This window comes from Paenibacillus silviterrae (assembly GCF_030167925.1).
In the GTDB taxonomy this organism is placed as follows: domain Bacteria; phylum Bacillota; class Bacilli; order Paenibacillales; family NBRC-103111; genus Paenibacillus_G; species Paenibacillus_G silviterrae.
Genome location: NZ_JASKUT010000002.1, coordinates 2,018,501 through 2,076,171, shown reverse-complemented (window position 1 = coordinate 2,076,171; position 57,671 = coordinate 2,018,501). Strand labels below are relative to the sequence as shown.

At 48.5% G+C, this 57,671-nt stretch carries 44 protein-coding genes and 1 pseudogene (2 of these 45 running past the window's edge); 6 read left to right on the top strand and 39 right to left on the bottom strand.

Going from position 1 to position 57,671, the window contains the following annotated elements; genetic code table 11:
• Nucleotides 1-528, top strand: partial view of a glycoside hydrolase family 43 protein gene (locus tag QMO62_RS32030; RefSeq protein WP_284646543.1) — the 3' end only. 1,050 nt of this gene lie to the left of the window's left edge; the window shows 528 of its 1,578 coding nt (coding positions 1,051-1,578); its start codon lies beyond the left edge, outside the window; it ends in the stop codon at nt 526-528.
• Nucleotides 529-636: 108 nt separating this feature from the next.
• Here QMO62_RS32030 and QMO62_RS32025 read toward each other — a convergent pair whose 3' ends face one another.
• The 4 genes from QMO62_RS32025 to QMO62_RS32010 form a co-directional block, all read right to left on the bottom strand.
• Complete coding sequence (locus QMO62_RS32025; protein ID WP_284646542.1) at nt 637-1,254, bottom strand: transposase; 618 nt, start codon at nt 1,252-1,254, stop codon at nt 637-639.
• 299 nt (nt 1,255-1,553) lie between these two features.
• Complete coding sequence (locus QMO62_RS32020; RefSeq protein WP_284646541.1) at nt 1,554-2,024, bottom strand: GNAT family N-acetyltransferase; 471 nt, start codon at nt 2,022-2,024, stop codon at nt 1,554-1,556.
• Nucleotides 2,025-2,066: 42 nt separating this feature from the next.
• On the bottom strand, nt 2,067-2,555 hold the full coding sequence (locus QMO62_RS32015) for an LURP-one-related/scramblase family protein (protein WP_284646539.1): 489 nt from the start codon (nt 2,553-2,555) through the stop codon (nt 2,067-2,069).
• 61 nt (nt 2,556-2,616) lie between these two features.
• A complete protein-coding gene (locus QMO62_RS32010; RefSeq protein WP_284646538.1) occupies nt 2,617-3,474 on the bottom strand; it encodes a LysR family transcriptional regulator in 858 nt (285 codons plus the stop codon).
• A gap of 123 nt (nt 3,475-3,597) precedes the next feature.
• On the opposite strand from QMO62_RS32010, the gene QMO62_RS32005 reads away from it, so the two are divergent.
• A complete protein-coding gene (locus QMO62_RS32005; protein WP_284646537.1) occupies nt 3,598-4,482 on the top strand; it encodes a DMT family transporter in 885 nt (294 codons plus the stop codon).
• An 87-nt stretch (nt 4,483-4,569) separates the two neighbouring features.
• Here QMO62_RS32005 and QMO62_RS32000 read toward each other — a convergent pair whose 3' ends face one another.
• The 3 genes from QMO62_RS32000 to QMO62_RS31990 form a co-directional block, all read right to left on the bottom strand.
• A complete protein-coding gene (locus QMO62_RS32000; protein WP_284646536.1) occupies nt 4,570-5,523 on the bottom strand; it encodes a metallophosphoesterase family protein in 954 nt (317 codons plus the stop codon).
• Nucleotides 5,524-5,565: 42 nt separating this feature from the next.
• Nucleotides 5,566-6,420 (bottom strand): DMT family transporter, encoded by an 855-nt coding sequence (locus tag QMO62_RS31995; RefSeq protein ID WP_284646535.1) that lies wholly within the window; start codon nt 6,418-6,420, stop codon nt 5,566-5,568.
• A gap of 64 nt (nt 6,421-6,484) precedes the next feature.
• Complete coding sequence (locus QMO62_RS31990; RefSeq protein ID WP_284646534.1) at nt 6,485-8,242, bottom strand: glycoside hydrolase family 35 protein; 1,758 nt, start codon at nt 8,240-8,242, stop codon at nt 6,485-6,487.
• A gap of 166 nt (nt 8,243-8,408) precedes the next feature.
• Between QMO62_RS31990 and QMO62_RS31985 the strand changes: the two genes are divergently transcribed.
• Complete coding sequence (locus QMO62_RS31985) at nt 8,409-9,290, top strand: helix-turn-helix domain-containing protein (RefSeq protein ID WP_284646533.1); 882 nt, start codon at nt 8,409-8,411, stop codon at nt 9,288-9,290.
• Between the two features lie 68 nt (nt 9,291-9,358).
• Here the strand turns inward: QMO62_RS31985 and QMO62_RS31980 are convergent, their stop codons facing one another.
• A complete protein-coding gene (locus QMO62_RS31980) occupies nt 9,359-9,787 on the bottom strand; it encodes a cell wall hydrolase (protein ID WP_284646532.1) in 429 nt (142 codons plus the stop codon).
• Between the two features lie 155 nt (nt 9,788-9,942).
• On the opposite strand from QMO62_RS31980, the gene QMO62_RS31975 reads away from it, so the two are divergent.
• On the top strand, nt 9,943-11,358 hold the full coding sequence (locus tag QMO62_RS31975) for a hypothetical protein (RefSeq protein WP_284646531.1): 1,416 nt from the start codon (nt 9,943-9,945) through the stop codon (nt 11,356-11,358).
• A gap of 85 nt (nt 11,359-11,443) precedes the next feature.
• Here QMO62_RS31975 and QMO62_RS31970 read toward each other — a convergent pair whose 3' ends face one another.
• The 7 genes from QMO62_RS31970 to QMO62_RS31940 form a co-directional block, all read right to left on the bottom strand.
• Complete coding sequence (locus tag QMO62_RS31970) at nt 11,444-12,811, bottom strand: MATE family efflux transporter (RefSeq protein ID WP_284646529.1); 1,368 nt, start codon at nt 12,809-12,811, stop codon at nt 11,444-11,446.
• A 45-nt stretch (nt 12,812-12,856) separates the two neighbouring features.
• Nucleotides 12,857-14,089: an MFS transporter gene (locus QMO62_RS31965; RefSeq protein WP_284646527.1), complete on the bottom strand. Its 1,233-nt coding sequence runs from the start codon at nt 14,087-14,089 to the stop codon at nt 12,857-12,859.
• Nucleotides 14,090-14,300: 211 nt separating this feature from the next.
• Nucleotides 14,301-16,394, bottom strand: a complete 2,094-nt coding sequence (locus QMO62_RS31960; RefSeq protein WP_284646526.1) for an MMPL family transporter — start codon at nt 16,392-16,394, stop codon at nt 14,301-14,303.
• Nucleotides 16,391-16,789, bottom strand: a complete 399-nt coding sequence (locus tag QMO62_RS31955) for a hypothetical protein (protein WP_284646525.1) — start codon at nt 16,787-16,789, stop codon at nt 16,391-16,393. Before QMO62_RS31955 ends, QMO62_RS31960 begins: the two co-directional genes overlap by 4 nt.
• A gap of 60 nt (nt 16,790-16,849) precedes the next feature.
• The gene (locus tag QMO62_RS31950) at nt 16,850-18,244 is read right to left on the bottom strand and encodes a sensor histidine kinase (protein ID WP_284646524.1); all 1,395 of its coding nucleotides are present in this window, start codon (nt 18,242-18,244) and stop codon (nt 16,850-16,852) included.
• Nucleotides 18,241-18,909, bottom strand: coding sequence for a response regulator transcription factor (locus QMO62_RS31945; protein ID WP_284646523.1), 669 nt, complete (start codon nt 18,907-18,909; stop codon nt 18,241-18,243). Before QMO62_RS31945 ends, QMO62_RS31950 begins: the two co-directional genes overlap by 4 nt.
• 98 nt (nt 18,910-19,007) lie before the next feature.
• On the bottom strand, nt 19,008-20,963 hold the full coding sequence (locus QMO62_RS31940; RefSeq protein WP_284646522.1) for a GTP-binding protein: 1,956 nt from the start codon (nt 20,961-20,963) through the stop codon (nt 19,008-19,010).
• Between the two features lie 199 nt (nt 20,964-21,162).
• Here QMO62_RS31940 and QMO62_RS31935 point away from each other — a divergent pair, with 199 nt between their 5' ends.
• The gene (locus QMO62_RS31935) at nt 21,163-22,092 is read left to right on the top strand and encodes an aldo/keto reductase (RefSeq protein WP_284646521.1); all 930 of its coding nucleotides are present in this window, start codon (nt 21,163-21,165) and stop codon (nt 22,090-22,092) included.
• Between the two features lie 69 nt (nt 22,093-22,161).
• On the opposite strand, the gene QMO62_RS31930 is transcribed toward QMO62_RS31935, so the two are convergent.
• The 22 genes from QMO62_RS31930 to QMO62_RS31825 all read right to left on the bottom strand — a co-directional run bounded on the left by QMO62_RS31930 (nt 22,162) and on the right by QMO62_RS31825 (nt 53,183).
• Nucleotides 22,162-23,136, bottom strand: coding sequence for an aldo/keto reductase (locus QMO62_RS31930; protein WP_284646520.1), 975 nt, complete (start codon nt 23,134-23,136; stop codon nt 22,162-22,164).
• A gap of 116 nt (nt 23,137-23,252) precedes the next feature.
• Nucleotides 23,253-23,552, bottom strand: a complete 300-nt coding sequence (locus QMO62_RS31925) for a hypothetical protein (protein WP_284646519.1) — start codon at nt 23,550-23,552, stop codon at nt 23,253-23,255.
• Between the two features lie 88 nt (nt 23,553-23,640).
• On the bottom strand, nt 23,641-24,129 hold the full coding sequence (locus QMO62_RS31920; RefSeq protein WP_284646518.1) for a glycosyltransferase family protein: 489 nt from the start codon (nt 24,127-24,129) through the stop codon (nt 23,641-23,643).
• A 136-nt stretch (nt 24,130-24,265) separates the two neighbouring features.
• A complete protein-coding gene (locus QMO62_RS31915; RefSeq protein WP_284646517.1) occupies nt 24,266-25,093 on the bottom strand; it encodes a sugar phosphate isomerase/epimerase family protein in 828 nt (275 codons plus the stop codon).
• 24 nt (nt 25,094-25,117) lie between these two features.
• Nucleotides 25,118-26,797, bottom strand: a complete 1,680-nt coding sequence (locus tag QMO62_RS31910) for a glycoside hydrolase family 3 protein (RefSeq protein ID WP_284646516.1) — start codon at nt 26,795-26,797, stop codon at nt 25,118-25,120.
• A gap of 80 nt (nt 26,798-26,877) precedes the next feature.
• Nucleotides 26,878-28,503: a type 2 periplasmic-binding domain-containing protein gene (locus QMO62_RS31905; RefSeq protein ID WP_284646514.1), complete on the bottom strand. Its 1,626-nt coding sequence runs from the start codon at nt 28,501-28,503 to the stop codon at nt 26,878-26,880.
• Between the two features lie 20 nt (nt 28,504-28,523).
• Nucleotides 28,524-29,411: a carbohydrate ABC transporter permease gene (locus QMO62_RS31900; protein WP_284646513.1), complete on the bottom strand. Its 888-nt coding sequence runs from the start codon at nt 29,409-29,411 to the stop codon at nt 28,524-28,526.
• A gap of 16 nt (nt 29,412-29,427) precedes the next feature.
• The gene (locus QMO62_RS31895; RefSeq protein WP_284646753.1) at nt 29,428-30,321 is read right to left on the bottom strand and encodes an ABC transporter permease; all 894 of its coding nucleotides are present in this window, start codon (nt 30,319-30,321) and stop codon (nt 29,428-29,430) included.
• 280 nt (nt 30,322-30,601) lie between these two features.
• A complete protein-coding gene (locus QMO62_RS31890) occupies nt 30,602-32,884 on the bottom strand; it encodes a helix-turn-helix domain-containing protein (protein WP_284646512.1) in 2,283 nt (760 codons plus the stop codon).
• Between the two features lie 453 nt (nt 32,885-33,337).
• The gene (locus tag QMO62_RS31885) at nt 33,338-34,207 is read right to left on the bottom strand and encodes a sugar phosphate isomerase/epimerase family protein (RefSeq protein ID WP_284646511.1); all 870 of its coding nucleotides are present in this window, start codon (nt 34,205-34,207) and stop codon (nt 33,338-33,340) included.
• Between the two features lie 19 nt (nt 34,208-34,226).
• On the bottom strand, nt 34,227-36,521 hold the full coding sequence (locus QMO62_RS31880; protein ID WP_284646510.1) for a polysaccharide lyase 8 family protein: 2,295 nt from the start codon (nt 36,519-36,521) through the stop codon (nt 34,227-34,229).
• Between the two features lie 46 nt (nt 36,522-36,567).
• Nucleotides 36,568-37,797, bottom strand: a complete 1,230-nt coding sequence (locus QMO62_RS31875; protein ID WP_284646509.1) for a glycoside hydrolase family 88 protein — start codon at nt 37,795-37,797, stop codon at nt 36,568-36,570.
• Nucleotides 37,798-37,866: 69 nt separating this feature from the next.
• Nucleotides 37,867-39,303 carry a DHA2 family efflux MFS transporter permease subunit gene (locus QMO62_RS31870; RefSeq protein WP_284646750.1) on the bottom strand — a complete coding sequence of 479 codons (1,437 nt, stop codon included), beginning with the start codon at nt 39,301-39,303 and terminating at the stop codon, nt 37,867-37,869.
• 300 nt (nt 39,304-39,603) lie between these two features.
• Complete coding sequence (locus tag QMO62_RS31865) at nt 39,604-40,341, bottom strand: SDR family NAD(P)-dependent oxidoreductase (RefSeq protein ID WP_284646508.1); 738 nt, start codon at nt 40,339-40,341, stop codon at nt 39,604-39,606.
• Between the two features lie 368 nt (nt 40,342-40,709).
• Nucleotides 40,710-42,227 (bottom strand): ABC transporter substrate-binding protein, encoded by a 1,518-nt coding sequence (locus QMO62_RS31860; protein ID WP_284646507.1) that lies wholly within the window; start codon nt 42,225-42,227, stop codon nt 40,710-40,712.
• 124 nt (nt 42,228-42,351) lie between these two features.
• The gene (locus QMO62_RS31855; protein ID WP_284646505.1) at nt 42,352-44,445 is read right to left on the bottom strand and encodes an alpha-glucuronidase family glycosyl hydrolase; all 2,094 of its coding nucleotides are present in this window, start codon (nt 44,443-44,445) and stop codon (nt 42,352-42,354) included.
• 65 nt (nt 44,446-44,510) lie between these two features.
• Nucleotides 44,511-45,506, bottom strand: a complete 996-nt coding sequence (locus QMO62_RS31850; protein WP_284646504.1) for a D-2-hydroxyacid dehydrogenase — start codon at nt 45,504-45,506, stop codon at nt 44,511-44,513.
• Nucleotides 45,507-45,538: 32 nt separating this feature from the next.
• Nucleotides 45,539-47,569 (bottom strand): alpha-amylase family protein, encoded by a 2,031-nt coding sequence (locus QMO62_RS31845; protein WP_284646503.1) that lies wholly within the window; start codon nt 47,567-47,569, stop codon nt 45,539-45,541.
• A 267-nt stretch (nt 47,570-47,836) separates the two neighbouring features.
• Nucleotides 47,837-49,438: a response regulator transcription factor gene (locus QMO62_RS31840; RefSeq protein WP_284646502.1), complete on the bottom strand. Its 1,602-nt coding sequence runs from the start codon at nt 49,436-49,438 to the stop codon at nt 47,837-47,839.
• Nucleotides 49,435-51,195, bottom strand: coding sequence for a sensor histidine kinase (locus QMO62_RS31835; protein WP_284646501.1), 1,761 nt, complete (start codon nt 51,193-51,195; stop codon nt 49,435-49,437). The genes QMO62_RS31840 and QMO62_RS31835 overlap by 4 nt, the downstream gene beginning before the upstream one ends.
• A gap of 131 nt (nt 51,196-51,326) precedes the next feature.
• On the bottom strand, nt 51,327-52,208 hold the full coding sequence (locus tag QMO62_RS31830; RefSeq protein ID WP_284646500.1) for a carbohydrate ABC transporter permease: 882 nt from the start codon (nt 52,206-52,208) through the stop codon (nt 51,327-51,329).
• A gap of 12 nt (nt 52,209-52,220) precedes the next feature.
• Complete coding sequence (locus QMO62_RS31825) at nt 52,221-53,183, bottom strand: ABC transporter permease (protein WP_284646499.1); 963 nt, start codon at nt 53,181-53,183, stop codon at nt 52,221-52,223.
• Nucleotides 53,184-53,667: 484 nt separating this feature from the next.
• Between QMO62_RS31825 and QMO62_RS33305 the strand changes: the two are divergent.
• Nucleotides 53,668-53,763 (top strand): annotated as a pseudogene (locus tag QMO62_RS33305) (DUF3502 domain-containing protein); the annotation flags it as partial.
• Between the two features lie 199 nt (nt 53,764-53,962).
• Here the strand turns inward: QMO62_RS33305 and QMO62_RS31820 are convergent.
• Entirely contained in the window at nt 53,963-56,266 is a 2,304-nt protein-coding gene (locus tag QMO62_RS31820) for a glycoside hydrolase family 2 protein (protein WP_284646498.1), read from the bottom strand.
• Between the two features lie 202 nt (nt 56,267-56,468).
• Nucleotides 56,469-57,671, bottom strand: the 3' portion of a protein-coding gene (locus tag QMO62_RS31815) for an ABC transporter substrate-binding protein (protein WP_284646496.1). 324 nt of this gene lie beyond the right edge of the window; the window shows 1,203 of its 1,527 coding nt (coding positions 325-1,527); the start codon falls outside the window, past its right edge — the gene reads right to left on this strand; the stop codon is at nt 56,469-56,471.

Sequence of the window (57,671 nt, the reverse complement as noted above, 5' to 3'; positions counted from 1 at the left end):
GAGCGTCCGGGGCACTTGCGGTTGAAACTTAAGCCGGAAACCATGACCGAATGGGTCAACCCAAGCTTCGTCGGAAGACGCCAGCAGCATATCGATTTCGCCGCTCGAACGGTCCTCGAGTTTGCTCCTGCCTCCGATAATGAAAGTGCAGGACTGGTTATCCTTCAGAACAACGATTACCAGTATCGTGTAGAATATACTCGTCTTGATCAGGTATACGTAGTGCGGTTAATTCAGCGATTCTCAGGGGAGGAAGAACTGTTAGCCGAGCAGGAGGTGGCCCCCGTGGGATCGGCAGTGAAGCTCTACCTGAAGGTCGAGGCGTTGGGACAAGACTACAGCTTCTACTTTGCGACCCAACCGGAACAATGGAAACCGCTGCTTGAGCATGCTAACGGGACAATTCTCAGTGTCGACGTGGCCGGAGGCTTCTCGGGTACGTATATCGGCTTGTTCGCCAGCAGCCATGGTAAGGAAAGCGACAGCTATGCCGATTTTGACTATTTCGAATACTCGCCTTTGAACTAATACCAACGGGGGTGTCCCATAAGTAGAAATTCTACTTGAGGGAACACCCCGTTTCTTAATGTGGAACTAAATTAGCTTTTTTCAGCGGCTTATCTTTGGGGTTATTCCTTAACTCTCTTCTAGCCGATTCACCATCCTCTCTAGCTTCTCTGATGTGACCTCGGTTTCCTCATTCATCTCGCTCGTGCCATACTCGGCTGCATCAGCATGTTCAACCTGATCTATTTCTTGAAGTAGGTCTTGAATTTTGTCCTGTAATTTCGCTTGATGCTTACCCTTTGATTTCTTCCAATCGAAAGTGTATCGGTTTGCATTCGCCTCTATCTTGGTCCCGTCTAGGAAATAATGATCAAGCTTTACAAACCCTTCTTCAATCAACATCTCCAAAACCTCTGTAAATACCTTGTTGATGAGCTCTTTCATTCGCTCGGAGCGAAACCGGTTAATGGTTCGGAAGTCCGGTTGTTGCATAGCCGCGAGCCACATGAACGGAATGTTCTCTCTGACGGCCTTTGCGATGAGGTGCGAAGAATACAGTCGCTGAGTATACCCATAGACGATCACCTTCGTCATCAGTTTGGGATGGTAGTTGCTTCGACCTCCGCCAGGATAGTGCTCTATGAACAGCTTGTCGTCCAACCGTTCAATGGCTTTATCGACAATGCGAACCACATGGTTAGCCGGAATCAGCTCTCCTAGCGAAGGAGGAAGAAAGAGCTGGTCCATCTCATAGGCAATAAAAGTAACCCGACGACGTGTACCATCGCAGGTTACTTGTTTTTCATCCAGTTCTTTACTTACCCCAAAAGGGCTGGCCCAGTTCCTTGAAAATAGGACTCATCTGCGAGTCAGTGGGAAAATAGCTTCAGCGCGAGTTTTGGATTGCCGTCATTTCCATAAAGTCTAATCTATTGACGGCAACCAAGTGTTTGAGCTTAGGCTGAAGGTATTTTCCCACGACCAACGATAAGATGGTCATATTTTCACGGACTTATGGGACAGCCCCCAGCTTTAGCGAAGCACCACTATAGAAATGACATGTATACTCCTTTACCTTGTATGAGGGTAAATCCGAGTTCTTGATACAAACGGCGAGCCGGAACATTCTCTTCATCCGTTTCCAGCTGGAGCCGGGACGCTTTCTTCGAGACGGCTAGCTGCATGGCATACTGCATAAGCTTCCTTCCAACGCCTTTCTTTCTATGCTTGGAAGAAGTATATAACGCATCGATACGAAGCACCGGATGCCCTTTGCTAATGGAGAAGCTCCACGAAAGAAGTATAAAACCGACGTATTGTTGTCCGTGCTTCGCTATATAGCAATGGGCCAAGTCACTGTCAATCAACCTATGCAGGGTCTGCTCACATTGTTCTAGCTGCTCCGGCGATGATTCGGTTTCATTCCTTCCATCCGACGATGAGTTTACATAACCGGCCACCAGGCTTGCAGTGCTTGGAATGGAGCTCTTATCCAATAAAACGATATCTATATTCAATCGATTTCATTCTCCGATCAGGTGAAATTAACGGCGGCTCCTTCAATTCCCGGCCGACTGCTGACTTTTCTGAATCGCATGCATCCCCATGACAACCGCGCACAACTCGTAAGGATCCAGATGCGGGCATTGGTTGTTCAATACAAAAGCGCCCGATGAGAACCAGCCGTTCACTTGTTCGAAGCGGGCAACAACACCCGAGTCATCGGACACCTCATATTCCTTGGAAAATGCGGGAGAAACAATCTCGTAATCGCCTCGGCCCTCGGTTTCATATGTGAACTTCTTCGTAAAAAAAGCAAATCTGGCGCGCAGCACCCCTAATTTTTCCCCGCGTGCATCGGTAACCACCCATTTACCCGAAAAAAACGGGAAGCCCCCTTTACATACCAGCCGGTCCTCCTGGTCATACACATCGATCGCTGAGCCAAAAGCACTCTTCAAATCCAAGTAACCGACTTGTTCTTTCTGTTCGTTCAGGATTTCCGTGATGCCTGCATTAAAGAAATTATCCCGGAAGTACAGATTCATACCATCGCCCCCTCAAGAATACATACGATTTGGAAAAACGAAAGGTTACAGGGCGTATCACTTATAGTGCTACCGTGAGCATGTTTATCATTTCTTGAAGCGAGCTCGGGATAAAGCTATCCTTCCTGGTGACGAAATAAGTGACCGAGTGGCTGAATTTCCGAGGTATGGGATGCAACCGAACCATTCCTGACTCGGCCATATGATTGACGGCCGATTTCGGCAGCAGAGAAATGCCGAGCCCGGCGGCGACCCCGCCGATAATGGCCTCCAGAGTGCCGAATTCCATCACGTTGAAGCTGATAACCCCGCGCGAGCGGAGCCACTCCTCCAGTATATCCCGATAGGAGCAGCCCGAGCTAAACACGAGGATAGGCAAGCTTAGTGCCTCCTCAAGAGTCCGGATACTTGGCTCGGAAACAATCATCCGGTCCTCCTCAAATACGGGTATGGCTTGAATTTCCGAAGTAAAGGCATGCGCGGCTACAAAGGCGCCGTCCAGCTCGTAGTGAAGCACCTTTTCAATCAGCTCGTTGGAAATGCCCGTGGAGAGGGATAGAGAGACACCGGGAAACCTTTTGCGATAAGCAGCCAACAGGCTTGGCAGCCGGACAGCCGCGGTGGTCTGCAACGAACCAAGACGCAGCGGCCCGCTAGGCTCAGAGGACACGGACATAGCTCGTGAAGCTTCCTCCAATAGCGCGGTGATCTTCTCCGCATAAGCGAGCAGCGTCTCCCCGCTGGAGGTCGTTTTCATGCCGCGGTTGTGACGATGGAAGAGAACGGTCTGCAGCTCAGCCTCCAGCTGCTGAATTCGTGCCGTCACATTGGATTGCACATAACCGAGCCTGGCGGCGGCCTTTGTAATGGAGCCTTCCCTGGCAACAGCCTGAAATACGCGCAGATCTGCACTTTCCATAGAAACACCTCCCTATTTGGTATCGTAAAATATGAATTCCAATTTCATTTTTATTCATTTTACATGACATCAGGGCAGGAATACAATGTCCCTACAGAACAAAACCTGTTGGAGGGATTCAGAATGAAAGCTCACAAGTATTACTCTCTGCTCATTTTTACTACTTTTTTGATGGGCGTCGCTTTTCCTGTTGGAAAAATTGGACTGATCTATGCAACGCCCTTTCTGCTGATGGGGGTTAGGTTTGTACTTGCAGGGGGAGTCCTTGCCGTCTGGACCTTAATGAAGAGACTGCCACAGCCGCAGGAAGCGTCGGATTGGGTAAAAGCGTGCGTTATCGGCTTGTTTCAATCGGCCGGGGTCATGGGCTGCGCCTATTACAGTATGCATTGGATTACGTCCGGCGAATCGGCTATTATTACAAGCTCAAGCCCGCTAATCGTCGTCCTGTTCGGAACGCTCTTTGCGGGTGTCCGATATCGCCCGCTGCAATGGCTTGGTGTTATTTTCGGATTCACCGGCATTGTCTTCAGCTTTGGCGCTCATATCGGCCTGCATCCGGGCACATGGATCGGGCTGGCGGGTGCGGTATGCTTTTCGGCGGCTACGCTTCTCATCAAGCGTTGGGGCGGGCGCTTCCACATGACAGTGCTGGCGGCATATCAAATGCTGTTCGGAGGAGGGATTCTGCTCTTAATGAGCCTGCTTGCGGAGGATGCTTATTTTAATCTAAACGGAACGTCCGCTGCTGTCGTGCTGTGGCTCGCAGTGATGTGCTCGATTGTACAGTTTTCCGTTTGGTTTTATCTGTTGAATGCCGGGGATCCGGGTAAAACAAGTTCTTTTCTTTTCCTAGCCCCGATCTTCGGGGTGCTGAGCAGCTGGCTGCTATTAGGGGAGAAGTGTGAGTGGGAGGCGGTAGTCGGAGGCGCTTTGGTGTGCGTGGGCATCTATTTCGTTAACCAGGAACAAACGGCAGTGAAACGACACATTCATGAACCGGGCTGAGACCTTGCGAAGGCGAAGCAATCAACAGGTACAAGCCAGCCGAAAAATGTTCAGCTGGCTCGTTGTAGATTGGGTACTGCCTTTCTTTCATTCGCCGGGACGATGCTCCGGCTGCCGCTCGATTATCGACCCGTCGTCCAGACGAAGCCAAGATTGCAGAGTACGCTCGCCTTCAAATAAACGAATTACGCGCGCCCCCCGAGGGAACCCTTCCTTGCCGTAAGTATTGAACCCGGTTGCCCTGCCATAGTACAAACGAATTCCATGCAATTCTCCCCAAAAATCATTAACATGATCATGCCCGCAGAAAGTAGCCATGACATCCCCCTGCTGTAACAAAGCTTCGAAGAATCCCGCCTGCATTTGTGCCGCACAAATATTTTCAAATTTATTGCCGTAACAGACCGTTTTATCCCACATGGTTTGGTATTCCTGCAGCGGTATATGAAAGAAGGCTATCGCCGGTAAAGATGTGCCTTGATGCCGATCTTTCCATGCCTGTGATTGCTCAATGTACCATTGAATCTGATTATGCCTGATCCAGTCATACCCGGGGACCTGAGGATGCTCCGAGTAGGCACCGGAGTCGAGACAGTAAAGCAGTGCCGCCGCTTCATCGCGGTCGGACCTTTCGATTGGGAGCACATAATTGCCTGTTCCTTGGATATGGTCCGGACCTCGCTCAGCCAAGGCGTGCGGGTGCTTGAGCACCTCATCCATTAACTCGCTGCGTGTAATATCGTTCTCCGTATCGTGGTTTCCAAATACAATGCCCCATGGAATTTCACGCCGCTCAACAACGGCAACAGCTTCCCGGAACGCAGCGATCGGGTTATCACATAAGGATGAGCCGTCAGAGTGTCGTCCTGTATAAATGACATCTCCCGTAAACATAACGAAATCCGGTTTCTCTTCATCCAGAGCAAGCTCCATCACTTCACGAGTTTGCAAATCCGACGCGGAGCCATCCTTCCAATGCAGATCCGTAAATTGCACAATCGTAAAGGTGCCGTCCTGACGAAACCGAAGCTTTTGACGCATCGAATCCAGCCTCCTAGGTTAATAAGGATTTGCAGTGCTTACCTAATGATTTGATGACGCTATGATAATAATCCCCGTTACAATGGCTACTGAGGCTATTATTCTTCTTAACCCCTGCGATTCTTTCAAAACAACAATTCCGAGCAGCGTTCCAAACACAATACCGATCTCACGCAGCGGCGCAATCGTTGACACATTCACCGTTTGAGCTGCAAATAAAAATAGTAAATAGGATCCGGGTGCAAGAAAGAACCCTATCAACAAAATACGAAGATGATTTCGGACAACCTGCTTTACCCGGTCCAAATGTACGACGGCGGGTGTCAGTCCCAATAAGAATCCGATATTGGTGACTTCAAGCAAGGCCAGAGGTGAAAGGTACTGCAAATTCACTTTATCCACCAGCGTATAAATCGAAATACATAAACCTACTCCCAAAGCCAGCACTACCGGCTTTCTGGAAGCCGAATGAAATAGTGCCGTTGAAAGATGCCCGTTCATCACAAGAAATCCTATCAGCATGATGCCGATTCCGCACCACCCCCATAGAGGCAGGGCTTCTCCTAAAAAGATAACCCCCATTAACGGAATAAGCAGCGTGGGGGTCCCGCGCATGATCGGGTACACCTGTGATAAATCGCCGAATTGATACGTAACGGCAAGAAGGGCCGAGTAAATGCATTGCATCAATAGCGACAGACCGATCATTAACCATTCCGTGTAACTCAATCGGGCTTCCGCCAATTCCATGATAAGCTTCGGAAGCAGCACTACCGTCGAAGGGGCGTAAATCAGCCAAAGAAAAACCGGCTTATCCGTGCTCTGTTTGGCAAACAGATTCCAGACGGCATGCACCAAACCGGAGCATAAGACAAGTACAAGGGAAGTTACGAACATGGGGGTTACCACTTCCTAATTTATCTATTATTTTCATTGGGATGTATCCGGGCTTGGAGAATGCTTAACCAAGATCGGGGGCATCGGTTAGTTCTATTACCGGCTTCTCCGTACCATGCAGCTCGAGAACAATAAGTTCATTTGTGCCTTCCCGAAGCAGCGGCCCCGGTAGATAGAGGGTACGCTGGGGTCCCTTATCCCAGAAGCGTCCCAGGTGGAATCCGTTAATCCATACGAAGCCCTTAGTCCAACCGTCCAAGCGGACGAAGGTGTCCATGATGTCTTCTATAACCAGCTCGCCTTTGTAAAATACCGGTTTCTCATTCGCTAAACAGTCGGTCTGCGGCTGAATGTCCTTGAAAGGGATCGACTGATGACTGGTCAAAGGAAGCGGATATATCGTCCAATCGAACAAAAATTGATTGTCTAAGCGTACTCCCTCCGTAATTCCCTTGTAATCCTTTAACTGCGGGCCGTAGTTGATTCTCCCCATATTCTCGACAAGAATATCCAGGGTGGCGCCTTCCGGCGGAATATAAACCGGAAGCGGCTTCGGATCCCAGCGCTCGACCGTTCCGATGGAAACACCGTTTAGAAACACCTGCGCGCGATCATGAACCTCCTGAAGATGCAGCAATTGCCCGGTACGCGGTCCGGTTACGTGTGTCCGATAAAGAATCAAGCCGTAAGCCTGACCGAGCTTCTCCATCGGCTCCGGACATTTCCGTTTTACCGGTACGGTCAGAGCCTCCAGACTGCCCATCAACTCGGCAGACTGTCTCATTTGGACCATGCCGTACTTCTTCTTTCCGACAGGCTGCGGCAGGCTTTCACTCACCTCCACCCCATGCTTTTGCAGTACCTCACGTACGGCAAGATACTTTTCGGTTATATCGCCGCACTCACTTAGCGGCGCATCGTAATCATAGCTGGTCACCGTCGGTTCATACTTGTCCTGATAATTCGCTCCGTTGTAAAATCCAAAATTCGTCCCGCCGTGGAACATGTAAAAGTTGACTGATGCCCTTGCCTGCAGCATGCGGTCGAATACATCCGCTGCATCCTTGCTATCCCGGGTATGATGGGGTTTAAGCCAATGGTCGAACCAACCGTTCCAGTATTCCATACAGAATAGGGGCTCCTCCGGCCGGTATTCCCGAAACTTCGCGAACCCTTCCTCCGGTCTCGAACCGAAGTTGACCGTGGCCAGCACACCGGGCAGCGTTCCACCCTGCAGCATCTGGTCGGTCGGACCATCCGAGGTAAAGAGCAGGACATCCGTCCCTCTAACTTCAAGGGCTTTCTTCAAATATGCCATATATTCCCGGTCGTTGCCATAGCTGCCGTATTCGTTTTCGATTTGCATGGCAATAATGGGACCGCCGTTCGTACTTTGGAGCGGCACAAGCTTCGGTAAGAGCACGTCATAATAGGCATTGACCTTCTGCAAATACACGTCATCCATGCAGCGTAAACGAATATCCGGGTAACGCAGCAGCCATGCAGGCAGTCCGCCAAATTCCCATTCGGCGCATATGTACGGGCTCGGTCGGACAATAACATGCAAACCGAGTTCCCCTGCAAGCGTTACAAATCGCTCTATATTGGCTATGCCCTCAAAGCGGAATACCCCCTCCTCCGGCTCATGTAAATTCCATGGAACATACGTCTCAACCGTATTAAAGCCGCAAGCCTTGAGCTTAAGCAAGCGATCCTGCCAATATTCGGGGACAACCCGAAAATAATGTAAGGCTCCGGAAATGATCTGTAACGGCTTATTATCCCAAAAAAACTGTGAACTCCTAACCTCGAGCTTCGCCACGGTGACCCCTCCAAGTAATAAGATGACTTCATTATCATAACAACAAGGCTGAAATTCAATTGCCATATAGAGCAATCTCTATACCATTTGTGCCACATCTCATTCACTACGAAATTACCTGTGTTATAATATAGTCCATCACCTTCTATGAAAGAGTGGTTCCCCCATGGAAAGCTTGGTAAAGATTCCGAATATGACCCATACTTTGCAAGTGAGTGGCTGCCACTTCGGTATAAAACCGCCTGGCTGGGATTATCCCCGGCATCATCACCATATGTTCGAGCTGCTCTGTTGTCTCAAGGGTGAAGTAGTACAAGAAATCAACCGAAACACCTTGACGCTAAAATCAGGAGATTGGCTGCTGCTCAACTCCGGTGTCAGACACCGGACCGCGAACGTCTCCGCATTTCATTACGAGTACTTTAATGTGCATTTCGATTTGGACGACCCGGAGATCCGGAGCCTTCTCGGCACTGCTCCATACCACCAAATCTCAGGAAACCAGGCCGAGCTCGCCAAGCTGAACTTTTATGTATCCGAGCTGGGGAATCTCGTTAGAAAAGACAGCCCTGAGGAGAGCTGCGTTCGTGAACAAATTCCGTTGCTTGAAGAGAAGCTGCTTTTGCAATCGTACATCCTTTTGATCATACATGGTGTACTCTCTTTGATCCGCAAGCCCCACCCCGAGAACCAGCATGCCGCCGATGTATCCTTATTCGCCGCTGATGTGGCCCATGCGATTGAGGAAAAATTATCGCACAGTCTTTGCGAAGAAACTTCGATCGCGGGGATCGCCAGAGAGCTGAATTTGAGCCGGAGCCAATGCACCAAAATGTTTAGTAAAGTATACGGTCTGTCGCCCAGACAATATGTTAGCAGACAAAAATTAAAGCTGGCCAAGGAGCTGCTGGTCACTTCCAATTTGCCAATGAATGCGATAGCCGAGAGACTCGGCTTTCAATCAGCCAGCCATTTCTCAAGACAGTTCAAGCGCTGGACCGGACAATCGCCCACACAATACAAGCCTAAGCACCACTCTACCCTCTGAGAGAATCATAGCGGCAGCCGCGCAAGTGTTTCCTTTGTTAAAAATAAAAGAGGCCTTGCGGCCTCTTCTTAATACGTGTTGAAAATATTGCTGCATTCTTCGCCCGTCGGCTGATAAAAGCAGTGCTTCTTATGCCGCCCGACCAAAGGCTGGTCATACCATGTTGGCGGACAATCTCCAGCCGGTCTGAAATACCATAAACTGAATTCCGCAGGCCATAATCTCTCACCGTTGACCGCACGGCGCGCGAGCCGTATTTCGCGCTCGCGCGCTTTTTGATAGAAGTAACCGTGCTGTGTCGCTTCAAAGGCATGCTCTTGATATACCATTTGCGGAATGGTGCGCAGACCTTTAAAATCCGAGCAGTTCGCCCTGATTCGATTGATCCCTACATTGCCAACCATCAGCATGCCAGGCTCGCCTTCCCCTTCGGCTTCGGCTCGAAGCAGTCTTGCGAGAAGTGTGATATCCTGTTCCCTGGCTTTTACAACAGCCATGCTTTCACCCCATCTATCCATGATACTCCATCCATATGTCGGATTAGGCAATTTGTTTACTATCGGCGTCGAAAACTCGTCTGCATCCGCGCACGCCCAATCTCCCTTTTGCATAAGATGAAGCAACTTCGTCTCCTGCGAGAGGGTGAATTCAGATGGACATTCAACTGACGGCGCTTCACTGGGTGTACTTGGCGTTTATCGTTTTGATTTTGGTTATGCTCTTGAAACGAAGAGATACCACCCTGACTTGCCTGGCCGGCATCTTGGCAATTGGCTTGTTGGCCACACACAGCCTGACGGAATCGGTTACAGGGATATTCAATAGCTTTATTTACGCTACGAAAGAATTAATAGGAACGATATTCATTATTTCCATTGTCGTCTCCATGAGCCGGGTGCTGATCCGTACGGGCATTAACGAGATGATGGTGGCGCCGCTGACCCGGTTTATGCGCACGCCGGCGCTTGCTTTCTGGGGGATCGGGCTGATTATGATGGTTACTTCATGGTTCTTCTGGCCATCCCCCGGTGTAGCGCTAATCGGAGCTGTGCTGCTCCCCGTAGCCGTTCGGGTAGGACTTCCCGCGCTAGGCGCCGCTGTCGCAATGAATCTGTTCGGTCACGGGATCGCGTTATCGGGTGATTATATTATCCAAGGGGCGCCTAAGCTTACAGCGGATGCTGCAGGATTGCCGGTTAGCGAGGTTATGCAAGCCAGTGTTCCGCTGGTCATCATCATGGGTTTGGTCACGACCGTTACCGCCTACTGGATGATGAGAAGGGATATGAAAATGGGGACCTGGCGGGACGGACTCGTCACAGAGAACGGCGGACCCGCCTTGGAGGCAGCAGCACCGGCAGCTGAACCGGCCACGATTTCCATGCCGCAAAATGTTAAAAGGGTGTTGGCCGTCCTCATCCCGCTGCTATTTCTGATCGATGTGGCAGCCATGTTTGTTTTCAAGCTGCAAGGAGGGGATGCGACGGCGCTTATTGGCGGTACGGCCGTATTGATTCTTGCTGTTGTTACCCTGCTGGCTCACCGGAACGAGGGCCTGGAGCAGATCACCTCCTATTTGATCGAAGGCTTCCACTTCGGGTTTAAGGTGTTCGGCCCTGTGATCCCTATCGCCGCCTTCTTCTACCTGGGCGATTCCGCCTTCATCGAGCTCTTCGGGAAAGTACTTCCGGAAGGATCCCATGGCATCGTGAACGACCTAGGCGTAGCGCTTGCGAGCCAGGTCCCGCTTAACGGGGCAGTCGGTGCTGTGACCTTAACCGTCACAGGGGCTATCACAGGCTTGGATGGATCCGGATTCTCCGGTATTTCGCTCGCAGGCTCCGTCGCTCAAATGTTCTCCACTGCTATTGGAGCCGGAGCGGCAACGCTAACCGCATTAGGTCAAGTTGCCGCCATCTGGGTAGGGGGCGGGACGCTGATCCCGTGGGCCCTCATCCCTGCAGCCGCCATCTGCGGCGTCAGCCCCTTCGAGCTGGCACGCCGGAATCTGAAGCCGGTATTGATCGGCTTAACGATTACTACCCTGGCGGCTATGTTCTTGATTTAGCTTTGGTGGGCAGAGAAAGAGACGGGTCCGTCGGCCCGTCTCTTTCTCCCGCTTACTTATCGATGAAACCTCTTCGCCGTAGTACTTACTTCCCGCTCCCGGACTCTACCAGCCGATGCCGGTACCACTTCTCCCCGCGATAACGCCACAGGAAGATGACACCCCGAACACCCCACTCCAGTTGCATGGCCGCCCACACCCCGAGTACCCCGAAGCCAAGCGTAATTCCGAAGACATAGCCAAGGACTACCCGAACCACCCACATGGTCAACATGGCGGATACGGAGGTAAATCGAGAATCCCCCGCAGCACGCAGTGCGCCCGGCAGAAGAAAGCTGATCGGCCATAGCGGGATTTGGGCTAACGTATTGACCAGCATGATGAGATAGAGATCGTCCATAATTTCCGCCGGGGGATGGAACAGAGTGACCATCGGACGAAACAAAGGGATCAGGATAATCCCTGTGAGCAATAGCGAGCCGGAAGCCAGCCACAGAAAGGTCCGCGTAAACTTGCGGGCATCCTGAATATTCCGCCTCCCGATGCACTGCCCTACCACCGTGACCAACGCGGTCGACAACGCAATGGCCGGGATTTGCAAGAGCATGGCGAATACGTTGCTGATTGCATTCGTAGCAATCGCATACGTCCCTAGACTGACGATGTAGATTTGGGTTAACATTTTTCCCCCGTTAAAAAACATCTGCTCCGCGGCAAAAGGAAGCCCGATAAACATAATTTTCTTGATCATGGAAAAATTCCATACGAGCATGTCCTTAAGCCGGATCCGCAAATTTGCATCCATACGGAGCAGGTAGTACAGAGCACAGGCTGCGGCCAAATAACGGGAAATATTCACGGCCACGCTTAACCCAAGCACGCCCATGTCCAGAAATTGAACGAATACGATATTCAGCAGCACGTAGGAGAGATTCATAATCAAGGACAAGCCAAGCGTCACCCTTGTCCTGCCGATCCCCCTCAGCGCTCCGCTGACCGCTTCCTTAAACGCGATTCCGAGATAAGACAGACCGCTGCCTACGAGATACGTTCCCGCATGGGTAAACACCTCCGGTTCAGCCGTACCGAAGAGCATTGTCAGGATCGGATGATAGAAGACGAGAACGACGAGACTCAATGCCGCCGCAACCAAAGTCACGGCGGACAGCGAGGCCGCCGCAGCTTTGGATACCATGCCGTCGTTCCCGCTGCCCTTGTACTGTGCAACGACGACCGTTCCTCCCGTCGCCAAGGCGACGAACACATTAATCAGGAAAAGATTCAGCGAATCGACCATGCTTACCGCGCTGATCGCCGCCACTCCCGATGAGCTGATCATTGCCGTATTCACCAAGCTCAACCCGACAAGAAAGGCTTGATCGATGAGAATAGGGAGAAACAGCGAGAGTACCTGCCGGTAGTCGATCGACTCTCCTGAAAGATATTTGGTCATTATGGCATCCCATCGATCCCTGTAACGAGGCGGAATCCTCATACGTCACTTCCCCTCCGAAAACGTCCGAAGCCGCCGAAGCTGCGGGAACAGGTACATCCAGAGACCCGCAATCGCAATCGTCCCCAGCCCGCCGATGTATACCGCCGGTACGGCCCCGACGAACCCTGCCAGCGTGCCGGACTCGAATTCCCCGAGCTGATTCGAAGTGCCGACGAAGAGTGAATTCACCGCGCTGACCCTCCCGCGCATCTCATTCGGCGTATGCAGCTGAACGAGAGTCGATCGGATGACGACGCTGATCACATCTGAAGCGCCGGTAAAGAACAGGGCCACAAGTGAAAGGATCAGATCGGTGGAGAGCGCGAATACAATCGTCGCCAGGCCGAAGACAGCCAGCGCCCCGAACAGAATCGGACCGAGCGCCCGTTTCAGCGGGAAGTAGGCCAGCACAAGGGACATCAGCAGCGCTCCGACCGCCGGGGCCGAACGCAGAAGGCCTAGTCCCCACGGGCCCGTATGCAGAATATCCTTCGCAAAGATCGGGAGCAATGCCGTAGCGCCGCCAAGAAGAACGGCGAACAGATCCAGCGAGATGGTGCCCAGGATGATTTTATTACGGAACACAAACGACAGCCCCGAGAACACGGAACGCGCGTCCAGTGCCTCCGGCCGGCGCTCCCTTCGCTCCATGCGGATCAGGAAGATCAGTACGGAAGCGGACAGCAGTGCCACAGCCGAGGTGCCGTACACGTAAGCCGGTCCGAGAGAATACAGCAGGCCGCCTAACGAAGGCCCGAGAATTTGGGCCGTCTGCCCGGCGGAAGCCGACCAAGCGGACGCCTGCGGCAGCATCTCCCTCGGCACGAGCTCGGGGATCAATGCTGCCAGCGTCGGCCCTTCGAAGGCCCGGCAGGCGCCGAGCAGCGCCGCCGCGATCAGAATCTGATCTCGCCCGAGGACGCCCGCGTGGTTGCCGAAGACCAGAAGCGCGGCAATCCCCGCTTCGGCCAGCTGGCATATGAAAACGATCTTGCGTCTATCGAACCTGTCGGCGACATGTCCGACCAGGAAGGTCAGCAGCAGCATCGGCAGAAATTGGGCCAGTCCAACCAGACCCAGACTGAACGCATCGTTGGTCAGCTCATACATCTGCCAACCGATGGCTACGGACAGCATCTGAAACGAAGTCGTCGAAAGGATGCGGGCGACCCATGATTTGGCATAGGATGGAAGTCGGAGAACCGATGGATGGGAGGATGGCATCAGGTTGCTCAAGCAGCTCACGACCTTTTGTATGAAGTATCATTAGACTCATTCCCTACTGTACCATATAACGAAGCCGAACGGTTTACACCTGCTTAAAAAAAGTCAAGTCCCTCCTTTTCCACCAAGCGATAAAAAAGTATGTTCCTTCTCCTAATGAAATAGAACCTGCCGTCGCTAGGAGAGCGGTAGCAGGTTCTATAGTCACAACTTCGAAAGCTAACTACGATTGGTTATGACTTCGTTGACGAAAGATCATCATTAGCGCGGGAATGGCAATCGGACGTACGAGGAAAGTATCTACTAATACGCCTGCCGCCACCGCGAACCCAAAAGCCCGCAGCTCCACTACCGGCTGGGTCATTAGTACGGTAAAGGTGGCTGCCAATATAAAGCCTGCGGATGAAATGACACCGCCGGTTTTCGCCAATCCAATTCGCACGGCGTCCGCATAGGCAAGCTCCTTCCGTTCCTCTCGAATCCTTGCAACCAGCATGATCGAATAATCGACGCCAAGAGCGACAATAAATATAAAAGTGTAGAGCGGAATCCGATAGCTAATGCCCTCGTACCCCAACATATTCTGAAATACAAACACAGTTAACCCCAATGCAGCACCATAGGAAAGCAATATAGTGACCAGCATGTAAATCGGCATGATCCAGGACCGAGTTTGGATAAACAGCATGAGCAGAATAAGCGCAGCGACCGAAATAAGGATGAGGCGTTCATCCAAGGAACTAACAGCTTTAATATCAACATTCGTCGAGGTATCCCCCGCAATCCATAGCTTGGCGTTACCGATCCCGCTAGCCCTAAGCAGGGTATCTTGTTCCGCAAGGATAGAGTTTATCGTCGTAAACGCCATGCTGCTGAACGGGTTGTGTGCCGGTACGAGGGTTAGCTTCGCTATTTTCTTCGATTCGTCCGAAATTTGGGGGCTATGCGCATTGGCTACGCCTTCCCGCGCTTTCAGCGACTCCGCCAGTCGACGAATAGGTTCGACATCCAAAGCTTCGGAGCTCTCCACGATAACCGTACTCGGCGACACATCGCCGGCCGAGAACGCCTCGCTTAACGTTTGGTACCCTCTCACCGACGACATCTCCTTCGGGAAGGAGTCCAACAAATTGAAAGTGTATCGCATGGGCAAGAGCATCGTAATCCCGATCGAGAGTACGAGCAAAACCGCTGCGAGCATCCTCTTAGGATGCGTTGTAACCAGATAGCTGAATTGTCCCCAATAGGTTTGCCCGACCGGCTTTGAACGATACTTGTTGATGCTGTATGGCCAAAAAGCCTTCGTACCTGCCAAAGCGAACAGAGCCGGCATTAACGTCAACCCTGCAACAATGATTATCCCTACCGCTACCGCAAACACGGGAGCGAAATTGCGATACGGCTCGTACCCCGCAAGGAACAATGTCAGCATGCTCAGCAGTACGGTGCCGCCGCTAAACAGAATTGGCTCCGTAACGCCCTTAACGGCAAGCCTCATAGCGTCTTGGACGGTCAATCCGTGTATCAAATTTTCCTTAAATCGGGAGAATAACAATAAAGAATAATCGGTAATGACTGCGAAGAGCAGTACCATCATGATGGATAATGCTTGCTTCTCGATCGTAAAGATGCCCAATTCTCCCAGTAAACCGAGTAATCGATCAACAACGGCATACGCGATCCCTGCTCCGATCAGAGGCAGAATCGCTAACAATAAGGAACGATAGATTGCAATGAGGATCAAGAAAATAATGGCGACCGTTGTTATAATCAATACCACATCCGCGCTTGAAAACACTTTGGACGTATCCGCCATAATTGCAGCCGGTCCTGTAAAATCAATCTGAAGTTCGGCAGGCAGTCCCTCGAGCATCCCTGTCCTTACAGTATCAAGAAGCTCCATCATAGCGTGACCTTCCAATTCGGCCGTTACGAAACCAGGTACGAAAGAGGTCTTCCTATCCTCCGCGATAAATGAACTTCGGACGCTTGGGGGTAATTCAGCGACATGAACGGCCTTCAATGCATTCGATTCTAAGACTTTCGCCGCATACGCCAAGTACTCTAAATACTCGTTGTCATTGAACGGTTCCGCCTTCGACAAAACAACGAAGAGAGGAATTCCTTCGGCCGAAGGGAAGAACTGTTCGAGACGCAAGCTTGCTTCCACAGATTGATGATGTTCCGCCAAGCCATTATTGGTTACTGGCGACGTATGCTCTTTAGCCGAATCCGTCACGGCTGACAATAGACCCGCCAGGAAAACCCAAGCCGCAAGAATCAGGACCCACGTCCTTTTCTCTTTCCAAGCTTTCATGCGTTATCACCTTCTTGAATCATGAAGGTAACAATCACAAATAAGATGAAGCTGATCAGCAGCACCGTCCCGCCTGCGATAAATGCGATTAAAGAGAATGGTCCACGAAAACCTAGAGGGTTGACATTGTAGAATAACATCCCCATCGTTAATCCAATCGATCCGATCATCGCCGACCAACCGTGGAAGGATACCAACTTCTTCGTCCGAATTGTAAACATACGGTAGAAGAGGCCCCACCCGAACACAGACAACCAACCTACCACCAGCATATGAGCATGGATTGCACGCAGCTGATAGTTCCCTGACCCAGCCATATCCGCCCCAAGGATGGCCCCGATAAGACCAAATACGGCCGCGAATCGAATAAGACGTAAACTCCAAGCTTTCTCCATGAAAATAACCTCCATATTATTTAATATAGAGGTAGTATATAAGTGGATTCTAAACTCAATCTAAACGTTGTGCGGCGCTACCGGCAACATCACCGTAATTGTTGTGCCCGCATGCAATTTACTTGCGATTCGCACATCGCCATGATGCAGTGCAATGGTTTCTTTCACGATCGCCAGCCCGAGTCCTGTCCCTCCGGTCGAACGCGAAGCATCCGCCCGGTAGAATCGATTGAACACTTGTGTCAGATCCTTCTCTGCGACTCCGATGCCAGTATCCTCGAAAACAATCTTCACTTCATTCCTCCGGACTTTTAGAAGGATCCGAATTTCCCCCCCAGGCTTATTGTATTTGATCGCATTCGACAATAGGTTTTCCCATACATTCTCTAACAAGCCCTCGTCGCCTGTAATGACGACATTATCTATCTCAAGGCTAAGCGAAATATTCTCTTTTTCTAGAAGCCAACGATATTTCATTACGATCCGCTCGATTTGTTCATTCAATGCGTAAGGTCTCCATGTGATCGGCTTTCTTCCGCGATCGAGAGAGGTTAATACTAACATCTGCTTCGTCAAACTCGATAAACGGGCAGCTTCACTTTCGATCACCGATGCATACTGTTGCCGAGGTGCTTCCTCGAGATCCTTTTGCTTTAATAAGGCCGCATACCCGCCGATATTCAACAACGGAGACTGGAAATCATGTGATATGTTTCGGATAAAGCTTTTCCGCTCCTCTTCATTGGCTTGAAGCTCGGCCGCCATCTTGTTAAAGCTGTCCGCAAGGTTGCCGAGCTCGTCTGAACGATTGACGTTTACGTTGATCTCATAATCCTCAGCCATAATACGCTTCGTAGCGGCCGTTAGCTTTTGGATCGGGCGAACCAAATACCATGCGGAGACAACGATAGCCAGCAAACTAAATACGAGCATGAGAAACGCCATCCCGGCGAAGATAATATGAATTTCGCTGAACAGCAGCTTGATATCCGGTCGAACGAACATCGCATATCGTTGCCCATCATGCATGAAAGGCACGCCTACCGAATTCTGAATATCATTGGCGAAAAATCCGGTAACGAAGAGTTGTCTGGGATAATCCCGCATCCCATGGTAAACTCCTCCGGACAATACGTCTTCCACAATGGCTTCATCCAATGACTTCAATCGAAAATCGCCGCCGTAATAATGGGAATCCCCGGTTGCGTTAACCACCAGAAACTGATATCCGATTTGCCCTAACATCGTAAAATGCTCTTCCAGCCGAAGCGTCGATTGTTCGCCGATGTATGCGGCCATGCTCATGGCGATCTCGACGTTTTTTGCATCATTCCGCCCTTTGAGGACTTGATGATAATACATATTTGCCGCCAAAAAAGCCGTCACCGAGCTGATGAACATAATAAACAAGGAAACCACAAGGTATTTCACATACAGGGAAGATCTCGCCTTCATTCCATAACCTCAACCCGGTATCCGACGCCGCGGACGGTTTGGATCTTTACGCAGGAACCCAGCGCGGCAAGGCGCTCTCGAACCCGGTTCATATGTGTATTTAGCGTGTCGTCACTCTCATAATCCATTCCCCACACTTGCTCCATCAAATAGTCCCGCACGAACACTTGCCCCGGTCTAGATGCCAGTATGGCAAGCAACTCGAATTCCTTCAGCGGAAGCAGCAGCTTCTTTGATCCTTTGACGACTTGTAGGGTTTGCCGGCGGATCTCTAGATCCCCGACGGTAATTATGGAATCCGTAGGCTTATCGAACCTCCTTAGGATGGCCTGTACGCGAAAGAGCAGCTCTTCAGGCTCAAAGGGCTTGGTCACATAGTCGTCTACACCTACCGTAAATGCTTCGCGTTTATCCTCCAGTTCCCCCTTCGCGGTCAGCATAAGGACGGGCAAGTCCCATTCCTTCTTTAGCTTCTCAGTTAAAGCAATCCCATCCAAGCCCGGCATCATCACATCTACGATCGCCAAATCAATGGTCTCATCCAACAATTGCAAGGCTCTCTCCCCGGAGTCGGCCGTCTTCACCTGATATCGCCAGGAGGTTAAATGCAGCCGCACGAGCTCCAATATATTCAGGTCATCGTCCACCACCAATATCGTTCGCATCCTATTCCCCCATATCGTATGTGCCATTTCATCTTATATTGCTCAACCTTTCGGAGCGGTATAAGCCTAGGGCGATGATCCGTTTCTATGTCTCTATTTTATAGCAAATGCATCTTGGCTTCCGCTTCGTACCAAGGCACAATATACCCATGACCCTTAGCGCAAAAAATCGACGAGGAGCTGTACAGCGGATCGGCATCCTTCCTGTAGCCCTTTCGTTCGATCACCTCTTGCGCGTTATGGCATACATCATAACCGCCGGGGACAAGCTGCAGAATGCCCCTTCCATGGGTGAACGAAGCCAGCTCCGTGCTGTAGCTCATAAAGGTTGCGACTGGAGCCTTACCGGTAATAACGGCATGAGAGTCGGTCGTATGCGGCGGTTCGAACTGGCCCGAGGCCCGCTGAATATCGGATAACACCCTGCCGAGGAACTCCATTTCCACTTTGATTTTAAAAAGATACATTGGCTCGAGCAGCACATTCTCCGCCTTCTCCAGGCCTTGCCTTAAGGCACGGAAGGCGGCTTCGCGAAAATCACCGCCGTGGGTATGCTCATTGTGGGCGCCGCCCTTTAGTAAAGTGACCTTGATATCGGTAAGAGGCATGCCGGTCAATAAGCCATGGTGATCCCTCTCGAATAGGTGCGTCTTCACAAGATTCTGATGGCCCACGCTAAAATCGTTAGGATGGCACCGGCTTTCGAAAGCAATCCCGCTGTTTCGCTCACCGGGTTCCAGAAGAAGATGGACCTCCGCATAATGCTTGAGCGGCTCGAAATGTCCATAACCCGTCACCGTCGTCCGAATGGTCTCTTTATACAAAATCTCTGGGCTGCCGAAGGAAACCTGGAGCTGAAATCGGTCCCTCACCAGCTCTTCCAGCACCTCCAGCTGAATCAGCCCCATCACATGGATGTGAATTTCCTGCAGGCTTTCCTCCCAAACGACATTCAGTGACGGATCCTCCGCATTCAGCACCCGAAAAGCTTTAAGGACATCCTTGACGTTCAAGGCTTCGGGGAAAATGACCCGCGACTTCAAGGTCGGTACCATGTCATAAACCAGCTTGTCCGAATAGGCTCCGAGGCCTTGTCCGGCTTCAGCTGCAGTAAGTCCTATGACGGCAAACAGATCGCCTGCCGACACCTGATCGACCGAATGCGACTTACTCCCGTTAAAGATCAGCAGCCGGTTCACCTTTTCACAGACTCGGTCTTCCCCGGTGGGATAGCATAGTTCTTCACGTACCTTTAGCTTTCCGCTCAATGCCTTCATAAAGGTCATCCTCACGCCGCTGCTGTCATGCCGAATTTTATACACCCGTCCGCCGAAATCGGCTTGCTCATCATAATCCGACGTCGTCAGCAGGTGCAGCTGCTCCAGAAATTCCGTGATGCCTATGTCCTGCAGGGCAGAGCCGCTTGTACAAGGGAAGATCTGATGGCTGCGAAACTTCGTCTGTAAGGTCTTGAGCCAAAAATCCGGGCTCCGCTCCCCTGCCAAGAAAGCCTCCAGCCACTCCTCCTCCCGCTCCGCCAAGCTTTCAAGCAGCGTCTCCTCCAGCCTGCCGTTCACAAGATTGCCGGTAATCGTACAGACCTGCTCCGTCAGGTGCATGCGGATTTCCTCGGTAACTCTTCCCGCCTCCGCCCATACTCTATCGATTTTGTTGATGAAAAAGAAGGTCGGAATGCGGTGCTTGTGCAGAAGCTGCCACACCGTCTCCGTATGCCCTTGGACGCCTTCCACCGCACTCACGATGAGGATGGCGTAGTCCATTATCTGCAGGGCCCGTTCCATCTCGGGAGAAAAATCGACGTGACCGGGCGTATCGATCAAATAATAGGTCGAATCCTTATACGTCATCACGGCTTGATCGGCAAACACGGTAATGCCTCTTCCCCGCTCGATGTCATGGCTGTCGAGGTAAGCGTCCTTGTGATCGACTCTCCCTCGTTCGCGAATGCTTTGCGTATGATAAAGCAGCTGCTCGGCGAATGTGGTTTTGCCCGCATCCACGTGGGCGAACAAGCCTATGGTTTTCTTTTTCATCGGATCACCCTTGCTTCGTGCCTCTATTGATACGTTTCATTATAGCATACAGCTATAGTATGCATCCTTACCGCCTCCTGCGTCCAGCACTGGGATGAAGGTAACTAGGTATACCTAAGGTAACTCCTTTCCCCGGAAAAACGGTTTCGGTATACTGGATGGGAAGGACTACGATTTCGCAGAAGAGGAGACGAAGATCATGAAATACCGCACGTTGGAGAAATCCGGTCTCACCTTATCCGCCATTACCTTCGGCTGTTGGGAGTTAGGGGGCGGTCCGTGGGAGTTTACCAGCGACGAGAACAACATGAAAGCTCTGCGCGCTGCATTTGAGATGGGAATCACGACCTTTGATACCGCGGAAGGCTACGGCAACGGTCACTCGGAAGAGGTCGTCGGTGCCGCACTGGAGGATATCCGCAAGCAATGCGTCATCTCCACCAAGGTCAGCCGGGCCAATCTGGCCCCCGAGAACGTAAGAAAATCGGCGGAAGCCAGCCTGCGCCGCCTGCGGACCGATTATATCGATATTTATTACATTCATTGGCCAAGCTTGGACATCCCGGTCAAGGAAACCCTGTCCGAATTCAACAAGCTGAAGGAAGAGGGATTGATCCGCGCCATTGCGGTGTCGAACTTCTCGCTGGAGCAGCTGCAGGAGGCTTCCCAGTATGCGCAGATCGATATGATTCAGCCGGAATACAGCCTGCTTCACCGCAGCATCGAGCAGGATGTCATGCCGTATTGCCGCGAGCACGGCATCGGGATCATGAGCTACAGCTCGATTGCGAAGGGCATTCTGACCGGCGCCTTCCACGTCGGCGGCAAGAAGCTGGAGGAGGGCGATTTCCGGGCGGCTCGACGGTTGTTCCTGCCGGAGCACCTGGAAGCGGAGCGCGAGCTGATCCTTACGCTGCAGGACATGGCGAAGGCCAAGGGCAAGGCGATCTCCCAGATTGCCATCAGCTGGCTGCTGCATCAGGAAGCGCTGACGACAGCCATCGTCGGCTCCCAAAGCATCAAGCATATGCAGGAGAACGCCGATGCGGCGGATATCCAGCTAAGCCCGGAAGAGCTGGCCCAGCTGGACGCGGTCAGCCGGAGGACGCTTGCTGCCATTGATAGATAGATGCTAATGAGGGCTGTCCCATAAGTAGAATCTCTACTTATGGGACAGCCCCCAGCTCGTTTTATAGCATTATTTCCGCAAGGGCGCGCTTCCGAACGAAGGAGCGTAAATGAACTCTGCACTCGCTTCATCCAGCGCCTGTAGAACATCCTCAGAAAGGTCCAGGGAAACCGCCTTGAGATTCTCATCGATTTGAGATTCGCGGGTCGCCCCGGCAATCACCGTGCTTACCGCAGGCCGGTGCATTAGCCAGGCGAGGGAGAGCGCCGTTGCGCTCGTGCCGATTTCCGCAGCGATACCAGCCACCCGGTCTCCCAGCTCCAAACGCGCCGTATCCATCCGCTTTGCGAAATTAGGGTTCTTTTCCAGCTGCGAACCGCTCGGTACGGACCCCCCTGAATATTTTCCCGTAAGGATGCCGCCTGCCAATGGAAAATAGGGAATGATGCCTATCCCTTGATCTGCGCAGAAGGGGACGAGCTCCCTTTCCACGCCGCGATCCGCCAGTGAATACCCGGGCTGGACGGACACATACTTGATGAGTTGCTGACGCTCACTGACGGATAAAGCCTTCATCATCTGCCACGCCGAATAATTGGATGCACCCACATATCTCACTTTGCCCGAAGAGACCAGATCGTCCAAGGCACGCAGTGTTTCCTCAAGAGGGGTCTTCGGATCAAAAGCATGAATCTGGTACAGATCGATATAATCCGTACGCAAACGCTTCAAGCTTCCTTCAAGCTCGCTTATAATATGTTGTCGCGAGGAGCCTTTGGAATTCGGACCGTCCCCCCGCTTCATCCCTGCTTTCGTCGCAAGGATCACTTCCTGCCGTCTTCCCTCAAACGCTTCCCCGATGATCTCTTCCGATTTTGTGCCTGTATAAATATTAGCCGTATCCATAAAGGTAATGCCTTGATCAAGCGCATGCCGCAGAACCCGAAGGGATGTATCCTTGTCCGCACGCCCGCCGAAGGCGTTCGTGCCCAAGCCCAACACAGATACCTCCAACCCGCTTGTCCCTAAATTCCGATATCGCATACAAACTCCTCCATTCTATGATTCTTCCAAATGGATTGTAGCATGGACGAACTGGAGAAGCTGTCGAAATACGCCTTTGTTTTTAGATCAATATACAAAAGGAGCCGCTCCGGCTCCTATGTATCGAAGGGATTGCTTGAATAGTGCCGTGCCTTATCCTTCAACAGCTCAGCGGCCTCGTCGCCCAATCTCTCCCTTGCCTCCGTCAGCACCTTTTCCATCGCTTCGGCCGTTTGCGTCATCAGAAGTTGTGCCATGCCTTGCAATTCTTCCTTCTGGCCGAGCACGCTTTTTTGCTGAACCATCAGCTCGCAGGATTGAAAATAAGATTGAGCAAGCTCCCTCAACTGCCGATCGAAGAGACCCAGGTCCTTTTCATATTTCAGTTCCTTCTTTGTCTTTCGTCTTTCCTTCATAAGTCCCTCCATGATGACATGCTTATTGCAGTAATCATACCATCGAGATGGGGATTCAGCAAAGGAAGAACGGCTCCCGCGTATTGGCTTACCTTTGCATGAGCTCATCCACCTTTGCCTTCATAGAAAGAATTGTCGTTTTTTTATACTGAATTCCGAGTCGAAGCACCTTAAGCTGCTCCCTCCGGGTTAATCTTTTGAACCGGGGATCCTGTTTCAAAAACGAGCGGATGATGGACCAGCTGTTACCGCCGATCTGATCCGTGTTGGTATATGGCAGTTCATAGGGCAGCGTCCGTTTACGGAATCGGTTTAATAACGATGCAACATTCGAAGAAATTTTGCCCTCATCCACCAGACAGGGGACTACATGCTTCTTCGTATACTTTTTGTAATGCTCCAAATGATTATTTCCGCTTACAATGACGTAACCGCCTTCTTTACGGCTTTTCTTGACGATCAACAGCTGCATGCAATCCTGCGCGACTTTGCGAAGCTCTTTGCTGCGCTTAGTTGGTTTGGCGAGAAGCCCAGACTTAATCTTGCTTAGAGGTATATATTGCACCGTATATCCCATCCGGCAGCACCCCTCTTGAGTTATGGTTATAGTAGTTTATGCCGTCCTTACCCAAACGTAATGGGCAAAAAGAAAAAGCTTCCCTTCGAATGTAAGGAAGCTCCGATTGATGCTATTCGCCAATGATGCTTTCACGCTACCTGCCGTAACGCCCAGTCTGACGGATTGTCCTCCAATTATCCATGATGGCCTCGGGGATCGGCTGTCTTACCTCATACAGGAAAGGTCCTGGATAGCCGGACTGCGATAAAGTTTCCAGAATCCCCTTCCAGTTCAGAATTCCTTCTCCAGGCATCCAATGCTTCTCGTCCAATCCGTCGTTATCGGAAATATGGGTGGTGACCATCCGAGGGCCAAGCCTGCGAATGAAATCCTCCGGCGATTCTTTAAACAGATGATTGACGTCGCAGCAAACCCCTAAGCTAGGATCGACGCCGATCAGCTCTTCGATTTCGTCGGCGCTATTTCCCAGGCACGTCCGCGGCAAGCATTCCACGGCGATCTCTACTCCGCAAGCCAAAGCGATGGGTGCAAGCCGTCGCAACGAATCGCGGGCGTTCTCAAGCCGGCTGCCCCGTTCCCCGGGAGCAATCGGCTCGTAGCTCGGGTGAAGGATTGCCCGACGAACTCCCCAATACCGGGCCATTCCGAATAGATCAGCGATTCGCTGCCGTATCTGCTCCCGCTCCTGCTCATCCATCACTGAGATATCCCATGCATGGCCATACGGAATATGTATCGAGACAATCTCGATTCCCGCTTCCCGTATCTCATCCACAACCCGGTTGCAGTGCACCCTCGTTTCGGGGTGATCCGGCAGGTCTGCGTGCTTCGCCTGCCAAGTCAGTTCAACGCAGGTGATTCCCGCAGCTTGGATCTCCATCAGATCAAGCGGTGATAATACGCTCATAGACAAGCCAATCTGCCAGTCATTCGGATTCGTAGGTTTTTTCTTCTTATTCATGTGCAAGCTCCTCTCTTATCCGAGTCATAACCCATATCCGAACGGGTACGCTTCATTCACGCTGACCGGAAGCCTGCCTTCCGCCTGGCGTGCCCCGAAGACCACATCGAGCGCCGCGTCGATTGAATAATCACAATCGCTGTAAGCACAAATGCAGTTGGACAACCGCTCCATTTGCCGCAAAATGTAAGGACTTCCGAAGATGAGCAAAATCAGCTCCGGATGAAGCTCCTTCATCTGGCGGATCAATTCGAATTGTCCGCCGGGGATGGTCCCGCTTCCCTCCTTGTAGCTGATGACCCGAACGAAGGCCCCATACATGACATGCTCGTAGGAGCCCGAGGTCAAGGCCTTAAGCACCCTCTGCCTGTCTTGCTCCGTAGGATTTTCATTGACGACCACAATATCTGTGTCCGTGCTGTAGCGAGAGCAGCTGTGCAGGAAATACGCAGACTTCCCGGTAATGCGTGTTCCCATATCCTCCGCTTCCTTGCCTTCCTCGATGCTCCTTGTTGCGATGAGCAGAGTCTTGGCCTGAACGGATGGCCTTAGAGGGAGATGCTGCTTCTCCAGTACGGTGATCGAACGCCCGGCGATTTCCTTGGCCAGCCCGATGTGCTCCGGCGCCTCCAGTATTTCTTTTGCCTCCTCCAAAGAGATGGGGGCGTTAGACAGCAGACCGAAGCGTTCCTTCATCTGTAGAATACGGAGAACGGAGTCATTGACCTGATCTAAGCTCAGCTCCCCCGTACGAACGGCATCCAGCAGCGCCCGGAAGGTCAGCTCCGGGTCGGATTGATAATCCTGCAGAATGATATCGTTACCCGCCTGGACAGCCATGACAGCGGCTTTTTCGATCCCGTATTGATCTTTAATCGACTTCATGGTCAGACTGTCCGATACGATCAGTCCATCGAAGCCGAATTGCTCGCGCAGCAAGCCGGTCATCACCGTTCGGGATAAGGTGGCGGGCAGCTGCTCCTCGCCATCCCCTGCGAGCGCCGGGTAAAGAATGTGCGCCGTCATAATGCCGGTCATTCCCCTGCGGATCAGCTCGCGAAACGGCTTTAGCTCCACCTCCATGAGGTACTCCCGGCTATGCTTGACAATCGGCATAGCAATATGCGAGTCGGTCCGGGTATCGCCATGTCCTGGAAAATGCTTGCCGTTAGGTATTACGCCGGCTTCCTGCATCCCTTCTACATAAGCCGCCCCTAGCTCGATGATCAGGTCGGTGCTGTCGCTCATGGCTCTCGTGCTGATGATCGGATTATCCGGATTGGAGTTCACATCCAGAACCGGGTTGCAGATCATGCCGAAGCCCACCGCTCTTGCCTCCTTGGCAATGACCCAACCCATGCGGTAAGCCAATTCACTGGAGAACGTGGCACCAAGCGCCATCATGGAAGGAAAGGATGTGCCGACCTTCAAATTATGGTATACGCCTCGCTCCGCATCGGAGAAGAAAAGCAAGGGAACCGGCGACCGCTCCAAATAGTCGTTCACTAGAGACACAAGGCCGCCCACATCCTCGAACTTCGGAAGCAGCAGCACCGAGCCGACCGCCCCGATTGTTCCGGATGCAAGCGTTGACCTCACCTTCTCCTCGAAAGGGGAGGCTCGAAAGCAGATCATCTGACCGATTTTTTGTTCCAGCGTCATCCCTTGAAGCCACTGCTCCGCCGACTTTACGCTTTGTACCATTATGCCCCTCCGCTCTATCTGCCCACTGGCAGAGACTGCCGGCCGCTCGACCGACAGTCTCGTTGTTTTATAACATCACTTTATTTCATCGCTTTGTACCGGTTGTATGCATCCTGGTACACCTTAACTAACTTATCCAAGTTCATTTCCTTCAGCTTCTTTACGTAATCGTCCCACTCGGCATCGATTCCGCCCTGCATCAGCCATTTAGCATGCATTTTCTTGACATAGGCATCGATATCCGTTAAATACCGTGTACGCACATCGTCCTCCTCCGGCGTGAAGTACAGATTCGGGAATACGTTTTTATCCAGGAACGGAGCGTAGATCTTATCCATGTCTCCCTTTGTAATTCCCTTGGACTTGGACGGCGGCGTATCCTTGGTTTTGGCGAAGACGGACGAGGAAGCCGGCGCGGTCGAATGGCGGAATTCGTTGGCGTTCATGCCGCTTGGCGGATCGTTCGCTTCCAGGCTGCCATCCGCATTCTGCTTCAATACCGTACCAACCATACCGTTAACCGCCTGAATGCTAACCATCGGATCATACATATAATCGATCCACCGCATCGTCGCTTCCGGATTCTTATTCGTGGAGGTAATGACGAAGGCGCCTTTGCTTAAAATACCTGCAGGATAGCTGTTCCACAGCTGGGCTCCCCCCGGTCCCTTCAACGGAGGAATCGGGATATAGTCGGCCGCCTGTTCATCTTCCATATACGTATTGGCGAGCCACGCCACGAAAGCACCGACATTTCGCTCTTTGCTTCTCAGCTTCGAGCCGTATACCTTCTCGTCATGCGCGAGCGACTCCACATCGACCAGCCCCTCGGCGAACAGCTTGTTGAAGTACTTGGTCGCTTCCTTGTATTCGGGGCGAATCGCCGTGTAGACGACCTGATCCCCGTTCATTACGATATGATCCTGCCGGTCCAGCAGCCCGAACGAGCCGTACATGGAATAGATGCCGGTAATGGCATGCACGCGGAATGAGAAAGGAACCTCGTCCTTCTTGCCATTGCCGTTCATATCATTGTCTTTAAACGCTTTCAAAGTCTTGTAAAATTCGTCCGGCGTCGTCGGAGTCGGAAGCTTAAGCTGATCCAGCCACTTTTTATTGATGAATAAGGCATCCTTGGAAACCGGATAGGTACCGTCGATCGTCGGTAGCGAATAGATGTGTCCGTCAGGTGATGTGAGCTCCTTTTTATAGGACGGATTGTCCTTTAGGATTTTATTGAAATTAGGTGCATATTTCTCGATGAGACCTTCCAGTGGGATAAAAATGCCCTGGCTTCCGTACTTAGCGACCTCATCCGTTTCAAGCGCAAAGTGACCGTAGATCGCATCCGGATAATCGCCGCTGGCAAACATCAGATTTTTCTTTTCCTTCCAGTTGTTCTTATCGTTCATATTCCAGTTGATATGCACGTTCGTCTTCTCTTCCGTTTCCTTGAAGAACGGCAGCTCGCCGAACGGCTTCTGACCGGCAATGCCGTACGTGGCGGCGATATTCAGATTCACCTTCTCCTTCACAATCGGAAGGCCGGTGGCATGTAAGTTCGCATTCCCCTTCGTCTGCTGCGCTTTGTCGTCTTTTTTCCCGGCAGCACCGTCTCCGCCGCTGTCCCCTCCGCAGCCGCTCAGACCAACAGCTACAGCCAAGGCCGTCGTCAGCCCGCCATAAAGCCATCCTTTTCTTCTCATTTACATGCACCCCTTCGTTTTTATCCCTTCAGAGAGCCGATCATGACGCCTTTGACAAAATATTTTTGCAGGAACGGATATAAAATCAGCACGGGCAAGCTCGAAACGATAATGACACCGTATTTCATTGTTTCCGCCATCTTCACAAGCTCCGCCTGATTGACGAGACCGTCCATCATCTGCTCAGAAGCTTCATTGCTGATCAGGATTTTACGAAGAATGATTTGCAGCGGCTGCAGCTCGTCATCCTTCAAATAAATGAGTGCCTGAAAATAGGAGTTCCAATGCCCTACCGCGCTGAAAAGCACCATAACCGCCACGATCGGCAGAGAAATAGGCAGTACGATTTGCAGGAAAAAGCGGGTATTGGAGCAGCCGTCCATCTTGGCCGCTTCGAGGAGCTCCAGCGGAACGTTTCCTTGAAAGAAGGTCCTCGTAATAATGATGTGGTAGGCGGACACCGCGTTCGGAAGAATCATCGCCCAGATCGTATTGACCATGCCCATTCCTTTAATGAGAAGGTATGTTGGAATTAGGCCGCCGCTAAAGAACATCGTGAACACAATCATCATCATGACAAGGCTTCGCCCGCTTAGATCCTGCCTCGATAGCGCATAACCGGCGGTTAACGTCAGCACGACGTTCAAGGAGGTTCCAAGCACAGTATAGATGAGCGAGTTGCGGTAGCCCAGCCATATGGTTGAATCCCCGAAAATTCTTCGATATCCTTCCAAGCTCGGATCCTGCGGGTAGAATGTCACCTTCCCCAGGTTCACCATATCCGGGTCGCTGATTGAGGAGATGATCACAAAGTATAACGGATACAGCACCATGAGCATAAGTAAGGACAGAACAGCATAAGTGAAGCCGTCGAAAAGTACGTCCGCTCTGGAGCGGCTTGCTGTCATGGCTTGCTCCCTCCCCTCACCATAAGCTGGCCTGCTTCATTCTTTGGGCCAGGCGATTGACCGAAAGCAGCAGAATAAAATTGACAACCGAGTTAAAAAAACCGATGGCTGCAGAATAGCTGAATTGGGCATTCAACAAGCCTGCCTTATACACGTAGGTTTGAATAATTTCCGAAGAATCCACATTCAGCTGATTCTGCATCAAATACACCTTTTCGAAGCCGACGCTCATAAAGGAGCCGATATTCAAGATGAGCAGAATCATAATGGTCGGCATAATGGAAGGCAGATCGATGTGCCGAATGCGCTGAAGCTTCGTAGCCCCGTCGACGACGGCCGCCTCGTGCAGATCCGGATTCACCCCGGAGAGCGCGGCCAAATAGATGATGGTCGCCCAGCCGAGATTTTGCCATATGCCGGAGAAGATGAAGATTGTCTTAAACCATGCCGCGCTCGCCATGAAATATATCGGATCGATACCAAGACCCAGCAGCATCAGATTGACGAGACCGTGCTTTGGCGACAAGAATAGATAGAGCATCCCGACGACGACAACGACGGAAATAAAATGAGGTGCATACGTGACGGTCTGTACCAGCTTCTTGAAGCGTTCATTCGTCGTTTGATTCAGGAGCAGCGCCAGCACGATCGGTGCCGGGAAAGCCACCAGCAATTCGTAGAGGCTGATGCCCAGCGTATTCTTGAGCACGGTAATAAATTGATACGACTCGAAAAAACGCTGGAAATGATCAAGGCCAACCCACGGACTGCCGTTTATTCCTTTGACGGCAATGAAATTCTTAAACGCAATCTGCACACCGTACATCGGAACATAATGAAACAAGATGAAATACACGATCGTCGGGATCAAAAATAGGTAAAGCTCATAGTTGTGCCATATCCGCATCATCGATGAGCTTCGCCACCATGCCGCCTTATGCCGTTTCAGCGGTGCTGTGTTCGCAGCGGTTCTTACTGTCAACGCTTCGCCCCCTTGCCTTCTTGTTGTTTCCCTGCAGCTTTATTGTAGGTAACGGGCTACCGTCTGTATATAAGCGCTTTCAATACGGATATGCAGGAATTGATCTAACGGGATGTCCCTCTTACGTTTAAGCCCGAATAGGTGGAAACTGAACCATATATATGCGAACTCTGAAGCAAAAAAAGAAACAGGCTTGCCTGAGCCTGTCTCAATCCGCCGCCTCCTGACCTGCCTGCTTCCGCATCATTTTTCTATATTCGCCCGGTGTGACGCCTGCCTCCGCCTTGAACTTTCGGATGAAGCTCGATGTATCGAAATAGCCTATTCGCTGTACGATCTCTTTAATCGAAGCATCGCTTTCCTCGAGAAGCCTCTTTGCATTATTGATCCGAATGGTATTCATGTAGTCGGAAATGGTCTGACCTGTATGCTCTTTAAAGAACCGGCTAACATAAGAAGTGGAGAGCGAAAAGTGGTGTGCCATCGACTGGACGGAGAAATCGTATTGGTCGCTGCGGTCGCAGACGTAATCGATCATCTGCCCGATCAAGCTTTCTCCCGATCGGCCCTTATGCTCCTGAATCGCTTCGCACACGTCCATACAAGCCTTCGTTATGAGATCAACCAGGTCTTCAACCGTGTGGAACTTCATCAAAGTGATCACATCGGGAAATTTTCCCGTGATTTCCGGAAATTCCTGCTTCATTTCCTCCGCCGTCCTCATGACGGTATGGATGATATCGAAGCATAGACAGCGAGCGACAAATAACGTAGTTCCGCCTGTTTTGATTTTATGGGTGAAATGGGTCAGCGTTTCGGCGATTTGCCCCGTTTTCCCCTCGCGGAGCAAATAGCTCAAATGCTCCATGTTATGGCTCGAATCGTACAAGGTCGATGCATGCTCCGAGGCCACCTCGCGGAAAAAAATGATTTGTCCGGCGCCCTTGATGAATTTGTAATCGGCCGCGGTGGAAGCTTCAATAAAGGAGCGTCCGAGCTGGTTCAATTCATTCTGCAGCCGCCCGACGCCGCAGGTCAGCCGAATGCCGTACTCGCGATAGAGCTCGCTGTGCCAGCCCGCCATCCATTCGCCGAGCTGCTGCTCCGTATAATCGGTGGATAACAAGAAAATCATCTGACTGGATTCGAGACTTTCCTTGTTATGCACGGTAATGCCCCGCTTCGACCGGCGGACGATCGCATCGGCAAGCTGCTGCTTGGACAGGCCGGCAGACTCCGGCGCCTCCACCACGAAGACGCCGTAAGAGGCATAATCAAACGCAAACGAAAGCCCCGCTTCCCTGCTGCTTTCGTCCAATTGCTCCTTGGATTCCACCTCTCCCTTCAGCATACTGAACAGCAAGTGTTCATGCAGCGCCGAGCGGTGCTTTTCCCATTTTTGCCCGAGCTCACGATTGGATAGCAGAATCCGGTCGATCAGCGTACGGACGGTTTCCAGTTCATTGGTTCTGGATAACGTCTTGCCTAAGTGCGTTTCCGCGAGCTGAACCAGCTTCTTGATAGGGTTATAGTTATACCGCAGTGCCGTGTATATCGCCGCGCTGCCGATCAGCAAAATAATCAAAAAAGTTTGTGTCCACTTGCCGACGACAGTATGGAAGGGTTTCCGAATATCATCCACAGGTAAAACGCTTACATAGGTCCATCCGGTCAGCTCCGAGGTGAGGCGGGAAACGAAATATTCCTCTCCTTCAAGCTTTGAGACGGTAAACAAATCCCCCTTCGGCTGGATGGAGTCGAACAGCGCTTCCTCCTTGATATGCCCTGCGCCCTGATACGATGTAACGATGCGCTGCTTCTCGTCGTAAATCATGATGTTGCCCGATCTTGGGAAAGCATCCGGCTTCAAGTAATTGAGAAAGGAGCTCTCCTTGATCAAAAAGAGGACCGTCCCGTAAGGATTCAGGCTGCCCATCGGAATCGGAAGCAGGTAGCTGACATACCTCTCCTCGGTGGCGGACACGAAGGTAACGTCCTCTGCCGTGCGGAGCGTCGGCTTCTTGATCGAATTAAGCTCCTCCCGGAATGCTGCTTCGGGCCAATGATGGAAACGGTAGATGTCGTTAATGAAGGCGGAGGTTCGATAAGTGCTGACGGAGGAATACAGGGTGTCATGGCCTCGCACGTAATAGAGCACCTCATGAATAAAATCGTTGGACACCTTGTAGTCGAGCAGCTGCTTGGTCTGATACGCGCTGAAGGGATCCTTCGTAACCGCGTAGGGGGTTAAATCCGGATTGGAGGAGATGCGTGCAGAAATCCGATTCATTTCAATAATCTTCGTGTCGACGCTATCGGCCAGCTGGCTCAGCATGTCCTTATTCGTCCACTCCACGTATTGGTTAACGATTTCATTCAGCTGCAGCGTGCCGTTGTAACCGAGCAAGCCTGCCGGTATGAGCAGCACCAGTACATACGAGAGCAGATACCTGAAGTAAACCGGGTTGAGCTTAAGAGTTCCTCTTCGCATGAGTCCCCCTGAGTCTGTAGAGTATGATTACTTATTGTAGCAAATCGCCTTTTCATTGTATATGTAAGAAAAGCGTCATGTCGGCGCGGCATTTCGTTTTTGGGACCTTGGATTTCTGCACTATAACGGCGTTCTCACGATACCTAAGAAACGGCATCAGAAAAAGGAGCTGCCTGATATTCCAGAATTAATTAGAAAACGGAGCCCGCAAACCCGCTCGGCTCCGTTTTTGTTGTTCCAGAATTGATTAGAATTTGAAGTGCGCCGCGGCCAATAAAATGGTTTGTTTCAGAATTCGTTAGAAAAACTATTAAGTGCGGCATTCTCTGTTATCCATTGTTATCCTTCGGATTCATTGTTATAGCCGATGCTTTAATATGCTTATGAAGCTCCCGATCAATCAAGCGTGAATAGTCTTGGGATCAATAGTAGGTGAGAAGTGGGTTGCTATTTTCATATATATTGCCTTACAATATCAAGATCACTAGCAAGACTGTTGAATTTATCCGAAGATGCTCCGATATTCTCGACAATGGCATAACGGGTATGACCCATTTCTTTGATGAATGTAAATAATGACGCTAAATCATACGCTCCAGACCCTAAGTCAGCATAGTCCTCCGGAGATGTATAGGACTGGTAGATCTTGAAGCTGTCAAATGCTTTCATGCCATCTTGCTTCAGTGCTTCAAATATATTGACAGGAAATCTAGGGTTAATGTTAATATCCTTCAAGTGTACGATCTCACACCGGCTGCCTAGCTTTTCGAGAATCTCTGTAGGTTGGATTCCTGCCCTTAACACCCATCCTAGATCCAATTCAAACCGCACATAGTCCGGGTCGGTATTCTGGATTAGAATATCGTACAGGGTCTCTTCCCCGTCCCGCTGGAATTCGTGAGCATGGTTATGGTAATAAAACGCAAATCCATTTGCCTTTAAACGCTGCCCTACGCGGTTCATTTCACCTGCTATACGCACCGCATCATCACGATTCTGCATCCATACAGTTGGGATTACAATAGAATGACAATTGATTTGCTCGTAATAAGAACACACAGCATCCCAATCGTGCACATCAATGGGTCTATCAGATCTACCTAATTCCTGTGCAGAGATGACTGTTAAATCATATTGGGTAAGCTTTTCTTTTAGCTGATCTATAGGGATATCATCCATGAATCTTGTGTATTTACTTTTATTATATCCAATGAGCTCGACATTTTTATAACCGAGTTCAGCCAGCCGTTCTAATGTACGGAAATAATCTTTACAAAGATCATCTTGAACGGATGAAACGTTCACACCTGCTTCAATAGCCATGGAAACCAGCCTTTCATCGTTATCTTCTTAAAATAATGCTCGAAGTCTTACCTTGCGTTAGATTTGAGTTGAACTGCAGCTTGATCGTGGGGAATAACTTCACGACCTTGATTAGATCGTCCTTTGCTTCAATGTCGCTTGCTGACATTAGAAGATCCATTTCAATGATGCCGCAGTTTTCATGCGTTGGGTCACTAATAGCAATTTCAATCGTATCATCCGTCGTTAAGATCATGACAGAAGCTTTTGCCGAGCAAGTCACTCCCTTGACTGTGGTTATCTCATCCTTCCAGAAATTGATTCCAAGAATCCCGAGGCCTGAGTGATAAACAGCATGGGCTGAGGACGACTGCTGTATGATCTCTACTTTTGGTTGAGCTGCATATTGTTCCGTTTCATTAGAGGTGAAGCCAGGTAATATAACATAGGCATAGCCTTCATTTTGAGGCGACTCTCCATGGTCTACCCACAACGTTAGGTAGTGACGCGAAATTTCTGTATCGGGACCAAAGCCGATTTCCTGCCAACTACCTGTTCTCTTCTCACGTTGCCCTTTCAACAATGCTGCTTGTGGGAAATAATAACCGATATCGGAATCAGGGGCATCCCCTTTGAGATGCATCCAACAAGTGTCCGGCAGTACGGCTGACCATCCCGAGTTCTTAGGCATTTCTTTACCATTTACCATAAATGGGTTCGTGCCTTCTGCGTTTAGCTTGCGATTCTCCACAACAGTTTCTACTCGGAATGGTTCTCCGTATTGAATATCCGAGCCTATAGCTACAATTTCGTTTTCAAAAAGAAACCATGATTTTTTAGCACGCAAAGGCTTTGTATCGGAGACTGTAGGATAGTCCTCCAGCAACATCCCGGCTGATCCATAAAGACCCTGTAATTCAGCCCCCCCTGCCCAGCTTTCTTGGTTACGATACATATGTCCAAATTTCGGAACCCGAATCTGATTGGTAACTGTAATCCCGGCTAAACGATAAGGATTTACTGTAGGCCAATATCCATCCGAATAATGTCCTAAATCCCCGTTATAAAGTGTCGTATGACCGTGCGATTGATACCAGCCTTTTTTGTTTTCATCGTTAATCGTTTCATATGTTGCCATACGTTTAGAAAACACGCTGATTCCGAAAGCAAATTCAGGGCGCTGAAGAACAGCCCTTGCCATGCAGCCATACATTTTGTATTTGTTAGTCGGCGCTGTTGGTATGACGCTATTGTCTTTAAGCAATTCGATTGCGAGTGCCTTTAAATAAAGGGGGGCATGCAGAGTGAAAGACATAGCTGTATCCTCTTGCATCCAATATCTCACCATTTGCTTTAGCCTGTCCCTATGAGGAGGTGGTGCAAAGGTGGAGAGTTCAAGTAGAGCTCCGATGACTATATGTCCAACTTCATGATTTTGCCGATCGTATCTTGCTACCTCTCGACCGCTCGCCATGTCCATCATAGAACCTCGGAAGAGTAACGGTTCGTAGGAGTTATATACCACGTCGTAAATACGAGACTTATAATCTTCACTCACCTGATGTGGCGTGCTTTCCATCACATTTAGAATAGGTACAAGGGTGGAAATCATAGATTTCCCATAGCCCCCAGTATATGCAAAGGCACCATGCTGAACAAAGGAGCCGTCTTCATAGAAGCCGCCCTCTCCTTCAGTTATATACTCAAAAACGGAAAGTAATCCATTCATGGCTTTCTTTAATGCTTCATCATCTCCCAAGAGTAATGCATACAGAACCAAGACCCTGCAAATCCATACCCGATTTGCTCCGGTTGAAGTCCTTACAGGATAGCGGGTTTGAGAATAAAGGTACGTCAGCGGTTCCGGGCAAAAACGACCGATCGGTTCCAGATACGCTTCTATTTGTTGTTGGGACAAGCTTGGACTCATTAATAATACAATATCGGTTAAGGCGAGTGGTGCTCCGATTTCCCAATCCCACCAATTCCCATAGGTCACGATCTTGGTATTGTATCGGTTTATGAGCATCCAATCGAGAGCAGCCACAATATCTCGGCATAGCGTGGTGTTTCCCTCAAGTTCGGAGCCGGGGGTATTCAAGGCAATGGTCATGCAGCGCAGCCTATCGTATATACTTGTTAGCTCGCTCGACAATGAATTGCAGCTCAATTCTTTCCATAAAAAGTTGCGGCTTTCCTCCTTTTCCATCTGGCTCCAATAGTGCATCGCCTCAGCGGTAAGCTCCTTAACGCCTTGCATAATGATAGGGTCAGTTAGCCACCGGCCGTCGATACCAATGATTCTGTGTTTCCACGCGTTTTGGATCAACTTCATTCTTATTACTTGTCCTCTCTGAATGTAATTAAACACTGAAGCAAAATCACCAATATAATTTCCAGTTTCTTGTAATTCTTGTCAATGCTTCTAAGTAAAAATAATCCCCCCAGAGATTGGCTTCATCCACGCCGTGGTTATAGTTCTTGTGATAAACTCCATGCAATAAGAGTGCATTCGATGCCTCGTTCTGCCACGTAGAGTAATTTTCAAACAAGGACTTCGTGATCTTCTCGGCTGCATGTGAATAATATTGTTTTTCCTTATCATCCGGCAAATGCTTGGCTAATTCCAACAATCCGCAGACAGCAATTGCTGAGGCCGAACTGTCCTTGGGCTCTCCGCTGCCATCAGCAAAATCCAGATCCCAATAGACTACTAAATCCTCTGGGCTTCGATTCAAAAAATAATTGCTCAGGATTTTGCTCACTTCCAAGAAGCGATCATCCTTTGTATACAAGTAGCTAAGAACGAATCCGTATATCCCCCACGCTTGCCCGCGGGCCCAGCAGGAGTCATCACTGCGTCCTTGTTTGGTCTGACCGAACCTCGGATCACCTGTATCGACATCAAAGAAAAAGGTATGGTACGTCGTACCATCAGCTCTAACAATATACTCCAAAGATTTTAATGCATGAGAATAAGCAGCGTCTTTATAATGCGAGTCACCGGTAACCTCACTTGCCCAGTACAAAAGGGGTAAATTTAATAAACAGTCAATAATCATGCGTCCACGTTCATTCGGATCGTTCATATCTCCCCAGGCTTGGAGAATTCCCGCCGTTTCTACGAAGCGTGTCATCAGATGGTCAGCTGCTCGCAGGGCTGCAAACTTGGCTGCCTCGTTCCCCGTTAACTTATAAGCGGCTATACATGAAAGACTATATAAGAAACCAATGTCATGCGTATCGCAATCGATTTGATACTTAATTCGTTCAATAAAACTGTTCACTTGAATTTCAATCGCTTCCAAATACCTTTTTTCCCCTGTATGTTCAAGTACCAGGCATAAAATTCCTGTCCAAAACCCCGTAGTCCAACCTATATTGACTCCTTCCTTGTTTTCGGGGTTGGCATTTCGGCTACTTCCATGTTTGTTAAATGGGTACACGTTACCAAGGGTTGAACTCGCAGGAAATTTGTCCTTGAAGATTTCCAGATTGGCAGAAACTTTTTTTATTGCAGCCGAAATCGCATCTTCGTAAACCTTTGGATTGAAATCTGGGGCAGTCTTGAAGGTCTTCATATTCATTCCTTCATTCAAAACATTGTTCACTTAGCATTACCTCACTTTTCCAAATTTTGGATTTATAGGGATGTACTGAAATAACACCAACCCCACTGTCTACGAACGATGGGGTAAAGGTTTTACGTCACCTAAGGGCTTAACAGCAGTCTCCGATCGTTTAATAAAAAATGAGAGCAGCAATCCCAAGGTACCAATCCCAATAATGACAAGATATGCATCATTAATACCTTCAATAGAGGCTTGGATCATTAGATGTGCTTGCGAAATATCTTTCACTTCGAGACCAGAGGTCATTTCATTCAGATGAACTTTAGTCTGAGCAGACATGATTGTTACAAGCAGAGAAGTTCCTATCGCTCCAGACACTTGCCTAATGGTGTTGGTAATAGCCGTGCCGTGGGCATGGAGGGATGAAGGCAACTGGTTTAGACCGGCTGTTTGTACAGGCATCATCAGCAATGCCATTCCTATGCGGCGACCTGTACTCATGAGAAGGAGATACAAGTAGCTGGTCGAGTCTGTCAATTGAACAAAACCTGCTGTGGTTACGATTGTGATGGATAATCCGGCAATTGCCAGCCATTTCGCACCGAAGCGATCAAACCATTTTCCGGTTACCGGCATTAGAAGGCCCATAATAAGAGCGCCTGGTAGAAGGAGAAACCCTGCTTCTAAAGCGGTAAAGCCACGGGCATTCTGAAGGTAGAGCGGAAGAAGTATCATATCCGCGTACATCACCATAGTAACTGCTATATTGATAACCGTTGTTAGGGAATACATCTTAATTTTGAATACATTTAGATCCAACAACGGACTTGTAGAGCTCAGCTGCCTCCAGATAAAAATCCCTAATGCTATGATTCCAACGCTAATAGATATCATGACCTCACTATTCGACCAGCCTTTGTTGCCGGCCAAACTGAAGCCATACAATAATGTACCGAAGCTTATGGTCGATAAAATAACACTACATATATCGATTCTTAACTTGATAGGTTCCGATACATTCCTTAAGTAGATATAACCCGCAAGGACAACGATGGCGGCAAGCGGAAACATACCATAGAATATAGCTTTCCATGAATAGGCTTCAAGAATGTAGCCAGCTATCGTTGGGCCAAGAGCTGGCGCGAAAATGACAGCGAAACCTACCATACCCATCGCTGCGCCTCTTTTTTCTTTCGGGTACATGGTCAAGACAACCTGGGTAAGAAGCGGCATGATCATTCCGGCACCCGAGGCCTGAATCAATCGTCCAGCTAAAAGCACGGGAAAGAGCGTTGCAATGGCACTTATGACTGTGCCGGCTAGAAAGGTAATCATGGATGTCAAGAATAGCTGCCTTGTAGTAAATCGTCGCATGAGATAGGCTGTAATCGGAATCAAGATCCCGTTTACCAGCATATACCCCGTAGTCAGCCATTGGGCCGTTGCGGCAGGAATGGTAAAGGCATTCATTAGCTTTGGAATGGCTACACTCATGATGGTTTGGTTTAGGGTGGACAGGAAGGCGCCCATAATCAAAATAAGCATAATGGTGCCTTTTTTAATAGTGAGTTCCTTAGGAGCTTGTTCGCGACTCAACTTGATCCATCCTTTCTTTCAATTAAGTAAGTATATGCTGAAGTCCAGTCGTCAAATTAAAAGCCCTCCTTGCAGTAGCCTCATTGTAAATTTGTTTCAGCTTGAGATAGCAAAGCGAAGGAGGGATCCCCTTCCTTCGCTTCTAACCGTGGCAGAACAATACTTACTTTTGAGAGCCTGCAAGCTTTTCAGAGGGCTACGTCGTTAGGGCGGTTGGCCTCTGGAAATTTAAGTAATTCTTCGAAGATATTATTTTGCAGTTGTTCCTCCGTCTATAACCAATTCGGTACCTGTGACATATGACGCTTCGTCTGATGCCAAGTACAAAACGCCAAAAGCAATATCCTCTCCGGTCCCGAAACGAGGCAGTGGGGTTCTCTCCTCAAAATGCTTCTTTATCTGTTCATGATGAAGTATCCCTTCGGTCATCGGGGTGATGATCAATCCAGGGTAAACTGAATTAACGCGGATATTATCCGTAGCGTAATCCACAGCTGCCGCTCTAGAAATTGCGCGAATCCCGCCTTTGGATGCAGCGTACCCGTTAAATCCACCACCAACAAGGCCCGCAAGGGAAGCGATATTCACAATAGAACCACCACCGGCCTCTTTCATGATCGGGATCACGTGCTTCATTCCTAAATAGCTTCCTGTTAAATTGATGCTTAGGACACGGTTCCACTCTTCGAGTGTGTCTCCTTTATTGCCTATTCCTGCGCAATTTACAAGCACATTAACAGTACCAAACGTATCAATGGCCTTCTCAATAACGGATGTCCAATCTTCATCTGCCGCAACATTATGTGAAAACCCGATCGCTGCACCATAAGTAGAAACGATTTCTTCGACTGTAGCGTTCAATTTGTTCGTTTGAACGTCCGTTAACACGACTTTAGCACCTTCCCTTGCCAATAGGATTGCACTTGCCCTCCCTATACCACTTGCAGCTCCAGTAACTACTGCAACCTTCCCATTCATTCGTCCCATAATTTTCTCCTTTTTGTATGAGCTTTTGACTAAACATGTAAAAAATTTTCATAATACTAGATCGAATAATTGCAATGTACTTTGTCTTACCAACTGTCCAATATCTTCAAGAACTACATAATTGACAGCTAACGTAATGTAAAATGGTATTACTATTTAATAATAAACATTAGCAATACAAAGGACTACCACTATGCCGACCTATGGATTAGCACTTTTACGACTTCTACCCTATAACCAACACAACAGCCCTCACTCAATAACCATTCAATAATTAAACAACCCCAACATGAACTGTCGGGGCTGTCGTTAGCGCTTTCAATGCCGATTAAATTGGTTGATGATCGAATTCTCCCTGCCTTACTCAATTATTTCTTATTTGCAGCTGCCCATGCGTCCAGCTGCTTTTGTTTCTCCATAATAACCTTATCGATACCCGCAGCTTTGAGCTTGGATCTGAACTCCTGCAGCTTATCAGCGGGATCGATGGTCCCCGATTCCAGAGATTTCTTATACTGATCCATTACGTTGTTAAGGGCGGTAATCTCGTTCTTTACCGGTTCTGAATTGAATGTAAAGCCGAGCGCTTTCGACTTGATTGATTTATAGTTCATTTCCGCTGATAATTTCCATAAATCCGGCGGATCGTTGCTAAACACATAAGTCAGGAATGGATTCGCAGTAAGCCAGTTTGGAGTGGAATATCCAACCGTAGTGGAATCAATGCCGGGAGGATAATCAATCATATTATCCTTCACCTTCACATAGTGCTTACCCTCGATTCCCCATTTCAGCAAATTGGCAATTTCGACATTCGAATAAATGAGGTTCATGAACATCATGGTCCTCTCAGGGTTTTGGGAATTATTTGATATGGCCCACATTCCTGTAAGCACATCGGAAGTGCTTGAATACACTTCAGGTAATAACGGCACAAATGTTAATTCAAACCCTGCATTGCGGCTTCCCCTTTCCACGCCTCCTATCTTAAGACTTTCGATGTAAGAAAACGATTTTTTTGCTTTCATGAGATCTGCACTGCCGACCTTACTCGTAGCGGCGTCTTTATTTATGAATCCCGCTTTAAACCAGCTATGCATCTTTTTCAAAAAGTCTTCATATTCTTTGGTCTCAAATAAGTTCACGACTTTTAAACCGTTGTCAAATCCAGGCAAAACACCAAAACGATCACCCAGCTTGTCATACCAAACATACTTTTCTGCAGGAATTGATAACCCGACTCCGAGAGGGGCGATGGTAGGCTCATTATCTTTAATCGTCTTAAAAACCGGATCCAGATCATCAATTTTCTTGATGGAAGCTACATCGATTTTATATTTCTCCAACAGATCTTTTCTCATAAAGATCCCGGGAACTCCAGTAGTAAAATCTTTAAGGACCGGTACGCCATAGATTTTCCCTTTAATCTTAGCGCTATTTAGAAAGTCAGGATCAAATTGTTTTTTGAGGTCCTGACCATATTGATCCAACAGATCATCAAGCGGGATAATTTTCCCCGTCTCGGCATTAGGGCCGTAACTCTGACCAAACACAAACAACATATCCAGCTTCTCGCCGCTCGCGGTCATCAAATTCATAGTTTGCTGCCAAGCACCCGTGCTGATCGGATTGAATTTCACTGTTGTGTTGATTTTCGCTTTCGCAATCTTATTGATTTCATCTTGGATCAAATGAATATCCTTATCAACTGCTCCTGCTACAGGAATAGCAAGTGAGAGCTCATATGGGTCTTTCGTCGATTTGTCATTTGTACCAACGGAAGATTCCGCACCTTCACCCTTCGTAGACGACGAACAAGCGGTCAGAAAGCCGAATGCCAGTACTGCGGCAAGGGACATGTTGATCATCTTCATTTTTCCACTCATTGTTATACCCCCTTTAAACTTTGGTAGCGATTACATTTTTATTGTATCGATTTTCAACAGCATAAACCAGCACTTTGACGACTATCTTAATTACGTTCTCACAACTTATTGAACACTTTCACCTCTATTCCCCGCCGACAAAAGCGATGTCCTCAGCAAGATTCGCTCGGAATAGCTCCCAAGAGAACGGAGTTTTGCCCAAATGCATAAGGGGCTGCTCTACATAGTGAGATTTGGTGACGGCAATCAAGTTTTCCCAATGGCCGGCCGCATGGGACTCCTCTAACCACTCTTTCGCTTTGCTCCTTTCCATTTCGTCCCCGGTCCTTCGATAAGTTTCGTAGCATACTCCTGCTCTCAGCTTATCCGAAAGGTAAAGACACAGGTGCGCCCATGCCTCGACATCGGCCTTCTCGCAATCAAGCGTTGTCAGAGCCGTATGCGGGATGGAGTCCAGCAACGCCAGGGCTTCCGTGGCATTCGTCTCCAGCTTAGAGGCAGCCTGAAGCGGAGTGACGAAGCCGTCCATCGACTGACCTGATAAAACCCGGTCCACGTAAGCCCTGATCGATAAATACGTTGGGTCGGATGTCGGGCTGGCCATAAGATCCTGCAAGGAAATAAACGCCTTGCCCTCGTTAAATTCGGATCTGTCGGTAGAAATGAACCCTTCCGAATAGAGTGTAAAATCCCATGTAAACCTGATGTAAGAGGCCAGTGTCCTCGGCATTTCGCAAACAAGCGAATACGCCTTTAATAAGGATTGGCCCGCCTGCTTGCCATAACGCCCTGCCAAGGCAGACGTGAACACATCGTCAGGCGTGGCGGGATCATACAGCAATCTTCCCCATAACATATAATAGAGCCAATGCTTCTCGAAGGCATAGGTCCAAGTCATATGCGGGCACCCTGAGGCATGGGAATAATCCTTTCCGGGGATAAAGCACTCTGAGCCGATATAATAGCCTCCAACATACTCTTGACCGTTCAAGGCGATATGCTCCCGGATAAATCCAGGCTGAGCCCAACGAAGCGTAAAGAAATCCTCGTTGCGAACCATCCAGGTTATTTTGTATTTCTCTGGTGGTGGATTCCAGTACCCCTCCATTCCATTGGAGCCCCCGTGCGTCAACAGAAGTCTAGTGGAGGAATAAGCATGGGACCAATTAAATTTGACTTCAACCCAAACCGGCTCAGGTATAAATCCGTTGTTATCGATCGCGTTCCTCGTAATGGCGGGATCAACTGAGAAAGGCGCTCGATGAATTAATTTGACCGGCCGGTTTGCCTGCTTCACCCCCTCGTAATACACATCCTGGATCCAATCCTGCTGCTCCTGGGGGGACATCCCATTCATACGTTCGCCCGACGAAATACCGATCCCGGTAAGATCAGGATATTCTTCAATGAGTTGCGTTACGCACTCACGCGTATATCGTTTAATTTGCTCGCTGGAGTAGAAACTACCGTGATGGTACTGCTGATCATCAATAGCATCAGGCTCATAGTGCTTCCTGAAAGCCCCCGATACGAAAATATTCCAATTAACCAAGTACGTTTCGATTCCACGTTCTTTGGCCATCCGAAACAGTGACGTCCAATACTCCCTCCACTGCGCCAGCTCTTCATCTGAAAAGGGCGTGGCCTTAGGGAAATTCTTAGATCGAAACATATATGGATATGGATGTAAGTTCCAGAGTGTTAATGCGTTGAAGCGGTTTTCCGCCATCATGTCCAAAAACCGCTGCCAGAAAGCAAGGTCGCGAACGGTGTCCATTTGATTAGTAAAACATTCATTCTGCCGGTAGCTGGACCAGGGAAGGTTGAATTTGATCGCTCGAAACGGAAATCGGGGGTTCTTTACACTGTTTGGAACGAGCTCAATCCCTTCGTGCAGCCGGAGTTGCTCAGCCAGCTCAAGTGTTCCGTACATCGCTCCCGATTCATCCAGTGCCATGATAAACAACGTCGATTTCCCTTGATAAAAGGACCGACGGATTTCAAAGCCCTCAGGCCCTAATGCACTGTCCGGCATCATTCCGTTTAAAGCGGAGGCTTCGTCGGTACCTGTAACGATGATTATGTCTGCTTTCGCTGCGGCATCCTCTAACTGCAGATATTCCGCGATTGCCCCGGTGCCCTCGATCGCTTCTCTCAGTTTTCGGACCGCGAAGCACACCCTTGGCGAATCCTGCCGAAACGCTACGGCAATTGGCATCTGTAAACCCCTCCTTTTTCTCTCCATCCTCATTTCGAACTACCCCGATCAAAATCGGAATACCTTTACTTCTGTAATTCCGGCGTGTATACATCGCTCGGATGCAGTTGATTGAGCAGCGGCTCCCCGACACGATACCGCCTGATATTCTCTCTGATAATGTCTATCGACCGGCCGGTACGATCGGGTACCTGAGGCGTAGTATGCGGTGTAATCAAAGTATTAGGCGCGTCCCACAATGGACTATCCGCAGGCAGCGGCTCCTTCGTGAAAGTATCCAGGCCCGCTCCCCCAATCTTTCCTGCGTAGAGCGCCTCTGTCAATGCGTTCTCATCAATTACCGCTCCGCGGGCCATATTGACAAGATAGGAAGTGTGCTTCATAAGCGACAGCTCCCGTCGACCGATCATGTGGTGAGTCTTATTGTTGAGCGGCACCGCCAACACGACAAAATCGCTATTTGCGAGCAATTCATCAATGGTATCCCCGTTTTCCCCGCAATAGAGCCGGTCAACGCCCGTTGGCGGTGGAGCGCTGCTTCTACGGTACCCGAGAACATTCATCCCCATCGCCTTTGCGCGCACCGCCAGCTCGCTGCCGGTATGCCCCAAACCTATAATGCCGACCGTGCGTCCATACAGTCCGCGTAAGTCGTTCTGCCCGGGCACTCCCCAGTAGTGAGCCCGCTGAGCTTCAAGGAACTTCGGGTATTGATATGCCAAGGCCAGCATAAAGAACATCGCGTGCTCCGCAAGCGCCGGTGACGAACGGCCCGCCGAGCTCGTTACACGCAGGCCACGCTCAAAAATTTCCGGCCGGGCGCATCTGTTTAAACCGGCATGATCGCAGTGGACCCATTTAAGTAACGGAGCCTCTAAGAATCGTTCATCGAGATCACCTCCAAGCACAGCCACATCGGCGGTTTTTAGGGCCTCCTGTATACCTTCGTGATCGTCTCTTCGAAAGCGAACAACGGTTGCCGGAGCAAAGGAGTCAACTAGCTTCTTATAATTTACCTCATCATAATAAACAGTAGTAAGGACTAAACGAATGTCATTCATGAATATACCCTCCCCAGTTTTCGTATCTAGTCTTAATCCTCGATTACGATGGTCTCAAACGATTGCAGCTCTTCTAGACTGAAAGAAACTTGACCTTCTTTGTATTCGAATGGGATGTCTCCGGAGCGCCGCAGAGCGTGAACTCGAGAAGGCTTACGATCAGCCTTTACGCTGAAGTGTAGATTGCGAATCGGCAGCGGTGCATGAAATGCCGTTCCAAGCTGTCCGGATAAGTTTATCGCGCTGACCAATCGGCGGGAAATGCCCCGCGCTTCATGAAACGTTACTTCAACCAACGGAGAAGCAGTCAACACCAACTGTTCGCGGTAACCGAGCACATCCCGCAGCGCCGCCATGAGCAGACGGGCATGGCCGTGGTTGCTTAATTTTTCATAATGGGCCCCAAGAGCCCATGGAAGATAGGCGCTTTTCCCTTTACCGTAACCGTTTACAATCATTCCCGGAATTTCGCTCTCTTTCGTAAAATAACACTTTTCAGGAGGTCCGAACATGCATTCAGGAATCAATCCAAGGAGTCCTAGCGCGCCATCCTCCAGCTTGCACTCCAATTTCTCCCCGTGTAAGTAAACGAGGTCGATGGACTCGAATCCGCTCAGCTTGCCTTTGTCCTCTTCGCTGATGCGAAAATACGAACCGAGAACCTTGGGCATATGGGAAAATTCCTTCACTCCCAGACTTATCAAACGAACCCGTCCCTGGGGGTGTCCTTTTCGGTCGCAAGTGGATGTAAATCCCGTTGCAAGGAGCTTGCCTCCTTGCTCTACGAAACGGTCAATGGCAGCTACAGCATCGTCGCTCATGCTTCTTTGATCGGGAAGTATCAGTACCTTATACCGCTGAAGCTTTTTAAAAAAGTCCGGCGATTCGAGCACACTAGCGTGAAGAAGATCGTATTGCACGTGGTTTTCGCTCAGAATCCTCATCATCCCTTGCAATTCCTTCTTGCTACCGGGCATTTTGCCCTCCGGAACAACCACGCACACCTCGGCTAACGATCGAAGGTCTGTGTAATATTGCTCATGCTCTTTATGGTACCGGAAAATATCTTTCACGCCGTCGAAACAAGTCCTGTCCTCTTGGTTCACGAGGGTGCCGATCACGTAATAATCCAGCCAACCGCCATTTACCATACTTTGGACCAGCCTCAGTGAAGTCAGATGCGGAGAAACCCCCACATGCCGCATCGCGTAATCAACGAAATGAACCGCCGAATTACTAACTGCCATCCCGTCCCAGGAGCTGCGTACAGTACGTACGTTTTCCGTAGCCGAGTAATTCCATTCCGGAAACGGTCGTTCGATGCCCGAATTGGATTCTTTCCGGTAGACGTCGGAACTGCCGTGGGTATAGTTGACGATTGCGATATTGGGGTTACGGCTCTTGACCACGGCTACCCTTCGTTCGAAGAGCTCATGCACGGTTTCCGTTTGGAACCGTTGATAGTCACGATATATAGCATCATTGGCATCCGGCTTTACAGGCAAGCGATCATGCCCGGTACGCTCTGTAAACCGCTTATGGCAGTTGTCGCATTGACAAATCCCATGGATGTTGTAGCTATAGTCGTGCATTACGTACCCGATCATATTAAAAAATACCCCGTCAATTGGATACTTCTCAACGACTTCCTCCAGCACTTTCAACGAATATTCCTGTTGATAATACCCGTTAATGCACGTATGAACTTGACCGTTGTAATTAACGATCTTCTTCCCTTCGGCGCTTCGATACAGCCAATCTTGATTAGAAAGAGCATGCACCTCGTTTAACCGACTGAAATCGAAGCGGGCGATAAATTTCATCCCTCTCTCATGTACGCGTTCGATCACCTTACCTGTAAAATCGTCTTTTAGGTTAGGGTTTACGTAATGAAATTCGAGTTCACTCGGGTAATTAGCCACAATTCCCCCGACGTTAAAAAGCAGAGCGTCCGCAGAGAATTCCTCCAAACTCTGCATGTACTCATCAATATCAAGCAGCGCGTCGGTCTCTCTTAAATTCGTTTGAATAAGACGCATCGGTTTCTCTCGCCACCAGGTCATTACCATTTCCTCCTAGAAATTTATTTGATTGGAGAAATCGTTACATGTTCATCGTAACGAACTATGCCGTATTCAGCTAACATTTTTACGACTTTATAGTTAACGTTTTTACGACTTCATGCTTTGTTCGATATGGTGTTGAAAGAAATGTAAAATGAAAACAACCTTAGTCCTAAGGAATTCAGGACTAAGGTTGCCTATACGATTTTTACTATGACAAATCCCGGAGCTTTCAGCTTCCCGCTATAATCACATCTTAATTTATTGTTATCGTCTCCCAAATTGGTTTCTATATTCCGTAGGTCCTAATCCAGCATATTTCTTGAATATTTTAGTGAAATGCGAGAAGTTGGTATGCCCTACTGAGGAGGCGACGGAGCTTACAGGGACGTTTGTTTGAGATAAAAGCTCCTTCGCTAGCTTGATTCTCTCAAGTAAAACATACTCCGATATGGTATATCCCGTTTCCTTCTTAAACATTCTCGATAAATAGTCCGGATTCAAAAAGGCCTGCTCCGCAATTTTTTCCCGCGACAAATCTTGGTCGATGTTCAGAGAGATATATTTCTTAACCGATTGAACGACCGTGTCCGTCTCTTTAACCACCTCGGTTTGATGCGTCGCCTTCCCCAAGGTATAGTTCACCCAAGCGAGCATGTTGGAAACGGAGTGCCCTGCAGCTTCCGAGATCGATATGGATTCTTCATCACCGAACAATTGATGTGCTTGTATCCCCTTTATATTCAAAAAAGAATAAAGCATCTGCATAAAATCTTGATGAAATTGATGTAACATCTTGGCATCCAATTCTTGTTTCGATACAAGATCACCAAGAAATTTCTCTATCTCTTGCATGACGGCTTCCTTTGTGCCTGACCTGAGAAGGCTCGAAACTACACTTAGTGCCGGGAGTTGAGCAGGCTGTTCAGTTTGTTTATTATAATCATAAGGGAAGACTTGATTCAGAAATGCAACATTGTTTCGGTCACGGGCTCTTAGATTCGCAACCATTCCAGCCATCTCATGCACTTGAACGGTTCCGCCTATAAAGCAGGATAAGTCACAATAAAAATAACGATTGCAGGATTCAAGATATTGCCTGTATATTTCGATTTGTTGACCGTGGTCTGAAACCACATCTTCTTCCCTGTGAAGGATAACAAGCAGCATTCCACGATCCAGCTGAAAGCATATGCCGTTGCCATGGCTGCCAATGATCATCTCTTCGGCACAATTTTTGAGAGCATATTCCAATATTCTCTCATCCCTACGCTTCAACACCTTGTTCCATCTTTGAACGGATATCAATACTGGAACAAAGAACGACTGATCTGTAATCGGTATATGATGCCTTTCGATCTGCTCGGAGATTGCGCCCGGTTGACTCGGGATGGAATGATTGATCAGATCAAGCCAGAACCGCTCTATGATAAAGGAATGGTGCTTCATCCATAATTGATGGGAGATACTGTTTCTATTCGCTTCGGTATATCGGTCGATTACACTTTGCGCTTTCCTTATGGCTTGCTCCAGATCTTGGGCCAGTACAGGCTTCATCAAATAATCGAGACTGCCCAGTTGCAGCGCTTCCTTGGCATATTTGAAATCAGCATGACTCGTCAGAAAGATTGTCACCGTATTGGGATGATGCTCTCTTACCCAGGCCAACAGATCCAAACCGCTGCCTTGCGGCATCTCAATGTCGCAAAGCATGATATCGATGTCCTCCCTTTCAAATATATCTTTAGCCTGCCTTATATTATAAGCTGTGAACAAACCCGAGATGTCCAGCTTGTTTAGCTCCAAATCCGCTTTAACACCCTCTATAGCATGAATTTCGTCATCAACAAGAAGCATCTGATAAGTCATGTTACTTCCCCCTTCGACGGATTTGCAGGCATAATGATATCGACCGTGGCTCCACCGCTTCCTAGATCATCATTGAGGTATTGGATCCTTACCGTGTCGCCGTACATAAGCCTCAAGCGCCGCTCCACATTCCAAATTCCCGTATGCTCTCCCCGATCATTCTGAACGCTTCTACCCGCCTTCAGCTCTTGGAGCAGCTGTTCACTGAAGCCGGGCCCCGTATCTTTGATGCATATTTTCATTTTGGAATCCATTTCTTCGTCCAGAAAATCGATTTCTACAGAAATATGGGTGGGTTCATCCATGGTCATCGCATGTTTAATTGAATTCTCAACAAAGGATTGAATGATGAGTGGCGGAATGGGTGCATCCGTTACATAGTCCGGAGCATCAATGGTCCAGGTCAGCTGACCGTGAAATCGTAAGCTCTGGATTCTAAGATAATTGCGGGTATGTTCGAGCTCGTCCTTCAGTTTCACTAGAGAAGTATTACTTCGGAACATAAATCGGAAATAATGAATCAAGGACATGGTCATTTCAAGAACCAACTCGTAATTCTTGACTTTGGCAAGATTATAAACAATATTCAACGTATTCAGGAAAAAATGGGGGTTCACCTGCAGCTGCAAGCGCTGAAGCTCCTCCCTTTGCTTATTTAGCTGTTCCTCATAGACATTGACACGAAGCCTTTCAATCTCCGTCATCATGGTATTGAAAGATTCTCCTAGCAGCATAAATTCGTCGGAAGTATTCTCTAATACGACCCTGCTGCCCCAATCCCCTTCACGAACCTTCTTCATAGTGAGCAGCACCTTGAATAAAGGGACCAAAAGAGTCTGCTTCATCGAATAAAGACCAATCGGTATAAAAAGGAAGGAACCGACCGTAATAAACCAGACAATCGATTGAAGGTAAGGGAGCTTGGCTAATATATAATGATCAGGGATAAGAGCTACCAGATTGAACTCCCCCCGCTTGGAAGAGGCGCCGGAGACGAGGAATTTCTGGGATGACCCTGACAAATAATAGTTATTAGGGTTCGAATGCAGCTCGATTTCATAGTCTTTGATCAGGTTCGTATCCGTTATCGGCTTACCCTGGTTATTAGATAATAATACTGCTCCTCCTTCCCCTATTTGTAGGGTACTAAGAGGCTTTAACAGGTGGTTCGTCTTTACCCAGGCGCCCAAAAAAACGTTGTTGGCCTCCACAAAAGTGAATAGGAAATTATCTTGTCCGATCTGGGTATATATCCATCTCTTCGAAGAGCTCCCTTTCGGAATAGGGCGGGAATGTATCATATCGATCATATGTTGCTCAATGTTGCCCGATTCCTCAATTGTAATATCATTGTTTCTGGAAACATTCATATAATCCTGCCGATTCCCAACGTACACAAAAAAAGAATTGATTGTGTTGTGTAACGAAATATCCTTGGAGAGCTTGTTGAACAAATAAACTTTCGCGCTGTAATAATCCGTATCCGTTGCGGCCGTTCCAAGCGACACTACATCATACCCAGAGTCTACCAGCGTACGCATGTAGGCATCAACATCGTTCAGGCCGTTATCAATTTGACCCATGTATAGATTCAACATATTTTTGTAAGACTCGGCTACTTGTCCGCGAACAGTATGGATGGCATAGAAGTTGTTATACAAGAGCATGCCGACAAGCGGCAGTGTCATGAGAAATACACTTGCTATTAGCTTAAACCGCAAGGACCTTTGCCGCCAATGTCTTATGCGAATGTTCATGGCATCTGCTCCTTAAGGCAATGCATTATAATATTACCTTCATCATACACGAGATTAACGCTCAAGCGCCACAACCATTATCGTACAGTTGTGGCGCTGCGGATATATATATTGTGTCTTGCTTGGTTCGCTTACCCTTTCACGGCCCCTATCATAATCCCTTTGATAAAATACTTCTGGAAGAATGGGTACGCAACAAGAATAGGCAGCACCCCGATGACCGCTATGGCCATCTTGACCGAATCGGTAGGCATTTGCTCCAATGCTTCGCCGGCTTCCGAACTCATATTCGTATGAATAAAGTCGATGTCCTGCATAATCCGGTTCAGAAGATTCTGGATGCTGAAAAGTTTGGGATCTGTAATATAAATCATCCCTAGCTGCCAGTCGTTCCAATATAAAATAGATGAGAACAAACCGATCGTTGCCAGAATGGGTGTAGACAGCGGAAGCACTATCGACCATAACGTCCGGAACTCACCTGCTCCGTCAAGCTGCGCTGATTCAATCAATGCTGCCGGAATGGTCGTTTGGAAGAAGGTCCGCATAAGCATGATATAAAATCCATTCATCAGCATTGGCAGGATCAGCGCCCATATCGTGTTCTTAATGTGGAAGAGCTGCGTAAACACTAGGTACGTAGGCACAAGGCCTCCGTGGAACAGCATGGTGAAGAAGATGATAAACATGATCAGATTGCGGTGCGGCGTCACGCTCCGGGACAGCGGATACGCCAGCAATGTCGACATGGACACACCAACAACTGTTCCGACAACGGTTACGAATACCGTAACCCCGTATGCACGGACTATGTCCGAGCCTCTTTCAAGCAGATACGTATAAGCGTCCGTGCTGAATGTTTCAGGAATGAATGAGTACCCATATGCAATTATGGATTCCTGTGATGTCAGCGATGCGGAGATGAGCAGGACGAACGGAAGGAGACAGATTACAGCGAATAGGAGCATCGAAATATTGCTGAACCGCGATAGGGCCTTACTTTCATTTTTCAATTTGATTCCCCCTTAGAACAACGCGTTGTCTTTGTTGTAGAGCCGTACCGAATAGTTAGCAAGTATTACAAGCAGGAAGCCGACAATGGATTGGTATACGCCCGCGGCGGTGGACATCCCAATGTCCCCACTACCCATTAAGCCTCTGAATACATAAGTATCGATGGTAGCCGTTGTGTTGAATAACGCCCCGGAATTCATCGGAATCTGGTAGAACAGGCCGAAATCGGAATAGAAAATACGTCCAACGGCGAGCAACGTCAGCATGATAATGACCGGCGTCAGAATCGGTAAGGTAATATGGAAAATCTGCTGCAGACGGCTCGCTCCGTCGAGCCTCGCGGCTTCATAGTATTCCTCGTCGATCCCGAGCAGCGCTGCGAAGAAAACGATACTGGAATAGCCAACGTCTTTCCAGAAATGCACCACTGTAAGGATGACGGGCCAGTATTTGTCTTCGCTATACCACGAAATATCTTTCATTCCTAACCAAGGGAGCACCGTATTGTTCATGAACCCTGTCTCGGGACTGAGCATGGCATAGACCAGGTAACTGACAATGACCATGGATATGAGATGCGGCAGCGTAATTATGCTTTGGTACGCCTTGGCTAACACCTTATTCTTAATTTCGTTCAACAGGATCGCGCAGGCCAAGGACAATATCGTTCCAACAACAATGAAAACCAAATTGTAGAGAATTGTATTTCGTGTAATGATGAACGCATCCGAGGTCTTGAACAGGTATTCGAAATTGGCGAGCCCGACCCATTCGCTTCCAAAAAAGCCTTTAGCGAAATTCACTTTCTTGAAGGCGATAACAATGCCTACCATGGGAAGATACTTGGTGAGCAACAAATATAGAAGTCCCGGTATCATCATTATTAGAAGCGGCGCATGTACAATGTATTTGCTTTTCTTTTTCCTGCTTTTTAGCCCGGCCTGCACAGCGGCTGCCGTCGCGGTTTGATCCATTTGGAAACCCTCCTAGTTCTTGTTCTTGTTTTTTTAAACTTATCGTAGGGGATAAGACCCGGCCAACTAACTATATGACACTTCCCCTGAATTCCGATCTACTGCCGAACAATGCGAATGTGAGATTGTCCCTCCCGTAAATATAATTAAGTAATGAACCAGCTGACCTCATTTACATAATAAATGAAATACGATAAGGTCGACTAACGTTTTGGCGACTAATAGAATATAACTTTTACGACTTTTAAGACGTTTTTGACGTGATAGACTTGGATCATAACAACCATGATTTCTTGTGACCCGCCAAGCAACCAAACCATTACTAAGTCGAATAGTGCACTTTGTGCAAACGAAAAAGAAACTCATTGAAAAGCGCTATCAAAATGTCGTGAAATCACTATCAAAAAAGTTGTCAAAGTGGCAGATTTTTGGGTTTGGAGGAAGTTAGGGCCGTTATGTATGATCAGGAAAAATTATCGAGCGGAAGTTCAAAGCCAAGCTGAAAGCAGCGGGTATGGATAAAGTTATCGCGGAAAAGCAAAAGCAGTTGAATGCTTGGGCAGCTGCAAATAAGAAATAATGTCGAAGGACGAGGGGAGAGATTGAGATGCCTCAGTCTTTTAACAGCACACCATCCGCCCCCCCTTTTTCAGATTTTTGTCTTTTGGCTTCACTTACAGCGGCAAAAATAGCATCATCAAGCCGATTACAATGGCGTTGATGATGCTAACAAGATAAATTTGAGGGTTGGAACAGCCCCATCCCCTCAAACCTTGCATTTATGATTTCTTTATTTTAGTTAATTTCTCATTCAGTTTATACATCAATTTATCATGGTACACATCTTTTGCTATTTTTGATACCTGATCAATCGTCATATTTCGTTTCATTCCAAACATGGGGTGTTCATCATAAGCACCAAAATATTCTCTTAACACAGCATGGGCTTCTTTATTATCTTTAAGTTCCCCAAAGCTGCATCTTGTTGAATAAACATCATCCGCAATCTGGATTTCTTTGATCTCAACATCACTGAAGTCAGGCATTTGAAACCAATTGGCCACGGCCTGACCTACACCGCCGTCAGGGCATTCATAGCTTGTATTAGGTTCGGCGACTCTATTGAACACGGCAATGTCCTCAATGACACCATTGGTCTTGCTGCTTATCGCCTTAACAGCATTCAATCCCTCTTGCAATGGGACATTTTCAAAGATAAAGACCTTATTCTCACCCGTTTTGGATCCCACCTCTTTGCCATTGACATAAAGGGTGACATCTTGACAGTTGGAATATATCTTAATATCAATGCTATCTTCCGCTCTGTCTACAAAACGTTTACTTGCGATATGTACAAACTTCTCATCGCTCCAATGAGCCTTATACATATAAAAAGCATCTTTTTTAATCTTTCTGTCGTAGGTCACCAATCCTTTGTTATTCCTGCCCTTTACCCCGCCTTCATCTCGAACATTGGCACCGAAATCGAACATATTCCAGACATAGGTTCCCATTAGGAAAGTTTTCTTCTCGAATATCTTCCATAGCTTTTCGTGAAATAGCGCATGGTACTCTTCCGAATAGTCCTTTACTTGTGGAGTGCTGCTGTGATATTGTACAATCCCCTCAGCACCGTATTCAGATATGCATAGGCTAACCCCGGGATTGGTATTATGAAACTCATCGATCCATTCCGAAAAATATTCCGGTGTACCTCCATACCAGCCATAATACTTGTTGTACCCTACGATATCGGAAATAAAGTTGTATTGATCGTTAATGTCTACGAAAGATGTATGAGCCATTGTCGTCAATCGGGTTGGGTCTTCTTTTTTAGTTAATTCATTAAGCTCTTTAACCAACCTTCTCGCTTCAGGTCTTTCTCCTCCAATTTGTATTTCATTCTGAACGCCCCAGAACATAATCGAAGGATGATTATAATTTTGCTTAATTAACTCAAGCATTTGTTGTTTTGCATTAATACCTTGCAGCTCGAATTGCGACATCTGTGAAATAAAAGGTATTTCAGCCCAAACAATCATACCTTCCCGGTCGCACAAATCATAGAAAAATTGATCATGCTGATAATGTGCAAGCCTAATTGAATTGGCTCCGACTTCCTTGATGAGCTCCATATCTCTCAGTTGCTCTTTTTCGGTAATGGCCCAACCCAAGTCTTTGCTGTCTTGATGTCTTGCAACACCTTTTAACAGAACGCGTTCGCCATTCAAGAAGAAGCCTTTTTCAGGGTCAACTGAAAAGTATCTAACCCCAAAGGGGATCGAAAGTTCATCCACCGTATCATTAAAGCTTTGAAGCGAAACTTTGGCTTCATATAAGTAAGGATTTTGGGGTCCATTCCAAAGAACTGGTGTATTGATAATTGCGGGTATTTCTACCTCCGTCGTTTCACCTGCAGGGACATTTACTTCTTGTGCACGATAGATCGTTAAACGGCCGGCAGCATCAAGGATCTCGACCCAAAGCCTAGCCTTCGAATCCTCTTCTTTCGTATTTATTATTCTCGCCTTGATTCTCAAGGAAGCACTTTTTTCATTCACTTCATCCTGCACGATGTAAATCCCTTTTGAGCCGTAATCCATGAGGTCAAAATGGATATGATTCATAATAACCAAATTCACGTCCCGATATATACCGCCGAAGAACGTAAAATCAGCTTTTTGAGGATATACATCATCAACAACGGTATTATCAACCTTTACGGCCAAAATATTTTTTTTACCGAATTCTACAGCTTCCGTAATATCAAACCTAAAAGTAGAATATCCACCTTTATGTTGTCCCATATGTTGACCGTTTACAAATACATCCGTAACACTGTTTGAACCATTAAATTCAATATAAACTTTGTTCCCTAGCGATAAACTATCAACCACAAATTCTTTTCTATACCAGCAGGCGCCCGTATAATAATCAAACCCGTTGGTACCATCTATTGCATTCCAAGTGTGAGGTAAATGAATGTTCTCCCAGTTCTCATCGTTGTATGACTTATGTAGCGCTTGTGTTTCGTTTTGTTTTGTAAATTTCCATCCACGATTCAGATTTATTACTTTTCTCACTCAAAATTACCTCCCTATATATTTTTCGCGGGTTTCTTGCCTAGCCTCAAAGTGACTAGGCTCTTAATTCATTGTAATCTTAGGAACACGTAGTGGACTACCAATATGCCGACCATATGAATAGCACTTTTACGACTTGCACTACGAATTGGCGGCTTTATTTATAAAAAGGCCGGATCTTGAGTTGACCCGGCCCACGATATTACTTTTTATTTGCAGCTGCCCAGGCGTCCAATTGCTTTTGTTTCTCAGCAATCACCTTTTCGATTCCAGCCGCTTTTAGCTTGCTTCTAAACTCCGCGAGCTTTTCCGTAGGATCAATCGTGCCTGTTTCCAGAGCTCTCTTATACTGCGATATCACGTTGTTCAGGGCGGTAACTTCGTTCTTGACCGGTTCCGAATTAAAGGTGAAACCAAGTGCTTTTGATTTTATAACTTTTTTATTCGATTCTTCCGTTAATTTCCATTTATCGGCTGGACTTGATTTATGAAGATAAGTTATTAATCCATTGCCGATTAGCCACTCCACATTCGAATAGCCCACAGTCATAGCGTCAATACCTGGTGGGAAGTCCACCCGGTTGTCGGCTCCCAACACATAATGCTTTCCCTCAACCCCCCAGAGGAGCAGGTTGGCAATTCTCGCATCCGTGTACATAAGGTTCAAAAACAACATTGTTCTTTCCGGATTGCTGGAATTGGATGAAATGGTCCATAAAGCTGAGAGCACATCACTGGATGTTGCGTAGGAGCTTGGAATCAGTGGTACAAATATCATTTCCTGTCCAATCAGGCGACTTTCAGCTTCCAAAGCTCCAATTCTATTTGAAAATAAGTATGAGAAAGCTTTGTTCGCTTTTACAAGTTCACGGCTGTTTATTTGGGAAGTAGCAGCGTCCTTGTTGATGTAGCCTGCCTTAAACCAGCTATTGAACTTTTTCAAAAGATCCTCGTACTCTCCCGTCTCGTAATAGTTGACAACCTTCAGGTTATTATCAAATCCAGGAAGGACCCCAAACCGGTCTCCCAGTTTGTCGTAAGTAAAATACTGATCAGACGCAGCGGCAATACCTACACCTAACGGAACAATATTGGGCTCGTTGTCCTTTATCGTCTTAAATACTTTATCCAAACCATCAATGTTCTTGATGGAAGCCACATCAATCTTATACTTGTCCACCAAATCTTTTCTCATGGCAATCCCGGGAACCCCCGTCGAATAATCCTTTACGGGAGGCACACCGTAGATTTTTCCATTAATCCTGGCACTATTCAGGTAATCAGGATCGAACAGCGCTTTCACATCTTTGCCTTCCTTGTCCAACAAGCTGTCAAGCGCAATCACTTTCCCTGCCGCCACATCACTCTGATAACTCTTGCCTATTGTGAGATACGTATCCAGCTT

Coding starts and splice junctions, on each gene's coding strand:
- QMO62_RS32025 (WP_284646542.1), bottom strand. CDS start 1,254: ATGGACCAGCTCTTTCTTCCTCCTTCGCTAGGAGAGCTGATTCCGGCT.
- QMO62_RS32015 (WP_284646539.1), bottom strand. CDS start 2,555: ATGAATCTGTACTTCCGGGATAATTTCTTTAATGCAGGCATCACGGAA.
- QMO62_RS32010 (WP_284646538.1), bottom strand. CDS start 3,474: ATGGAAAGTGCAGATCTGCGCGTATTTCAGGCTGTTGCCAGGGAAGGC.
- QMO62_RS32005 (WP_284646537.1), top strand. CDS start 3,598: ATGAAAGCTCACAAGTATTACTCTCTGCTCATTTTTACTACTTTTTTG.
- QMO62_RS32000 (WP_284646536.1), bottom strand. CDS start 5,523: ATGCGTCAAAAGCTTCGGTTTCGTCAGGACGGCACCTTTACGATTGTG.
- QMO62_RS31995 (WP_284646535.1), bottom strand. CDS start 6,420: ATGTTCGTAACTTCCCTTGTACTTGTCTTATGCTCCGGTTTGGTGCAT.
- QMO62_RS31985 (WP_284646533.1), top strand. CDS start 8,409: ATGGAAAGCTTGGTAAAGATTCCGAATATGACCCATACTTTGCAAGTG.
- QMO62_RS31980 (WP_284646532.1), bottom strand. CDS start 9,787: ATGGCTGTTGTAAAAGCCAGGGAACAGGATATCACACTTCTCGCAAGA.
- QMO62_RS31975 (WP_284646531.1), top strand. CDS start 9,943: ATGGACATTCAACTGACGGCGCTTCACTGGGTGTACTTGGCGTTTATC.
- QMO62_RS31970 (WP_284646529.1), bottom strand. CDS start 12,811: ATGACCAAATATCTTTCAGGAGAGTCGATCGACTACCGGCAGGTACTC.
- QMO62_RS31960 (WP_284646526.1), bottom strand. CDS start 16,394: ATGAAAGCTTGGAAAGAGAAAAGGACGTGGGTCCTGATTCTTGCGGCT.
- QMO62_RS31955 (WP_284646525.1), bottom strand. CDS start 16,789: ATGGAGAAAGCTTGGAGTTTACGTCTTATTCGATTCGCGGCCGTATTT.
- QMO62_RS31950 (WP_284646524.1), bottom strand. CDS start 18,244: ATGAAGGCGAGATCTTCCCTGTATGTGAAATACCTTGTGGTTTCCTTG.
- QMO62_RS31945 (WP_284646523.1), bottom strand. CDS start 18,909: ATGCGAACGATATTGGTGGTGGACGATGACCTGAATATATTGGAGCTC.
- QMO62_RS31940 (WP_284646522.1), bottom strand. CDS start 20,963: ATGAAAAAGAAAACCATAGGCTTGTTCGCCCACGTGGATGCGGGCAAA.
- QMO62_RS31935 (WP_284646521.1), top strand. CDS start 21,163: ATGAAATACCGCACGTTGGAGAAATCCGGTCTCACCTTATCCGCCATT.
- QMO62_RS31930 (WP_284646520.1), bottom strand. CDS start 23,136: ATGCGATATCGGAATTTAGGGACAAGCGGGTTGGAGGTATCTGTGTTG.
- QMO62_RS31925 (WP_284646519.1), bottom strand. CDS start 23,552: ATGAAGGAAAGACGAAAGACAAAGAAGGAACTGAAATATGAAAAGGAC.
- QMO62_RS31920 (WP_284646518.1), bottom strand. CDS start 24,129: ATGGGATATACGGTGCAATATATACCTCTAAGCAAGATTAAGTCTGGG.
- QMO62_RS31915 (WP_284646517.1), bottom strand. CDS start 25,093: ATGAATAAGAAGAAAAAACCTACGAATCCGAATGACTGGCAGATTGGC.
- QMO62_RS31910 (WP_284646516.1), bottom strand. CDS start 26,797: ATGGTACAAAGCGTAAAGTCGGCGGAGCAGTGGCTTCAAGGGATGACG.
- QMO62_RS31905 (WP_284646514.1), bottom strand. CDS start 28,503: ATGAGAAGAAAAGGATGGCTTTATGGCGGGCTGACGACGGCCTTGGCT.
- QMO62_RS31900 (WP_284646513.1), bottom strand. CDS start 29,411: ATGACAGCAAGCCGCTCCAGAGCGGACGTACTTTTCGACGGCTTCACT.
- QMO62_RS31895 (WP_284646753.1), bottom strand. CDS start 30,321: ATGATGCGGATATGGCACAACTATGAGCTTTACCTATTTTTGATCCCG.
- QMO62_RS31890 (WP_284646512.1), bottom strand. CDS start 32,884: ATGCGAAGAGGAACTCTTAAGCTCAACCCGGTTTACTTCAGGTATCTG.
- QMO62_RS31885 (WP_284646511.1), bottom strand. CDS start 34,207: ATGGCTATTGAAGCAGGTGTGAACGTTTCATCCGTTCAAGATGATCTT.
- QMO62_RS31880 (WP_284646510.1), bottom strand. CDS start 36,521: ATGAAGTTGATCCAAAACGCGTGGAAACACAGAATCATTGGTATCGAC.
- QMO62_RS31870 (WP_284646750.1), bottom strand. CDS start 39,303: ATGCTTATTTTGATTATGGGCGCCTTCCTGTCCACCCTAAACCAAACC.
- QMO62_RS31865 (WP_284646508.1), bottom strand. CDS start 40,341: ATGGGACGAATGAATGGGAAGGTTGCAGTAGTTACTGGAGCTGCAAGT.
- QMO62_RS31860 (WP_284646507.1), bottom strand. CDS start 42,227: ATGAGTGGAAAAATGAAGATGATCAACATGTCCCTTGCCGCAGTACTG.
- QMO62_RS31855 (WP_284646505.1), bottom strand. CDS start 44,445: ATGCCAATTGCCGTAGCGTTTCGGCAGGATTCGCCAAGGGTGTGCTTC.
- QMO62_RS31850 (WP_284646504.1), bottom strand. CDS start 45,506: ATGAATGACATTCGTTTAGTCCTTACTACTGTTTATTATGATGAGGTA.
- QMO62_RS31845 (WP_284646503.1), bottom strand. CDS start 47,569: ATGACCTGGTGGCGAGAGAAACCGATGCGTCTTATTCAAACGAATTTA.
- QMO62_RS31840 (WP_284646502.1), bottom strand. CDS start 49,438: ATGACTTATCAGATGCTTCTTGTTGATGACGAAATTCATGCTATAGAG.
- QMO62_RS31835 (WP_284646501.1), bottom strand. CDS start 51,195: ATGAACATTCGCATAAGACATTGGCGGCAAAGGTCCTTGCGGTTTAAG.
- QMO62_RS31825 (WP_284646499.1), bottom strand. CDS start 53,183: ATGGATCAAACCGCGACGGCAGCCGCTGTGCAGGCCGGGCTAAAAAGC.